Raw genomic sequence first — 57671 nt, forward strand, 5'->3', positions numbered from 1 at the left:
TCCTGGTAATGCCCGTCGCGCCCGGGTGCGCTCCTACGATAGGTCGATATCAGATCGTTTGTTGCCTAGAACCACTTCTTCAAATCCATCCCCGCGTACAACGAAGCGACCTGATCCGCATAGCCGTTGAACGGCTTGGTCGCGATGCGCTCGGCGAACAGCTTGCTGGCGGTGCCGGCGATACGGCGCTCGGTCTTCTGGCTCCAGCGCGGATGGTCCACCGCCGGATTGACGTTGGAAAAGAATCCATATTCGGACGGCTGCAGATCGTGCCAGGCGGTCTCGGGCATCTTCTCGACAAAGCGGATCTCCACGATCGACTTGATGCTCTTGAAGCCGTATTTCCACGGCACCACCAGCCGCAACGGCGCGCCGTTCTGCTGCGGCAGCGGCTTGCCGTACAGGCCGGTGGCCAGCAGGGTCAGCGGATGCATCGCTTCATCGATGCGCAGGCCTTCGCGATACGGCCAGTTGATCGAGCGGTAGCGCACGCCGGGCATCTGCTGCGGGTCGGCCAACGTGGTGAACGCCACGTACTTGGCCTTGGAGGTCGGCGCAAAGCGCTTGAGCACCTCGCCCAGCGGTACGCCGGTCCACGGAATCACCATCGACCAGCCTTCCACGCAGCGCAGCCGGTAGATGCGTTCTTCGGCAGGGATGCCCTTGAGCAATTCGTCCAGTGACAGGCTGCCGGGCTTTTCGCACTCGCCGCTGACCTTCACCGACCACGGCGACAGCTTCAAGGTCTTGGCGGCCTTCGAAGGGTCGGTCTTGTCGGTGCCGAATTCGTAGAAATTGTTGTAGCTGGTGACGTCTTCCAGCCGGGTCAGTTCCTCGGCGGTACGGAAGCCGCTGCGCGCCTGCGCCGGGGTCACCACGGTCTTGGGCGGAGGCGGCGGGTCGGCCTCGGCGCACCCGGCCACCCCCAGCGCCGGGGTCAGCGCGAACAGCTGCAGCAGCCGGCGCCGGTCGCGGTAAACGGCCTCATCGGTGATCTCGCTGGACGGCGTCTTCAAGACATCGCGAAGGGACATGGCTCGCTCCTGACAGTGGCTGCAGATGAGAATAACGGACCACGGTGACGGTGCTGCCCATGGACGCTGCAACACCATACGTCGGCGTCGGTGAGAAGGATGCAGCTGCAACTTTTCTGCAACGCTGCCAAGGCCGATGCGCTGCGGCATACTAGAAGGCTAGCTCGACAAGGTGTGCCATGACACGCGCGTTCAATTTCAGTGCCGGCCCTGCGACATTGCCGGAATCGGTCCTGCGCCAGGCGCAGGCGGAGATGGTCGAGTGGAATGGCGTCGGCGCCTCGATCGTGGAAATCAGCCACCGCAGCGCCGATTTCATGGCCGTGGCGGCCGCGGCCGAAGCCGATCTGCGCACCCTGTTGTCGATTCCCGACGACTATGCGGTGCTGTTCACCGCCGGTGGCGCCACCACCATCCAGGCGCTGCTGCCGCTGAATTTCGCCGCGCCCGGTCAGGCCACCGACTACGTGATCAGTGGGCACTGGGGCAAGACCGCGATCAAGCAGGCCGCGCCTTATGTGGATGCACGGATCGCTGCCGACGGCCAGGCAGAAGGCTTCACCGATATCCCGCCGGTGGCCAGCTGGACCTTGTCGCCGCACTCGGCCTATGTGCACATCACCGCCAACGAGACCATCCATGGCGTGGAGTTTCGCGACACGCCGGATGTGGGCACGTTGCCGTTGTTCGCCGACTTCAGTTCGTCGATCGCCTCCGAGCCGCTGGACATCTCGCGCTACGGGTTGATCTACGCCGGTGCGCAGAAAAATCTTGGGCCGGTCGGCATCTCGGTGCTGATCGTGCGGCGCGACCTGCTCGAACGTGCCGGCCAGCCGCGCGCGGATATCTTCAACTACGCCTCGCACGCGGCCCGCGATTCGATGCTCAACACGCCGCCGACCTGGAACTGGTATCTGCTCGGCCTCAACGTGAAGTGGATGCTGGAGCAGGGCGGGGTGGCCGAGTTCGCGCGTCGCAATGCCGAGAAAGCCGCGCTGGTGTATGGCGCCATCGATGGCTCTGGCGGCTTCTATCGCAACCTGATCAAGCCCGCCGTGCGGTCGCGCATGAACATCCCGTTCTTTCTGCCCGATGAGCAGCTGGATGCATTGTTCGTCAGCGAATCCAAGGCGGCCGGCCTGTTGGCGTTGAAGGGGCACAAGGCCGTCGGTGGCTTGCGTGCCTCGCTCTACAACGCGATGCCGGTGGCAGGCGCGCAGGCGCTGGTGAGCTTCATGCATGACTTCCAGCAGCGGCACGGCTGAGTCTTCTCTTCGACCGCGGCAGCTGCCGCACAGGCGCATGCGCCGTTATTCAAGGAATGCCCAGCGATGGCTCCCAAGTCCAACAAGCCCACCACCGCGACTGGCGGCAAGACCAAGCCGGCGAGTAAATCGGTAGAGAAATCTGCGGAAAAAGTTGCTGGCAAGCTTGCAAAGCCGGCGGTCGCCGCGCCGGTGCTGGCCGATGTGCGCGCCAAGATCGACGAGATCGACCGCACCATCCAGGCGTTGATCGCCGAACGCGCCAACTTCGCCCATCAGGTCGGCAAGGCCAAGGGCAAGCTCGCCGCGGCGGTGGATTACTACCGGCCCGAGCGCGAGGCGCAGGTGCTGCGCATGGTGGTGGACCGCAACGAAGGCCCGCTCAGCGACGAAGTGCTGGTGCACGTGTATCGCGAAATCATGTCTGCGTGCCTGGCCCAGCAGGAACCGTTGAAGATCGGTTATCTCGGCCCGGAAGGCACCTTCAGCCAGCAGGCGGTGCTCAAGCATTTCGGTCGTTCGGCAGTGGGCCTGCCGATGGCGACCATCGAAGAAGTCTTCCAGGAAGTGGAAGCCGGCAACGCCGATTTCGGTGTGGTGCCGGTGGAAAATTCCGGGCAGGGCACCATCCAGGTCACGCTGGACATGTTCCTGACCTCCAACCTGAAAATCTGCGGCGAAGTCGAGCTGCGCGTGCATCAGTACCTGCTCTCGCGCAATGGCCGGCTGGAAGATATCGAGCGTATCTACGCGCACTCGCAATCGTTCGCGCAGACCGCCGGCTGGTTGCGTTCGCACCTGCCCAAGGTCGAGAAAATCGCCGTCTCCAGCAATGCCGAGGGCGCACGCCGCGCCCGCAATGCCGAAGATGCCGCGGCGATCGGTGGTGAAAGCGCAGCGCACGTGTATGGCTTGAAGAAAGTCATCATGAAGTCGATCGAAGACGACGACGACAACACCACGCGCTTTCTGGTGATTGGCCGGCAGATATTCCCCTCGTCCGGGCACGACCGCACCTCGGTGTTGGTGTTCATCCACGACAAGCCGGGCGCATTGTTCGACGTGCTCAGCCCGTTTGCGCGGCATGGCATCAGCATGAACCGCATCGAGTCGCGGCCCTCGCATCAGGCCAAATGGGAGTACGGCTTCTTCATCGATCTGGCCGGCCACGTGGAAGACGAGGCGATGAAGCAGGCGCTGGCCGAACTGGAAGCGCACTCGGCGCAGATCAAGGTGCTGGGCTCGTATCCGGTGGCGATTCCGTAAGCGCTTTTCCTCTAAGCCGGTAACAGCTGACGCGCCGCCATCTGCAAGGTGACGGCGCTACCACACCATTCTTCAAAGCGCATTGCCGTGCATGGCGATGCCGCAGCAATCGGATCACACGCATGAGCAGCAATACGCAACATTGGATCGCGCAGCAGGGCAGCGCACTGCAGGGCAGCCTGGCCATTCCCGGCGACAAATCGGTCTCGCATCGCGCGGTGATGTTCGCCGCCTTGGCCGACGGCATCTCGCAGATCGATGGCTTTCTCGAAGGCGAAGACACGCGCTCCACTGCGGCCATTTTCGCCAAGCTCGGCGTGCGCATCGAAACACCCTCGGCATCCCAACGCATCGTGCACGGCGTGGGTGTGGATGGCCTGCAGCCGCCGAATGAGGCGCTGGACTGCGGTAACGCCGGCACCGGCATGCGCCTGCTCGCCGGCCTGCTGGCCGCGCAGCGCTTCGACAGCGTGCTGGTGGGCGACGACTCCTTGTCCAAGCGCCCGATGCGGCGCGTGACCGGCCCGCTGGCGCAGATGGGCGCACGCATCGACACCGAAGAAGACGGCACGCCGCCGCTGCGCGTACATGGCGGGCAAGCCTTGCATGGCATCGACTTCGTCTCGCCGGTCGCCAGCGCTCAGGTCAAATCCGCCGTGTTGTTGGCAGGGTTGTATGCAAAGGGCGACACCTCTGTGACCGAGCCGCACCCAACGCGCGATTACACCGAACGCATGTTGTCCGCATTCGGCGTGGAAATCGATTTCTCGCCAGGCAAGGCGCGTCTGCGCGGTGGTCAGCGTTTGCGTGCGACCGATATCGCGGTGCCGGCGGATTTCTCCTCGGCAGCGTTTTTCATCGTGGCCGCCAGCATCATTCCAGGCTCGGACGTGGTGCTGCGTGCGGTGGGCTTGAATCCGCGTCGTACCGGGCTGCTCGCTGCATTGCGGCTGATGGGCGCGAATATCGTCGAAGAAAACCACGCCGAACATGGCGGCGAGCCAGTGGCCGATCTGCGCGTACGCTACGCACCGCTGCAGGGCGCGCAAATTCCCGAAGCGCTGGTGCCGGACATGATCGACGAATTCCCGGCCTTGTTCGTGGCCGCTGCGGCGGCGAACGGGCAGACGGTTGTGACTGGGGCTGCCGAATTGCGGGTCAAGGAATCCGATCGTCTGGCGGCCATGGCCACCGGGCTACGCACGCTTGGCGTGCAAGTCGACGAGACGCCTGATGGTGCGACCATTCACGGCGGCAGCATCGGTAGCGGCGTGATCGAAAGCCACGGCGATCACCGCATTGCGATGGCGTTCGCCATTGCCGGTCAGCTTTCGACCGGCACCGTGCAGGTGAACGATGTCGCCAATGTCGCGACCTCGTTTCCAGGTTTCGATAGCTTGGCGCAGGGCGCCGGGTTCGGGCTCAACGTTCGGAGGTAAATTCGACCGGCACCTGCACGCTGCTGACGACCGCGTGGCCGTCGCGCGTTGCAGGTTCAAAGCGCCACTGCCCCAGGCTCTCCATCACCGCAGCATCCAGACGCGGGTCGTCGCTGCCGCTGCGATCGACGATGGTGACATCGCTCACTTGGCCCTGCACATCCAGTTGCAGACGCGCGGTGCGGCTGCCCTCGATGCCGGCTTGCGCAATGTCGGCTGGATAGCGCGGCATCGCGTTGCCCGGCAGCGGCTTGGCTTCTTCGCTGCTGACCGGTGTACGTGCCGGCTGGTGCGCAATCATGGTCATCGCACGCGGGCCTTCGGAGGTCGGCAGGATCTGGCGGCTTGCCGCCGGCAACGGGCGCATGTCCTGCGCAAACGATTCGTCGCCATGCCGCGTCCACCACCAGGTCGGCAATACCACCAGCACCGCCAGCAGGGTTGCCCACAACCACGGCGATGCGCCATCTGCATCGTCTTCGCGCACACGCTCACGCACCTGCGCGGCCTGTTGCGGCAGCGATTGCGTCTGGTGTGAAGAAGGATTCGAGGTGAAGGACATGGCCGGCCTCCTGGCGCATCTGTGGGATGACACGGCCAGTCTGGTCGGCGCTGCCTGAGGGGGAGCTAAGGCAGGGCGCCAATGAAGGGCTAAAACTCGGCAGGCGTTCAGCTTTGTCGAACTGGCAAATCACCCGTGCGGCTGCCGGAGTGTTGCGCCCGGCAGACCAGATTCCGATGCATGCGCTGATGCGTCAACGCTTTGCGCGTGGACGTCTGACAACCATCTGCGACGGTTCTGTCTGCAGGTCTTACTGCGCAGGCTTGAACTCGAACGGGATATCCACACTGCCGGCAATCGGCTGGCCATTGCGCTGCGCCGGGTGGAAGCGCCACTGACGCACCGCTTCCATCGCGGCGCGATCCAGATCGCGCGACCCGCTACGCTGCACCAGTGTCACGCCGCCGGGCTTGCCCGCTGCGTCCACGTCCACCCGCACCACCACATCGCCGGCATCGCCACGACGCAACGCGGCCGAGGGATAGCGCGGCGGCGGCATCTGGCCCTGCATCGGTACCGGGCGATCGCCGCCTGTAGCTGCCGCAGTATTTGTGGATGCTGTGGTGCCAGGGGCTCCGGCACCTGCGTCTTCAGGCAATGGCGTCGGCGCGGGTGGGGCAGGCGGCGCAGTGTCTACCAGGGTCGGGGTTTCTTCGGGCGGCTTGGCCTGCGGCATGTCGCTGGCGCCGTCCTGGGCCGGCAGCGGCGCGGGTAGCGGCTGGATATCGTCGGTGGCTGGCGCACCTGCGCTCGGCTGGGCCGGCGAGGCCTTGTAGAAGTCGTCCTTGCGGCCGGTGGCCCACACCAACAGGAACAACAACAGCCCGGCAACGAAGGCGATACCGGCAATTTTCAGGGTGTGGCGGGGCAGACGTAGAACGATCTGGCGATCGGACGCAGGGCGGGGCGCGGGCATAGGGCTCACCTGAAGGATCGGGTCAATTCTGGCATAGCGGCGGTGAATCGATCGCAGCAGGTGGCGGAACAGGCGATAATCTCGCGCTTCCTACTGACTCACACAGACTTCCGATGCTAGATCCGGCCCTGCTTCGCCAACATCCCGCCGACCTTGCCGAGCGCCTGCGCAGCACGCGCAGTTTCGCCCTGGACACTGCGGAACTGGAGTCCCTGGAAGGCGAGCGCAAGCGCATCCAGGTGCGCACGCAGGAGCTGCAGAGTCAGCGGAATTCCAAATCCAAGGCGATCGGGCAGGCCAAGGCCAAGGGCGAGGATGTCACGGCATTGATGGCGGAAGTGGCTGGGTTCGGCGATGAGCTCAAGGCTTCGGAAGACGCGCTGGATGCGATCCGCGCCAAGCTGGAAACCATTGCACTTGGCCTGCCCAATCTACCGGCCGACGATGTGCCGCACGGCAAGGACGAGAGCGAGAATGTCGAGCAATCGCGCTGGGGCACGCCGCGCCAGTTCGATTTCGCGGTCAAGGATCATGTGGAACTCGGCGCGCCGCATGGCTGGCTGGATGGCGAAACCGCCGCCAAATTGTCGGGCGCACGTTTCACCGTGCTGCGCGGGCCGATTGCGCGTCTGCATCGCGCGCTGGCGCAATTCATGCTCGATCTGCATGTCGGCGAACATGGCTACGAAGAGACCAACGTACCTTTGTTGGTCAACGCCGAGTCGATGCGTGGCACCGGGCAGTTGCCGAAGTTCGAGGAGGATTTGTTTCAGACCGAAGTGGGCGAGTCGCGCCGCTATCTGATCCCCACCTCCGAAGTGCCGCTGACCAATATCGTGCGCGACGAAATCGTTGATGCCGAGCGTCTTCCGTTGCGCATGACCGCGCACTCGATGTGTTTTCGCGCCGAAGCCGGCAGCGGCGGCCGCGATACGCGCGGCATGATCCGCCAGCACCAGTTCGAAAAAGTGGAGCTGGTCACCGCCTGCGCGCCGGAAGACAGCGATGCCGAGCATCAGCGCATGACGCGCTGCGCCGAGGTGGTGCTGGAAAAACTCGGCCTGCCGTATCGCAAGGTGCTGCTGTGCACCGGCGACATGGGGTTTGCTGCGATCAAGACCTACGATCTGGAAGTGTGGCTGCCTTCGCAGGCCACCTATCGCGAGATTTCGTCGTGTTCCAATTGCGGCGATTTCCAGGCGCGGCGCATGCAGGCGCGTTGGCGCAATCCGACCAGCGGCAAGCCGGAGCTGATGCACACGCTCAACGGCTCAGGTACCGCCGTGGGCCGCGCGATGATCGCGGTGATGGAGAACTACCAGAACGCCGATGGCTCGATCGATGTGCCCGAGGTGCTGCGTCCGTATATGGGCGGGATCGAGCGGATCGGGTAAGCGCGGCTGACAGAAGCTGCTGAAAGCGGGCTGCGCTCATCGCCAGGCGGGCGCGGCCGTTGCTCGGAAGCAGCGAGCGCACGCGTGCACGCCACTTTTGAGCGGGATGTCCGTACTCACCGACGAGTGCTCGCTACGTTTTGCTAGCTACTCCAAGTGCCGCTGCCGGTACGACCGTGTAGCCGACAGATGTACGCGACCTGGCCGCTTCCAAAGACATTGAAAAAAATGGGGCCGTCACTGGCCCCGTTTGCGTTTCCATGTGACGACCTCATGTGATTGGTCTGGGCGAGCCACTTTGCGGACCCCTATGCGACTAGCTGGGGCAGACTTCAGGACGTATCTGCACTGGAGCGGCGAATCCGCCATGCCTTCGGCGCCGAGCATTCCATATCCCGGAAGCCCGCCAGACCGGGAATCCGATGCGACCGAGGTCGTTGCCCTGTTGGGATAAAGGTGCTTAAATATCACTTATCGTTCTATCCATGGATACCTGCGCCATGCACGACCTGAATGACCTGTACTACTTCGCGATGGTGGTGGACCACGGCGGCTTCGCTGCGGCCGAGCGTGCGCTCGGGATCCCCAAGTCGCGCCTGAGCCGGCGTATCAGCCAGCTCGAAACCGACCTGGGCGTGCGCTTGTTGCAGCGCTCCACGCGCCGCTTTGCGGTGACCGACGTCGGCACCAGCGTGCATCGCCATGCGCAGACCATGCTGGCCGAAGCCCAGGCCGCGCGCGAGGTGGTGGATCGTCTCAGCGCCGAGCCGCGTGGCCTTGTGCGTGTGAGCGTTCCGGTCTCGCTGGCGCAGATTCAATTGCCCAAGCTGTTGCCGGAATTTCTGACCAAGTACCCCAAGGTGCGGCTGCAGCTCAACATCAGCAATCGTCGCGTCGACGTCATCAACGAGGGCTATGACATCGCACTGCGCGTGCGCTCGCGGCTGGACGACGACGGCAGCCTGGTGATGCGCAGCTTCGGCCAGGTGCAGGAGTTGCTGGTGGCCAGCCCCAAATATCTGGACCGCGCCGGCCGCCCCAAAGACCCGAGCGAGCTGGCCAACCACACCACCATGAGCACCAGCGAAGACGAAGCGCATCAGCGCTGGGAACTGCACGGCCCCAACGGCGAGATGCGCCGCGTAGACCTGCAGCCGCGTCTGGCTGGTTTCGATTTCCCGCTGCTGCAGTCGATGGCGCGCGATGGCTTCGGCATCACCATGTTGCCGGAGACCGTGTGCGCCCAAGCGGTGCGCAGCGGCGAGCTGGAAGTGGTGCTGCCGCACTGGTCGCTGCCGCAGGGCATCTGCCACGCCGTGTTCGCCTCGCGCCGCGGCCTGCTGCCAGCGGTGCGCGTGTTCATCGATTTCCTGGCCGAGCACCTGCCGCGAGAGATCGAACGCTCGCGTCTGGATTGCGGCGGCAACTGCGCCGAACTTGCCGAAAAGCTCAAGCGTGCCGCCGGCACTGCACCGCGTCTGGCCGTGGCCGAAGCCGGCTGAGCTGCGCCTGGCCGCCGAGGCCGGTTGAAACGCCATTCGGCAGTCAGCTCGCTTCAGATGCCCGGCAGATTGCATGTGCTGTTGGCTGCGGCCGGCAGACACGCAACGGTAGCGGCCTGCCACGATTGACGGCGTAGCGCGCTGCGCGATTCAAAAGCGCGGCGCAACTAAGCAAAGCGCGCCCGGGCATGCGAGAATGCGCGCCCGGGAGCGATCCTGGAGGTGGGTGACACCGCACAAGCGGTGGTCACCATCAGCGTCACCCGCAAAACGCGTGGCGCCTGCGTGATACACCGATGCCATCGGCGACCACGCAGAGCAGAATCAAAGCAGCATCGGAGAGATGGCCGAGCGGTTGAAGGCACCGGTCTTGAAAACCGGCGAAGGGTCAAACCTTCCGTGGGTTCGAATCCCACTCTCTCCGCCAGTCACTCCTAAATCATTGATTTAAATAATCATTTTTTTAGGCGAGTTGATTGAAGGCAGGAAGCATGCAGAGGAAACACTCGCATGCGCATCCCTCATCATTTGAGCCGGTCGTCCACCGGCCGCTGGTCGTTCGTCCAACGTGTGCCCGTCGATTTGCAAACCGTGATGGGCTGCCGGCTTCTCAAACGCACCCTGCAAACCAAGGACTTGGCGCAGGCTCACGTGCGTGCGGTCGTGCTTGGGGCGGGCTATGCTCGGCTCTTCGCACAGTTGAAGGATCAACGCGTGGCCAAGCTCAGTAAATCGGACGCCGACCTCCTAATCGCTCGTCTGACGAGCGCCGAGAACCTCCAAGAACTGACGCTCAACCGCACCCGCCAGCCGGATGGGACGTTGACGGAGCAGTGGCAGATCGACAGTCCGAAGGACTTGAAGCTCTATAGGCAGCTCATGGAACTGGAAGCGATGGCCGGCGCTGCCTTGCAGGCTCGGGCAGTTCCGGTGGCCGCGCCAACCATGTTTGGCTCACCGCATGCGGGCCCGAGTAGGCTGGTCTCTGCGCCGGCCATCGAAACAATGACGCTGGGCAAAGCCCGTGACGCATTCCTGGCGACGCTCAAGGGCTCGACGTTGCCCAAGACCTACACGATCAAGAAGACGGCCATCGAGGCGTTGGTGGCGTTCCTGGGGCCGACAATGAAGGTCCATGCCATCACGCGCTCGGACCTGGCGCGCTGGTATCAGGACATGCGCGAGAAGGGTGCTTCGACGCCAACGCTCACCAACAAGCAGAGCTACATCGGCGGCAAAGGCGGGTTTTTCGAATGGGCGATGGCGTCAGGCCATTACCCGCGAGGCGACAACCCTGCGTCCGGCCATGTGAGCTACTCACAGCGAGAAAAGCGAGCCCGCAAGAAGCTGGGCTTCAAGGCATACGACCGTGCACAGATCCAGGCGCTGTTCGCGCCTGATGCGCTGTCCAAGTTGTCCGAGGCCGCTCGCTGGGCGTCGCTCATTGGACTCTATACCGGCGCCAGAGCGTCGGAGGTCGGTCAACTGCTTATCAAAGACGTGTTTGAGGAGGACGGTATCCCTTGCATTCGCATCTCAGACGAAGGCGAGCACCAAAAAGTCAAAACCGAGGTCAGCCTTCGCACGGTCCCGCTCCATCCAGAGCTACTCAAGATGGGTTTCCTGGAATGGGTCGATGGCAAGCGCGGAGCTGGTGAAGCCAGGTTATTCCCTGCAGCTAAAGCAACGGCGGTAAACGGGCAGGGCAACTGGATCACTAAGGCCTTCAGTCGACACCTGGCCGAGGTTGGGAAAGGCTGGGCGCCGGCCAAGCGCGGTTTCCACTCGCTTCGTAAGACTTTCATTCAAGAGTTACAGGGGGCGGGGGTGGTGTCAGAACTCCGCGCGCAGATCGTTGGTCATGAGCTCGATGACGAGCATCATTCGACCTATAGTCGTTGTTTCACAGCGGTGGAGAAGCTAGGCGGACTCGGTGCGCATTCACCAGGCATAACGTCCCTTGTTTGGGGCCTCCGATGACATCGCCTGCGTGGAAGATGGCCAAGCACCGGCAACGGTTGAGAGTCTTCCTTGTGTCGCTTGTCGAGGGTAAACATCTGGCGGTGAATCCGTTGGCGGGCATCCGGGCGATTTCCACGCCTGATTCGGAAGACACCGGCTCGCCTTTCACGGATGCCGAGCTGAAGGCCATTTTTGACCCAGTGGAGTTCCCAAGATGGGCGGCGAAATACCCGCATCGGTGGTTCGGGCCGATCCTCGGTCTCTACTCAGGCGCTCGCGTCAACGAGATCGCGCAGCTACGGCTGGAGGACATCGACACCATCGACGGCGTGCCCGGCTTCTTCGTCCGAAAGATCGGGAAGAAGCAGAGCATCAAGAACAAGCACAGCCGGCGGTTCATCCCGCTAGCGCAGCCGGTGATCGATTGCGGCTTCCTGGATTACGTGAAAGAGGCCCGACAAGCAGGACTGGAATTTCTATTCCCGGACCTGTCCAATTCGACGGGGCTGGGTTATGGGCGGCAGTTGAGCCGGCAGTTTTCCGTCTACATCAAGCGGCAAGGGGTGTCGGAGAAGGGGCAGGGCTTCCATGGGTTGAGGCACACCATCGCTTCAAAGCTGGATGAGGCGGGTGTGTCGGCTTCAGAGACTGGAGCACTCACTGGGCATGGGACCGGGCAGACCGTGTTGGAAAAGTTCTATATTGATCGGCGGAGCCTGCCGGACCGAGTGGCGACGCTTGCCAAGTTCATTCCGCCTGTATTGCTTCCCACATATAAGCCGGATGAATTTGAAATCAATTTGCTCAGATTGAAATGCCCTATGAATGATGAGCTTCTTGACGCCCCTGAAAGGCGCACTCCAATCGTATAGAAGCATTTTTCCGGGACCTAGAACATTAGATCGATATTGAAAGTGGGTTCCGTAGTGTCGTAAGGGGATGCCCTCGAAAATCACAAGCCATTAAGAGGGATGACGGTGGGTATTGGGGAAAAGATTTTTTCAAGATTCGGGCCCTCAGAAATTTCCGGGTCGCAATTAAGTTATTACCAAGACCGTCTGAGTGGCTTGTATGCTTCCATTTCATCTCATGAGATTGCAGGCCAGTATCTGAGTGCGCACAACGTTTCATTTCTGGGGGATGGGCTTGTTGAGCAAAGAAAGGTCGGGGTATTCAATTTAAATCCTGTCGACTTCTGTAGGCTCTTTATGGTCTTCAATAATGCTGGTGCTTATGAACACACAAAGACGTGGTCTAAACGCTACGGGCAAAGAAAATCCTTAGAGGCTCCGTTAGGAGTCTATGTAATTAGTTTCGTTCGCGGTTTAACTACTAAAGATGTCCGAGTTGGTATATTTAAAGCTAGTCCTTTTGACTTTTTTGGTGAGTCTCTATACATGGATCACTTGAAGTTTGATGAGAATTTTTCAAGGCAACTTATTGGCACCATCGCGATATCGCTTTCGCTACTCACAGCTTTCCGAGTTGGCATTAAATCAGTCAGGCTATTCGCTGCGGGGGGGTATGATCGCTTTCGTCATACCCAACCAAAATCTGGGTATTGTGGCTATAGAGTGTGCCCGAAATTCGGGTTCGACGCGCCGCTTTTTCGTGAAGAAATGAGGGATCCAAGATTCAAGGGATGTAAGAAAGTTTCAGATGTTGTTAGGCAAGATCCTGGTTTGTGGGATGAGTTTGGCTTCGAGCGGATGATGGAGTTTGATATGAGGCCTGATAGCCATTCGTGGAATACTCTGATAGCCTATCTCCATAGCAAAAATCTTTAAATTTATCTTGTTAGGCAATCGGGATCTAAACATGGCTGGGGCGGATGATAGGAGAGAGTGGATGATAGAGGCGGGGAGACGTGTTCCACCTTGTGGGCTTCGTGACTGGTTCTACTCAAAGTTTTTGACTAGGAGAGGTTATGACGACTATCCTGAGCCCATGCCGGATGTGTTTTTGGATGGTTCTTCGATAGCGCAACATGAGGAATTAGAGCAGGTAGAAAGGTCGGTTGGTTCTGATTTCGTGATAATTTCTAGTGAAGAGGAATGGGCGCGTCGAAAGTAGGCGCGATAAAGGCGATGTTCCACAGTTGTCAGATTATTGACCCGATGCCATCGGGAATCGAATTCTGAGGCGCTCCATCAAATCTTTCCATTCGCCGTCAAACATTGCGGCCGCCGGCCCCTTGCTGAATAGGTTAGCCTCGTCCAAAAACTGCGGAAAAAAGTAGCCGTTGAATCGCTGAGAGGCTTTGTCCGTGAAGATATGTAGCCCATGCTCGCTGATTGAGTCGACCACCCGTGGCAATGCCGCGCATCCGACAATGGCAAATGGGTAACGTTGCGCGATACTGGCACCCATCCCGCGCTCGCATAGCTCCTGCGCCACCAGTCTGGTAAGGGCGTCTACTGCCTTCTGACCAAATAGGATCCAGTCTTCAAGGGTGACAATTAGGGAATAGATTGGCCCATCTGGCAGTTTGATTCCTACGTGGTTTGACGTCACGTCGATGATATTTCGGTAATTCTGGACTACGGCTTGGGCTAGGCGCTTCAGGCCGTGCTCCAAATCGCCAGGGCTAGCCGCAAGCTGTGCCGAGATGGGCATCCTCATGGTCTTGCATTCCACGAAGACAGTGGTGGCTGCGTCTTTGAGAATCCAGTCGCTACCGTGTCGCTGTGAACCTGCCACGGTGTAGGGGGTGGGGCGCTCAGCGATCGTCGTGCCCGTGAGGTGGCCAAAGCAGTCGCCCACCAAATCCTCGAATGCATCCCCGTAGGCTTGGGCAAAGCCTTCCGCGTTCGCAAGGTCATAAAAGAGTCCTGCGAGTAGTCGCTTGCCCAGAAGTGACGGGCGTGGACAGGACAGCCTAGCCGGGGCGTCGGATCGAAGTAGGATTAGGGGTTTCACCGCTACAGGGTTAGGGGTGTAGTCCCAGGACGAGTCATGGCGCGCATCCAGGAGGCAGCGGTTACGCAACAGCGTGGGCGTGGCAGTTATCGCAGCTACCCTTGCTGTCACTGCCGCGACGTCCAAGTCGAGTGCGGTCAGCTGTGGCAGTAACGGGACTTCATAGTTGCTCATGAAGAGCGCTTGGGTGGCTCCGGCGAAGAGAAAGTAATCTTCGGATGTTAGGCCCAATGCGTTGTAAACGACGTCGGAGAGGTGACCACGCTTGTAGAGAGACCAGTAGCGTCCAAGATATGAGGATCCGAAGCGATCGAAATGAGGCAACTGTTGATGCCCGATACGGTGCATTGTGGTCCAGATGTCTAAGTCACACTTTGCTTTGAAATCGCTGTAGCTGCGAATAGCGTTATGGAGTGTGCCAAGGTCATTCCAGTCCCGTAGCGAGCGGCGCGCGCCTTTCGAAGCACCTGCGTGAAGAAGCACCTCTTTGAGGTAGAGGTCCAGGTAGAACTCCTGGACGCTCGGCTTCATTTGATTTTGAAAACCTTGCCGCGAGTGCGCATACTCAAATGGGAGGTTGTGTCCATAACCGACATGTAAGCTGTATGCCCAGATATGAATGATGGAATCTCGCAGCCCATAGGAAGAGGCAATCTTGGCAAGCTGGTTGTAGGTCACATCTGGCCTCCTTCGGTAGGCTCATATTGTCTCTCTACTTGTTCGAAATGAGGCTGGCGCAATAAATTAATGGCTGCGGATTGGCAGTCCTCGAACGTCTAATAACTGACAAAGATTGGCTTTCTGTGATTCCTATGCAGCGAGTGATTTTCCGAGTCTCGGCCTCTTTTTTGCAGGCTTATGGCGCAGTCAGTATATGGGCTGATGCGAAAATTCTGCTCATGGGAGGCTAGTAGAACCTGCTGCCAAGGCAGCAGGTAACGATTAACTACTATTCTTTGCTGAACAGCGGGGCGTCGCCAATCAGCTTGCCGGTCCGACGTTCTTGCAGCCACACGTGGTAGACGGGATACCTTACTTTCGCGGACCAAGGGATTAGGTCATTGGCGACTGCAGTGCCATCCGGAGCAATGCAATACAGTGCGTCCGTGTCACCGTAAATGTGCCCCCAGATTCCGATCAGGCTACCTTCGCCAACACTGATTGATCCGATGACTTTGGATTCGGAGTCTAAATCCAGTGGGTGAGGAATGCGAATTTCCCAGCCGTATTTCGAGTTCACAGCCAGCACTTCCGAATTCGCGAGCATGGTCATAACACCAGTTCTATCCCCCGTCAGGGCCAGCACCTTCGGCACCACATTTTCCGCCGTTCCTACCAGGCTGCATCGCAGCCACCACGCATCGCGAGCGTAGAGCAACGTCCCTTCGGGCAAAAGCTCAGCTTGAGCGGGATAAAAGACATCTGCGGGAAAGCTCATTACCATCTCCTTGGCAACCCCGGCCAGTCCAGGGCCTATGTAAATCCTAGCACTTTGTGGGAAGCTCCGGCATAGAGGGGGCTAGTTCCTGCCAGTAGTGGACTAGCGGGGCACAGCAACAAGCAATACATCTCGCTGGAACTGTGAAAGGTCATCCATACTGCAGAGATGTTGGCTGTCCGTTTGCTGTGCGCTTACCGTATGCTCAGACAGTGCTGCCACCGGTGACTCGGCCAGCTGCGGAGTAGCTGACTTGGAAAGTTCCGGAGCTCTAGGCCTTCTCGAAGCGGCTGGTGACGGTGTATTGGTGCTTCGCTTCACTCAGCAGGGTGAACGCGCCGAGCAGGATGAGTAGAGTTATTTGGCGACTCTTGAGTCATATCGAGGGCGTGTCCTCAGAAGCCCTTTAGCTTGCTCTTGGGCAAACGCTTGAGAGCAATCTGCTGGTCACTGACCCTGACCTCAGCAAGTGGTCCTTTCAAGGCTCCGAGCTGTAAGGCACCAGATTCCCCGATGGTTAACGAACTCAACCTGGACGACTGCTTGGCATTTCGGTCGTAAGCAATGGCAATGAGGCCGTGGACATTGAATATCAAAGTGCTGGCTCCAATAGCCATGCAGCCAGCGGAAGCCTTCTTCGCACCGGCGTCCACCATGACGAAGCGAAATCCTTTGAACGTCATGTCCGCACTGACGTGCCAGCCCGCGTTGATAGCCGCCTTGGCCTCAGGGGATGGGTTAGGCAGCGACGACAGAGGGCATCGCTCGTCGGCCTGCAGGGGTTGCTTTACCGGCGGCAGCTGAGTGGTGGGCACCAGCCTTAGGGAACCGACGCGCTCGGTCGAAAAAGCAGGTATTCCAGCATTGAGCGGGGGCGTCACTGATGAGTTCGCTGCTGTTTCTACTGTCGTCTTATCTGGTGCGCTCTCTACGTCAGCAGTGCGAAGCGCTAGCGCTAGCGTCATGGTCAAGATAATCACCGCAGACACAGCTAGGGGAGCCCAATCCGCAGCTTTTTGCGGTGCCCAAGCTGGTAATGAGGTAGGGGTAGGGCGAGTCACCATGGCCCATCATAGATTGGGTTGATTGGCGGAGCTATGATGGCGCTTCAAACCAATGGACAGGGAGATCCATCGTAATGAACGATTTTGAACAGGTGCCTTTTGGCGCCAGCGATTTTGCGGAGAACCCAGAGAACCGGTGCGCATGCCTGCTGTTGCTGGACACCTCATGTTCCATGAGCGGCAAGCCCATCGAGCAGCTCAACGCTGGTCTGCTGCAGTTTCAGGAAGAACTGAACTCGGACTCACTCGCCGCCAAACGGGTGGAGGTCGCCATCGTCACCTTCGGTCCGGTCCAGACCGTAACCGACTTTGTCACGGCAGATAGCTTCTATCCTCCCGTGCTTTCGTGCACCGGGGACACCCCAATGGGCGCAGCGATTGAGCAAGGCTTGGAGATGGTTCGGCAACGCAAGGAGATCTACAAAGCCAACGGCGTTTCCTACTACCGACCTTGGGTGTTTCTCATCACCGATGGTTCGCCGACCGACGCATGGCAACGTGCTGCAGCTTTGGTCCGGGAAGGGGAAGCGACAAAGAACTTTCAGTTCTTCGCGGTTGGCGTGCAGGGGGCAGACATGGACACTCTTGGCAAAATCTCCTCGCGTGCACCGCTGCATCTCAAGGGCCTCCAGTTCAAAGAACTGTTCAAATGGCTGTCCAACTCAATGAGCGCGGTGTCCCGTTCGACCCCTGGAGATAATGTGCCTCTGGTCAACCCCACTGCCCCGGACGGCTGGGCCAGCGTGTAATGGATCTCCAGGATTGGCGCGTCGTTGCGGCCTCATCCATTGGTACATCCCACATCAAGTTTGGAACGGACTGCCAGGACGCCTATGGACAGGAATTCTTTCCAGAGCACGGCACCGTGCTGTTGGTGGCGTCGGATGGTGCGGGAAGTGCATCTCAATCAGAGACCGGTGCGAAGCTAGCGACGTCGGAGATTCGGGATTGTGTGCGCAACCACTTTGAAGACGGCCATGGCGTTGAAGAGATAACGCGGGACGTGGTCTTGAACTGGCTCGCCGGCGTTACGACCCGTATTGCGCACAGGGCTGCGGCCGACGGATTGGAGGTCAGAGAGTATGCTTGCACGTTGGTGGCGGCTATCGTCTCCCCGACGCATACATGCTTCTTCCAGGTGGGCGACGGGGCCATTGTTATTCGCCCTCGCGGCGATGATTGGGCCTATGTGTTTTGGCCCCAGCACGGGGAATACATCAACACGACCGTCTTCGTCACCGATCCGGCGGCCGTGTTAAACGCGGAGTTTTCCTGCAATGTGGGCGCGGTGGATGAGGTCGCGGTGTTCACCGATGGCATCGAAGCCTTGGTGCTCCACCAAGCCACGCAGAGCGTTCATTCGCCCTTCTTCGACAAGATATTCGCGCCGGTCCGTGCCTTAGAGGGGGCAGGCTACAGCGAAGAGTTGTCCTCTAAGTTGGAAGCCTATCTTGCCTCGCCAGTGATCTGCGAGCGGACGGACGACGACAAGACGCTCCTGCTTGCCAGTCGGCTGGCGAAGCTGCCAGACGCACCGGCGCCAGTAGAGGACGCCTAAGTGGTTTCACCTGCTCTGGTTGGTAAATCCGGACCGGTTCGGCTGGGAAAGCAACTGGGCAAAGGGGGAGAGGGAACGGTCTTCGAAGTCGAGGGGAGGCCGGACTCGGCTGCCAAAATCTATTTGGCTGCGGTAAGCAGTGAGAGAGCCGACAAGCTGGTGGCCATGGCTGCCCTTCGGACCGCTGCGCTGGATCAGCTCACTGCTTGGCCTACTGAAGTGCTGCGGCAATCCGATGGCAAGGTCTGTGGCTTCGTCATGGCCAACCTTCGTGCGTCGAAGGACATACATAAGCTCTACAGTCCGAAAAGCCGTCTGGCGGAATTTCCCCAGGCCGATTGGAGACTGGTTGTTCGTGCCGCCTTGAACACGGCCCGAGCATTCTCAGTTATTCACCATGCGGGTCACTTGGTTGGGGATGTCAATCACGGAGGCGTGCGGGTGGTGTCACCCGATGCAACCGTGAAGCTGATCGACACGGACAGCTTCCAGGTTTCGCATCAAGGGCGCACCTTCCTCTGTGAGGTCGGCGTTCAAGACTTTACGCCGCCCGAGCTCCACGGAAAGGCCTTCAAACAAGTCACACGAACCGCCAACCACGACAACTTCGGCTTGGCCGTCCTGATTTTTCAGATGCTCATGAACGGTCGGCATCCCTTTGCTGGCCGATACAGCGGGCCGGGCGACATGCCAATCGAGAAGGCGATCCCTGAGTTCCGCTACGCCTACGGCAAAGACACTGCGCGCACCCGCATGAAGCCCCCGCCATTGAGTGCCTCGCCGGCCGCGGCATCACCTTGGGTTGCAGACCTCTGGGAAAAGGCCTTTGGCATCGAGGGGGCCAAGCCGGGCGGGCGGCCCAAGGCAGAAGACTGGGTCCAGGCCCTGACGAAGCTGGAGCAGCACTTCAAACGGTGTTCTTCCAGGCCGTCCCATTCCTATTTCAATGGGCTGGCTGAGTGCCCATGGTGTCCAATTGAACGCGCCGGGATTTCGCTCTTTGGCGGTGCAGCGGTCGTCATTCCCAAGCTGGCCTCCGGTCCCTTCAACCTGGATGCGATTTGGCGAGATATCACGACAGCAGTGTTGCCACCCATGCATGCGCTGCCACAGGTGAAGGTAGTGCCTGCCAATCCCCAGATTCAAGTATTGGGCCGCAGGCACACCTTCTGGAAAACGACCGGGTGGCTGGTGGGGCTGCTTATTGTGGTGCTTGGCATCGCGCTTTCTGCGGTGGTAGCCCCCGTGTGGGCGTGTCTGGGGTGGGCGATGGGCGCGTGGGTCAACAGCCGTGGCCGTTCGGACTTTGCACCACTGGCGTCCGGCTATAAGCAAGCGAAAGCCCAATACGACGGGCTCGTCGCTCGATGGAAGCAGGAGCAAGCGGACACTCAGCTTCAAGCGAAGCAGAATCAGCTTCGTCCGCTGCGGGATGAGCATGCCGGTCTGCATGCGGAACGAGAAAGGCGTTATCGAGCGCTGTCCAACAATCGCGAACAGATCGCACGCAAACAGTTCTTGGATCAGTTCGAGATTGAGCGAGCCACTATTCCGGGCATCGGGGCGGCGAAGAAAGTCATGCTGGAATCGTTTGGCATCGAGACGGCAGCAGATGTGAATCGCAATGCGGTTCTAAACGTTCCGGGGTTTGGGCCCGCGCTGACCGACCGCCTTATGAAGTGGCGGCAGGAAAAAGAAGCACGATTCCACTTCAACCCGAACTCAGCAATCGATCCCAGGCAGGTCGCGGATCTAGATCGAACCATTCAAGCAAGAAGGGCCCAAATCGAGGCAGACCTGGTTGCCGGCCGCAGTGCCATTCTCCAGATGCGACAGGCCGCGATGGCTCGTCGCAGGTCTTTAGAGGAAGCCATGAGTGCCGCGGTGGAAGATTTCTCACAGCGGACAGCAGACGCTAGGGCTGCCGGGGTTCTTTAAAAGTCATTGCTGACAGAGGCGATCGCTAGGGCAGCTCTCTAGGCATGACTCGGGATAGGCCCGCAATGGCTGAGGCGAACCCCGCTGCTGATCCCAGACGAGAAATCTGTAGTAGCTCGTTGAGGCCGGTGTCGCTGCGCAGGGCGACCTCTTCGTATTGGCATACCGGCAGCTCCCGATTGTCCTTGAAGCGGCGGTCAGGGCCTCCTTTCTTATTGACGTAACGCCATGTCCGATCCACCACCGTTGCATCACGCGGAACGCTGCCATCCTCAATAAAGCGAGTGGATGACACCAGCACCTGTAGCTCTTTGTAGCCCACCGCGCCAACGCCATTCGCGTCGTAGATCAGAACGCGGTCCGGGAAAAAATGGAGTGCCTGGGTTCCGACATTGACGGCGATGGTCTTGATGTTCGTTTTGACAAATGGAGGCGGCGCTGAGGCAAAGCGCGTCGGCTTGCGCTTGACAAGGGTTCCAGCCCCAGCGTGGTATTTCCGGTCGAAGACCTTGGCGTGGGAGGACACGTGCCACGTGGCATAAGCGGAGGCTATGGTGTGGGCTCCTGCGTGGAGTGCTTCCAACGCCTTCTCCATCGGCTCGTCCAGCTCATACATCAGAACTACCGTCTTCCGGAGTTGGTCCTTCAAATGCGTTGCGCTAATGGCTCCCACGCTCAAGAGAGCCAGCATAACCAGCGCCCAGTCCGGGGCTTCGTTGCCAGCCGCAATCAAAAGGACTAGCGCCGAAACCATAGCGACGCCTGGCCACATGCGCCACCTCTTCTTCTTTGTATTGAGCTCTTCCAGCAGTGCTTGGGAGGACGAGTCCACAATCGTGGTCGCGTCGGCCGAATCTATGTCGACCATCGGGCCATGCGTGCGCGAAATTTCAGGCGATTGTGGGGGTGAAGGCAGGGAGTGCTGGGCACCAGGCACGGGACGGACGGAACCGCGTGGTGACACCGGACGAGGACGCGTGGCTCCCGAAGGGATGGTCGCACGGTAGTAAATGCCGCGTGCACCCATATGCACGTAGTTACCTCGCGGACCCGTTCCGACCCGGAGCCCCTTGATCCCGGCCGAGACGCCAATCCCGCCCTTCGACAAGTTGAACCGCAGAGGTCCAACCCTCACGCTCTTGCGCAGATAAAGTCCCATGCTTAGGCCCCCCCTAGGCCTCCGTGCCAGATGCTTGTATAGCACGTGGCTCCGCTGCAGTAGCGGGTTCGGGGTGCCTCGGATGGTTCCGCTATTCGTCAGCGTTTGGCATCAACAGCTTTTGGACGCGCGCAGCACGCACCTTGGGCTCCAGCTTAGATAGCGCCACCAAGACCTTTGCCAGTTGGTCTTGCTGAGTATGGCTCTGCTCCCCCAATGCCAAAATTGCGTCGGCCATCCCAGGGGTGCCAGCCAGTAAAAAAGCAGGCGGCACTTCCAGCGCTTCGGCCATCTCGAACAAAGCCTCGAGGCTGATGGACATGGCTCCGGATTCATACCGGGATATCCGCGCTGACGCTGTGTCTTTGTCCAGGCCCATTCGCATCCCTACCTCGCGCTGACTCAGGCCTCGTCGTTCGCGGGCTTGGCGCAGGCGCGCGGCCACGATCTCCCGAGGGGCGGGAGTGGCGGGCTTCACAGGCTGAATCGATGCAATGCAGGCATGGAAAGAGCATGACGGAAGCCTTACGCCACGGGTAGACTCTACGTGACACGTAAGTTCGTCGCAACCCGACGCAAGGAGCAGGGCATGAAGAAGCAGTGGGCAGCGGCCATAGGCGCGTTCGCGATGGCCGCAAGCATGGTGGTGCAAGCGCAGGACAGGGGAAATCTTCTTCAGCAAATTGGGCGGGCCATCACCGGGGCTCCGCAGGCATCGACGGACAGGGCCAAGAGCCCGTATCTCGATCCGCAAGGAACCTACTGGGACCTCGACCAGGAAGAACTGGCAGGCGCGCAACACATCCGCGCTGGGTTGGCATCTACGGCCTCGGCGGGCTACCACACCTGCGATGCGAGGCTGATTGCGTTGACGCGGTCCAGCTACCGGTTGAGCAAGACCGAGCGCGAGCAGTGCTTGTATGGCGAGTGGTTGATCGACACGAAGCGGAACGGCCCGAATGGCATCACCCCTCAGGAGCCGGAAGCCATTGAGCGCAAGTATGGCGCGGCCTTTGATGCGCGGGCCGAGCGCTTCCGTGGCATCCAGCGTTTTGCCGTTCGCCCCAACATCGTGGATCAGCCGTCTTATGACCGGCAGCGCGGCATCTTGGATATCTACGTGCCGATTCCTTGGATCACCGGATTCCAGGTAGAGGGCATCACCGGCGAGGGGTTTGTCCCGACCAGTGCCCGCAGTGAGCGGTCTGTTTGGACACCCCAGCATGCCGGGCACCTTCATCTTCCGATCCGCATGAGTGAAAGCGAGGCCACCGGATTGTTCAAGCAGGGCAGGGATGCCAGGGACGATCTGGTGGTCTTCACCGTCAAGCGGGTCTGGTTGGAGAACGGAGGCCCGCGCGCCGAGGTGGACGTCGAACGCGTCCAGGTGGGTTACCGAAACGAAGTCATCGGCGTGGACCTGACCAAACAGAAGAACGGAGAGTCGTGATGCGGACCATTCAACGTGTTTGGATTTCGGCGTCCTTCTTGGCGTTGGGCTTGTCGGCCTGTGGTGCAAAGCATGCGCCGAGCAAGGAGGATGCTGTCAAAGCAGTAGAGCGATTCTTTACTGAGCAGGGGAGGCAGGCAACGCTTCAGCAGACTTGGCGGTTCGAAGTCAAGGAAGCGAGCGGGCTGGAGATCGCCTGCACAAAACTGCCCAACGGTGATCAGGAGTGTCGGATCTCCGGGAGCGTCGATGGACTGGGCTTCATTGGCGATCAGCCTACGACGCCGAAGGCCAAGGAAATGCGCTTAAAGATGACGATGAAGTTCCGGCAGGCGGGCGAAGGTTGGGAACTGGTGGACGTGACCGATGACGGAACATCTGCGGGCTGACCCTCGACCAACCACTTGCCATGCGGTTGCCGTGACGCCGTTTGGTCTTACTCCTAACAGAGAAAAAGAAATGAACCACCAAGCGAACTACCAGCGGCTTTATGCGCCGACCGGGCCGGCTGCCATGATCCTGCCCTTCGTTATTCTCGGGCCTTTGGGCATGCTGTTGTTTGGAGCAGGCCTCGACGCTGTTTTCAAAACCCAACAGCTGATGGGCTTGGTCTACTGCGCAGGTGGGCTGCTGATCGCCGGCTTCCTGGTGTTCTGCCTGATGCTGCACATCCGCGCCCAGCAGGTCTGGGCTTGGCATGTCAGGACCGGCCGCATTCCCTATTTTCGCAAAGGCGGATTCCTAAAGGGGGCGCTCGTGGGCGGCGGGGTGGGGCTTGCAGCCGTCTTCGGTTGCGCCGTGCTTGGCTGGAAATTCGCGGAACACCCTGTCTATGGTGAGCTCGCTACCGGGGCCTTCTACCTCGCGTTTCTCTGGGGACTCCCTGTCATCGTGGTGCCCACATTCATCGTGGGCTGGGCGAAGCGCGCATGGGATCGCTCCGCGGTTCCACCAGGTTGACGTTTAATCTCACTTCTCACGCAATACGTGCTGCTAGCGTAGGTCCGCCGCCCGGATAGATAGCATCCCTGATCCACAGCTGAGGGGGAACATTGTTGGTTGCTCCTCCCGCAACTTCCACCCACGCAATTCGCCCGCCTAGCACCAGTTGGCTGGTCTCCTCGTCATACAGGGAGAAGGGCAAGATTTGATGAGTGACATCGACAAGCGTCCAGACGATGATCCCTGTGTCACCCTGCTCAAGCAACGCGGCATCAACGAGTTGGACAGCGACTTCATAGCCTTCGCCCACGAGCTGCCAGTAGATCTGGAGACTGTTGGCGTCCACTGGGGCCCACACGTTAGTTGGCAAGTCCCGGGTGGGGTTCTCGCTGGTTTTTGAAGCGCCAGAGAAATCTGGATATGCCATGTCTTCTTCCTCAAATAAAGCGGGACGGAGGAGATTCCGTTACGCAGCGTTGGCTTAGGCCGCCGTGAGCGAATAGCCGGTCCACATCGAGCCAGTCACGATGAGCGAGCCGCCTTCCAGGACTTCGGTCTCGGTCAAGCTCAGTTCTTCCTGCACCAGGCGCTGGCCCTTGTAGGTGAACTGAGAGATGACAGCCACATACATGCTGGTGCGAACATCTTCCAGGAACAGGCCGCCCGGCCAGATCACCTGTGCTTCGTAGATCGCGTCGCCACCGCGGTAGATCGTGGTTTCAGCGCCGATACTGAAGTTATTGATGACACGAACTTCGTTGAGGACCAGATCAGTGAAGGTCTGGTTGATCACCGCGCCGTTCGCGCGACCGTCCTGCAACACAAAGTGGTCGATCGAAAATGCAGCGGCGGTTTCCGAAAAGCTCACCGGCTTGGTCGACGTATGCAGATTGCTCGGGTTGGTCGGATCGTTAGAGTAGCGTGCCTGCACACTGAAGTCAGACGGGATGTCTACCGTTGAGCTGCCGCCCGGCGGCGGTGCAGCGACTTGCCAAGCAATGGTTGCGAGCGTGGGGTTCCTGATTGGCTTCTGGTATAACGCCAGGCGAACGGTCTCGTCGGTCTGGTTGATCAGGGTGATTTTCGACATGCATCAAACTCCTTTTGGTCGCAGGGAGAAATCCTATGTTGACCATTAGTGCAAAACGAATTGGGTAGCACAAGCTGGGATTCCGTTCTTCTGCGACCTACTTCGCTTTTTCTACATTACGGATAGAACTTGCTCGGGTCCGCCAAGCTCTCCTTGAACTGGCCACGCTCATACTTGGGCAACTCGACCGGCGGCTTGTATTTCGCCAGGATTTTGATCTGCGTGGCCCGGGCGAGCTTGGGCTTTTTGTGGAAATACGCGTCGTGCAAGACAGGCACGTTCTTCCGCAGCGAGTGGCCGGTGATGAGAGCGATGTCCTGGTCGGACACGTTCTTGTGGTGAAGCTCTGTGGCAAGCGTGTGGCGGAAGGCATGAGCGCCGATGCCCTTTCCGAAGCCCAAGGTCTTCATGTAGCTGCTGAATTGGTTCACCGCGCCTTGGCTGTAGCGCGCATTGGTCTCACCCGTTTCCCGGTTCACGCCCGCAGACAGATGTGGAAAGAGTCTGGGATGGCCAGTAGCCTTGATGTCCTCCAGGAAGTCCAAGAAGCCGGCATCAAGGAGCGGCTTGGGGATAGGCAGGGTGCGAACTGCTGCTTTGCCTTTTAGGCTTTGACGGCTCCTGTCTCGGTCCTTATGCCTGAGATCGGCGTCGACCGTTTTTTGGATGCGGATGCACCAGACCTTGGCCTCCTCAACGATGTCCGCGACCTTCAATTGAGCGAGCTCGTTGATGCGTGCGCCCGTGTAGAGCGAGATCATGGGCAGCCACCACCGATGCGGATACTTCTTGGCCCAGGCCGGGAACGTCTTGGGTGAAAAGATGCGCTGAAGCTCTTCCTCGTCGAACAAGCGCTCTGGTTTGCTGGTGTCTACGACCAAGTCCTTCTTGATCTCAGCGAAAGCATCCATGGGCGTCACGGGAATCGCCTTGGCTTTCACCAGCTTGCCGAAGAAGGACACCAGGAACCGTCGGTGCTTCTCAAGCGTGGCCGGAGCCGGGGGCGCCACGCCGAGTTCCTTGCCAAGGGCGACGGCTTGTTCGAACGTGTAAGCCTGATATTTGGGATCGGACAGCAGAAGCGGTGGCGCCCAACGCATCAGGTCCCACAGCCTGTAGATGTGAGCATGGTCGATGCGCGAGACAGGAATGTCACCACAGGCAATCCGCAGCAACTTCAACGTGCGGGCCGTGGCGTCGATGGTCTCCTTGGCTAGGCAGCAACGGTCGCGGTGCCCGAGGTAATCCGAGATCTCGACCGAGAGCAAGCGCGCTGGCGAGCCGAGGGGCAGGGGCTCGGGGTAGAGCGTTCGGTTCTTGCTGAGGCGCACCCGCCGAGAGCGCTCATCCGCGCGGTCAAAGAGTTCTAGTGCGTGGATCGCAGCTTCGCGACCCGTGATGTTGATCTCGGAAGCGCGGACGTTGCCAACATGGACATCCTTGATTTGTAGGAGCCCAAACGGGGAGGTGATGTAATCGCGGAGCTGTTGCTGGACGATAGAGGACATTGCTTGCTTCCATTGTTTCAATGGAAGTAGTGATAAAACAGCCTGGCAATTCGTCAATCAAAAATGGCGAATTTTTACTTTTCCTGAGGCAAACTCTACCGCAACGGTGTCGCATAGAATTGCGCCCAAATTATTCTGTCCGGGTTCAACTCGATAGATCCATGTAATTCAATGATTTAGAGTTGGCTGGCGAAATAATTTTAAGTGGTTTGCCCTGTCATTACTGTACTGTTTAATGCAAATAGACTAACTAAATACGCCTACATGTTAGTTTTTAAGGTGTACCTTTCCTAAATGACTTGATCAGATGTTAGTATCATCTAGTTAGATAAGGTAGCCAAAAACGGGAGTTAACTAACATGGACCATTTCGAGGGTGTGGTGCTTGATTACCTTCGAGCGGACCGCGCGCTGTTCGTCAACAGCCAGTGCTGCATCCAGCTCAACGAGGGGGCCAACCCCGACACCAGCGGCCCGCATTGGTATTGCGATGCGGTGGCCGTGAGCTTCAAGGAACAGGCGGCCTACCTGTGCGAAATCAGCTACGCAGCCCGGGCCCCTTCCTTGATTGCTCGCCTGAAGGGATGGAACGAGCACTGGGCCGGCATCAGGGGCGCCCTTGAGCGAGACAGCGGTGTGCCGCTGGACTGGACGGTGAGGCCTTGGCTTTTTGTCCCCGAGGCTCAGGCCGAGCGGCTGCGCGCCAGCATCGCAGGATTGGGCAACCTTCCCAGCCCCCGCGTCACGTTCTTGGAGGACGTGGTGCCGTGGCGCTACCGCTCTTGGGATCGCGGTGTCTACAAGGACGGATCCCCATGACTGATCTCAACATCGCGGCCACCAGCTACGCCCTACTGCAGGGCGAAACCACCTGCTGGAAGTGTTTGGCAACCATCCCCGTAACCGCGCTTTGGGTGCCAGGGTTCATCGACAACGAAGACGAGGAATACCCGCAAGAGGGCGGGCCTTCGCTGCTGAAATACATCAGCGAGCTGGACGTGGGAACGATGGCCCGGGTCCAGGCCGAGGCTCCCTGGCTCAAGCCCAATCACTCGCAAACAGCTGACCGGACCTACTTGGCCAACCACTGCCAAGCCTGCGACGCGCTGCAGGGCGATCACTTAGTCTACGGCCCAGATGGCTCGTTCTTCCCGCAAGACCTGGCCGGCGTGGACCAGCTGAAAGTCATCCCTGGTCACGGGGCCGTGATGGCGAGCGCCTCCACGGCACAGTCGGGCTGGATTGCGTGGATCGCAATCCGATTACACGGAGGGCAATGAACATGTGGGAGTGGCGTCAACGATGCGCGTGGGGCACCGAAAGAATGCGGCAAGAGCTACGAACGCGGTTCTTACACTACGCGCGAACCTTTGGAAGCCAGCGTGGGCTGGAACACTTCGAAAATGCTACCGAGCAATCGCCCAATCTCTACGTCTATTTCGCAGGGCGACATGCCGGCTACTTCCACGAATGGGTGCTGAGAGGCGCGGCGGCTACGGTCGGGCATTTTGCGGTGGCGCGGGAGCTGGAGGGAAAGGGATTTGGCGAGCCGCTGCTTCGGGGCTTTGCTGAATCAATCCAGCGTGAACTGGGGGTCGCGCGGATCGTTTTTCTTGTCCGCAAGTTTTCGCCAGCGTATCAACAGCTGTTTCAGCGAGTGGGTGCAATCGCTACCGGACGCATGGTCGATGGCATCCCCGAGTGGGAATGGTGCTTCCCCAAGCCCTAGGCGTCGCAGCTGCTGAGACATCGCTGGGGCATGGTGGCCGGGCTACTACCCTTGGAGTTGTTGTCATGGCCTTCGATGTTGAAAAGTTGAACCTGTTAGAGAAAGTTCGGGATTTTCGCTTTGCTCTCGCATTGTTGGCGTTTGCAGCGCTGGCGGATGTGCTCCTGGTGTTGATGACGGGATCCAACCTGTGGGCCTTTAAGTGGAACGACATCGCCTCGCGCCCAGGTCCCTGGTTGTTGTTGGTCCTTGCTTACAGCGTGATGATGACCCTAGGCGCTGGGTTGATTTCTTCCTTCGCAATGGCCGTGCTGGAACTGTTTGTGCCCAAGATTCAGCACTGGCTGGCAACCCCTATCCCACCGCAGAACCCGGACCCGACGCGTTACGTCCATCGGTGGGAGGCCGAGAAGGCGTTGGCCCAAGTGGCCGAGTCGGCTCGCCCGAAGGCGGTGGAGAAACAACTCGCGGAGCGCGCGATTGACGAGGGGAGGTGGCAGGCCCTGGTGGGAGCGGGCTGGGTCGGGGTGGCGTTGGTGGCATTGGACTGGAACATGGCTGGCTCCGGCATCGCGGCTCTTTCGCAATGGCATGCATGGATGCCTTGGCTGGTTTTAGCCATCCCCGCACTGCCGTGCGTCTACCATGCATGGGTTGGCGTTCCGGTGCACGACTTAATTGAGTGGCCCCAGGTGGCGGAAGACCTCTATCAAAAGAGGTCCGCTGCCCTTGTTGCTATGCGGACCTCATGAGCGCCAGCGTTCTGGCCTGGCACGGGCTACAAGGCTCGAACGGCCAAGGCTAAGCTGGCGTTGGTTACTACCAGCTCTCCCGACCAGTAGAACCGCCGATAGTCCGACTCACTTCGCCCTCCTGCGGTAGATGAGAGCCTGAGCTGCCCCTTTGGTTCGGAAGCTCTTAAAGGTGTGGTCGACTATCTCCGTGCTTTCAGCTACGCAGACGCCGCTCGGTGCGGATGGTTCTGATCCCCCGGGCGGATGCGGACATGCGAGGCATGCTTGCCTTAAAAGCGAATATCCACCGGTTCAGGGCGGCCTTCAGTCGTTCATTTCACATGTCGCGGTGCCAGTCCGGAGATGCCTCGAGTGTCCCACAGCGTGGCGACATTTCGTTGAGATGCACGCCTCAGCTACTGCTTCAGAAATGCGCTCAGTAGGAGTGCTTTTGTGGACAGACGCTCAAGGCTGCTGGTGCTGACAACGGATCGCAAACGGCGGGGTGCTGGCAGGCAGAGACAAGGCTAGTGCAGCAGATGGCAACGGCACGCGAGCAGCATCCGGCCCACCCTTGGCTGTTCGACCACTGGCATGGGAGTCGCACATCACCACTCTCTACCAGCGCTGGGCCTCTGAAAGGGACCTTATCTTCGCTGTCCCAACCGCAAGGACAGGCCTCCTTCTCGGCGCTGGCGCTTTGTTGCGGCCCTTTGCTGCGCGCCGCTGTCGCGGTGCTCGCTCTCGGGTGCGGTAGGGCCGGACGCTTCGCCTATCGGATCCCACGAGGCGCACAACGCGCTGGTGGAGAAGAACCGATGAAGCGCAGCACCAAGGACAGCACGGCCCAATACCAACTCCAGATGGACGAGGAGGGCATCTTGCTCGCAGCAGCCACCATCTTGGAGCAGCGCCTCCAGCGGCTGGGCCACATCCACAGCCCCGACCAGGCTGGCGATTATCTGATTGCCCGCTGCGCTCACCTGCCGCACGAAGTCTTCGGCGTCGTCTTCCTCGACACCAAGCATCACATCCTGGCCACCGAGCACCTCTTCACCGGCACCGCCGACGCCTGCGAAGTCCACAGCCGAGTCGTCGCCAAGCGCGCCCTGGAGCTCAACGCCGTCGCCGTCATCCTCTTCCACAACCACCCGAGCGGGAACCCGGAGCCGAGCGAAGCAGACCGCAAGGTCACCGAACGCCTGAAGCAGGCGCTGTCGCTTCTCGACATCCGAGTCCTCGACCACTTGGTCATCGGTGGCCGGCAGCACACCAGCCTGGCCGCAAGGGGGTGGGCATAGCCCGCCCCCTTCACCTCCCCGGTCTGCCGACGCTAGACTGCCGAGGCAGATGCACCTCCAAGGAGCGGGAATGAAAGCGTTTCATGTGCGAGGGATTGTCTGGGGGACTGATGGCAAGCGTCCCGCGTTGCCGATGGAAGCTACGGTCGAATGCGAGAGCGAAGAAGACATCGCCGAAGCCCTGAGCGATGCATACGGCTGGCTGGTGAGTGACTTCTCTGTCGTAGACAGTGCTGATGGTGCCAGTGATCCGAGAGCGTGATTCCATCCTGGGACGCACGCTACGCCTGACGGTTAGACTCTGGCGGCAACGAAGGACATCGAGCACTCACGGAGGCTCAGCTTGCGCTTACTGATTCGCAGCATTGCGGTGCTTACCCTTTCGTTAGGAACGCTGGCCTGTGCTCAAGGACCGGCGAGTGGTTACGCCTCTCAGGAGAAAACGATGGAAGGACATCCCCCCAGCGCCGCAGACGTGCGCTCCGAGCAAGACAAAGCCGCTGCTAGTGCGGACAGGGCCGCAGACGAGGCCAGTCGGCAAGCCGCTCCCAATGCTGTGGTGTCAGGCGATTACCCACCACTGCCGCAAGGCCCAGCACTAACGTCAGGTGCGTTGGTCGAGGCCATCGTTCGAATGGCCAAATCTTTCGAAACCAGAGCAGACATGGCCCCGGTGCATGTTGCGCACGTGTCAGGGCTTGAGGTGACGCCAGACAGTCAAGGGCGGCGAACAGGGCTCCAGGGCACACTGGGTGCGGGGCACTACGAGTTCGCTGTGTGGAAGCCTTACGCGCGTCATCCCGGCCACACAATCGAGCTCACAGTGAGGCCTTCCGAGGCTTGCGACCTGTCGTTCAAATCGCTGCATGACCCATTGGTCGCAGGAGGGTTCGGCGTGACCAAGAACGCGGTGGGCTTCAAGCCAACGGTCTACTTTGAGCGAGCGCTCGCAGACGGGCTTGGCTTGTATGTAGTCGTCAGCACGGACAAGCACGACGACCCACGTTGCGTTTCGCGGGTCAGGCTCGAAATGGAGCCGCGTGATGGCTGATCAGCGCGACATTGAACGGTTGCTCCAGAACCTGGAGCAGCAGCCGGGCCTCCCCAAAGGCGCAGTGCGTGACCTTCGAGAGGCCATCGATACATCGCCTTATTTGACTTCGGTGATGACGCAAGCCATCGACCTGGGCACCTTGCGCCGGCTGGAAGTGTCCAACCAGCCGAACGAGGGCGGGCACTACGATGACAAGACTGGCACCGTCAGCATCAATACCTCGATTTTCGAGCCGTCCATTCGTTCCGACCGTTTGGACATGTTGGCGGGAACGGTGGGGCATGAGACCGGGCATGCGCTGATGGCGCCGTCGGCGCAAGTTTCTCTGAACACTTTTGTGTTCAAGCTCGATGCCGCGCTCAAAGAGGGTATCCAATACGGCGAATCAGTGGTTGATGCCACGGGGCTGTCCAAGGAATTCGTTGCATCCGCTCGGCAAAACGAAGCCTTGGCCGAGTTGGTGAGTATGAATGCCGTGGCCAGCCGAGTGGCGACAACCACGGGGCAGTTCAACCAAGCCGAATTTCTGCGTCGCGTCGAGCCGACAACCGCTTGCGTGAAAGACGGAAAGCTTGAGCCGGGCATCCACTTGGACGAGCGCGGATTTCAACGCACAGGGAACAGCATTTCCAGCCCGGCTGTGGAAGCAGTTGCCGTTTGTCACTTCGACCGAAGCGACAGCAGCATGGGGCGCCAGGGCACGTCTAACTACCCCGGCTACTATGTGGCCTACCCTGTGAGCGCGGGGGCTGCGTTGTTGAGAGAGCGTGCGGGATCCACGACCCAGGCCTTGCCGCGCCTCGGTTACGACCTCGCAGAGTTAGGCACCGATACGGCCAAGCTGGAGGGAGCCGGGCTGAGCTTGGGAGGACAGGGCAAGGCGTTCGGATTTGTCGATACCTCCCACGGTCAGCAGCGGGAAGTGGAGGTGCGCCAACTAGGCCCAGCGCAGCATCGCCCGGAAATTGAGCCATCCTCGCTTCGGTCACCTTCGCAGGTGCTGGCCGACAATCCCGCCCACCCGGACCACTCGACCTACCAGCAGATCCATTCCTGGGTCCGCGGCACGGGAAACTGGAACGAAGAAGAGACCAGGAATGTCTCAGCTGCGCTTTACAAGCAGCAGGTGGACGACCCGTTGCTCAAGCGGGTGGACAGGGTCACGGGAGGCTTGGGGAACGATGGCGCTCAGAACGTCGTTGCGATCTATGCCCCACACGGGTTGGACAAAGCGCCGCAGTTCCATGCCCACGTGGATGGGCGCGAAGCCTCGCAGGAGCCGGCCCAGCAGAACCTGCAGCAAGCTGAGGTCATCAAGCAAGATCAGGTGCGCCAACAGGCGCTGGAACAAACCCAGCAGCAGACAGCCCAGCAGCAACAGGGGCCGCGGATGGCGATGTAGCCTGCTCGCTCATCTCCGCTACTCCGTATATTTCGAGAAGGAAAAGCGCATGCTCGGGGAGTTGTGGGCAAGAAAGAGCAATCGGCAAGGCATCTACCTCATGGCGCAGCTGAAGGACGCAAAAGGCAACAGCTTCACCGAACAGCTGCGAGCCGCAACTTCCTAGACCTATCCGCCGTAATCTTAAACTAAGCTGAGGTGAGTCACGGTTCCCATTGTGGGTAAGATCTTCGCGACCGCATCAACAGCGGTTCGCTAGGTATGTTGTCTAATTTTGAAAGGAAGACAGGGGGATTTATGGAAAGCAACTATGCGTCGTCCATCGCGGACGCGGTAACGGACGCAGCAAAGACCATGGGGCATGTGAACATCCTGATCGCTGGCCGGTCAGGTGTGGGCAAGAGCACATTGATCAACGTCGTGTTTCACGAGCATTTGGCCGAAACCGGACAAGGCAAGCCGGTGACGAAAGAGACACGAGAGATCACCAAGGAAGGTATCCCGTTCTCTATCTTCGACTCTCGCGGGTTGGAGATGGCCGAATACAAAAAAACAATTGATGAGCTTACAGCGTTCATCCAAGCACGCAAAAACGAAACCGATCCTGCTAAGCACATCCATGTTGCATGGATTTGCATTCACGAAGACGGACGTCGAGTGGAAGATGCAGAGGTTGCTCTTCATGAGAGCTTGGCCAAGGTGGTTCCGGTCATAGGTGTCATCACTAAAAATCGTTCTGACCAAGGGTTTAAGAAGGAAGTCGAACGTCTTCTCCCTCATTGCCGTAACGTTGTCCAAGTGAGGGCAATCGCGGAGCTCATTGATGATGAGATTCCACTCCCCGCGAAAGGACTTGAGACCCTAGTTGAAGTGACGCTGGGCGCGCTGCCTGAGGGCGCGCGGAGGGCTTTCGCCGCTTCGCAAAAGGCGGATATCAACGCAAAAAAGTCGGAAGCGAGGAAGATCATCGCTGCCGCCGCGGCTACGTCTGGAACGGCGGGCCTTAGCCCCATTCCCTTTTCGGACGCAGCCATCATCGCGCCGGTGCAGATCGGAATGATTGCGAAGATCACGTCTATCTTTGGGATCAGTTTAACGAACTCGATGCTCACTTCACTGATTACATCGGCCATCGGCGTGGCAGGAGCAAGCTTCGCGGGCCGAGCAATTGTGAGCAATCTGATCAAGATGATTCCTGGCGTGGGCACGGTGGCAGGCGCCGCGATTTCTGGAACGACCGCGATGGCGCTCACTTCTGCGCTCGGTGAAGCCTACTTGGCGACCCTTGTAACCATTTTTACGGATGATCCCGATGCGTCGCCTTCAGGAGATGAGATCGGACGCAAGTTTAAAAGTGCGGCTCGTGACCTGCTGAAGAAGTAAAGGGATGGAGTGCTCCGGTCGCGCTGCTGCGGCCGGGCACTGCCTGCCCAATCTCAATCGTTGCTTTGGGGGACAGGGATGCTTGTGCAGGTCACACGAAGGCGCAGAGGCGTCTTCTGCTTCATGGCAGAGGAAATTGTGCTGCGGGTCAAAGAACAGCGCTTCTACCTTGCTCAAGTGAAAACGCGCTTTCTGCCCCTCTTCGCCTCAATCGAAGCGGAGGCGGAAGCGATGGAGAAAGACTGTCTGTAGAACCCTCCCGAATGCCTTGACCCGGGGGAATGGGATATGTCCATGGTCTACGAGGCTGCGTTTCATCGGCGAAGGCCATCGCGCCGCGACCGAACCGAGCACGCGCTCGTGCTCGGCTTCCGGGATGCTATCGAACGAGACGAACGACTCATCGATGCTGTAGACCTCGACTTGGGGAAAGAGGTCCCTCAGGATTGAGACCGACCGCCAAGACAGGTCTCCATAAAGGCCCAAGTTGGCCGATAACACGTTCAGCTGCCTCAGCAAGTCCAGCAGGATCTCGTGGATGGGTTGCCCATGCCAACCCCCAAGTCCTTGACTTCCTGGAGCGAGCAATCGTGCAGCCGTCGTTGTTCGAAAGCACAACGCCCGGGCGCCCGCGCAGCGAGGGGTTGAAGACCCTTTCGCAGCTGGCGTAAAAGTTGTTTCCGTCAACGAGTCCATGCATGGAGGTGGGGTTATGTGGCAGCGAATCAAACAGTGGTGGCAGAAACGCAAGGCGTGGCAGCAAAACAAGCGAATCCACGATCAGATCAAAGGCACTCAGGGCGCGAAGCGGGATAAACCGCAGGGGCCGATCATGTAGGCCGGCGTCTATCGGCGCAACTGCTTCTGAAAGCTCCAAGTCACCACGCCCCACGCGTCCAGCCCCACGTCTTCGGACACCAGGATCGGGGAGTGGTGCGGTTGACGGAATGGAGTTCCAGCCGCCCACCGCGGCGGCGAAGCTGCTTAACCATGAAGCCGCCATCCCAGGGCACATCACCACGCCCTTGAGGTGATCGACGGCCGCGACTCGTTGTCGGCCAACGCGTCGGCCGCGCGCCTCGGCTGGATGGACTGGATCGCCGAACGCCTGGCGGTCTGACGACAGGCTTCTGACTGATGGCAGGGTTCTGAGGCAGCACATGTCATTGAGACAGGTAAAGACTATCCTTTCCTCCGTTCCATGATCCTTCGCTAAGTTCTCCCAGGCCCTTTTTGCCAGCTGTCAGGCTTCGCCCCGCTGAGCCTGGCGCTCTGAAGATTCCCGTGCCTCCTAGTGGAGAACCTCGTGCACCCGGAGCCTAGAGGCTATGCGGGCACAACACCGGGGGATGCCCCCACTGGCAGACACGTTGTAACCGACCATCGGTGCGGCTGCAGCCCTACGACGCGCGATGGGCAGGGCGGGCGACCAGGCTCAATGCGTGCTGTGACTTTCTTCAGTGATCGAGATTGCCATTCGCAACGCGCCGAGTGACCTCGCTTGGTTACGGATTGCCGCGTCGGTCCGATTTCCCACGTGAGCCAAAAGCGCACCCACCAACTCGGTATCTTCCAGTGATTCTGCTCCTGCAAGGAAAACGAGCTCTGCCACCCGTGTGCGTCGCTTGGCTTCTTCGCGACGCTGCGTTTCCTTGGCCTTCACCGCTTGGCGCTGTTGCGCTAAAAGCTCTCGCGCTTGACGCTGAGCCAGTCGTTCCGTCGCACGTTGAATTTGGCCGTGATAGTGATTGGTGGTGGTCATGGGTTTCTCCTGAGTTGCTGAAATGAGTCAAACAGGAAAAAGGCTCGCGTCAAGCGTCGAGGTGGTCTCGAAATTCGTCCCCATCGAAGATCGAAAAGCTTGAAAAACAGGGCTTAAAAGAAAGAAGCAAGAGCGCACTGATGCAATGTCTGCGACATAGCGCGCGCCAGGTGCTACGCCCCCGGACCCCCAAGCGCTCCGCGCTTGCGCAAATCAAAAGCCACGGCATAAAGAGAGCAACCTCATCCGGAGCTCTCCATGGCCATCTACCACTCTCGCGTCAAAGTTTTTAGTCGTTCCCGAGGCGATTCCGCTGTCGCAGCCGCTGCCTACCGCGCTGGTCTACTTCTCATCGATCACATCACCGGTCAGCGTCACGATTACCGCCGCCGCGGTGGAGTCGTGGCATCCGAATGCCTCGCTCCCCAGGATGCTCCAGCATGGGCACTCGTCCCGGCCGAGCTCTGGCCGAAAGCCGAGGCGGCGGAGAACCGCAAGAATTCGGTGGTGGCCCGCGAGTTCGAGGTCGCCTTGCCCCACGAGCTCAACGACGAGCAGCGGTCCGTGCTCGCCACGGCCATCGGCCAAGCGCTGGTCGCCCGCTACGGATTTGCTGTGCAAGCCAGCATCCACTCGCCGGACTCCCGTGACGGCCTGAACCATCACGTCCACCTCCTCGCCACCACGCGGCGGTTGACCAGCGACGGCTTTGCCGAGAAGACGAGGGAGCTGGACGGCGGAGCGTCGGGGAAGATCGAGATCGAGTGGATACGCCAAACCATTGCATCCACCATCAACAAGCACTTGGCCGCTGCCGGCATTGATGCCCGGGTCGACCACCGTCGCCTCGAAGTCCAGGCCGAAGACGCCCTGGCTCGCGGCGACTGGGCCGAAGCCATGGTGCTGTCCCGCCAGCCCACAAAGCACGTGGGCAAGACGGCCACAGCACTGGCCCGCAAGGGCGTGTTGACCGAACGTGCCGCCGAGAACGCGCGCATCGTTCGAGAGAACGAGGAAGCCTTTGAACAGTTGCTTGCTCAAGCCGAGCAGGAGGGAAGGGCAATTCCAAACCCTATTGGCCATAGCCACGACCAAGCGCAGCGCGACCGTCGACGCCGAGCTGGCTCCAGGAACGAACTTCAAACCTCTGTGCCGGGATTAGAAATCCACGGGCTCCGCGGCATTCGCCTCTCCGATGCATTGGGTCGGCCTGCGGAAGATGCGGAGGTGCGACCGCTGCGCCCCGTTAGTGAACTTGTCGCCGAGGCGGCTCGGGTTCTGACAGAGATCCTCTCCACCCGGCCCGACCTGGCGTTGACCGCCACTCAGCGGCTAGTGGGGCAGTGGACGACTTATGCGGCTGCTCTTCTCGATGGTGTCGATGTGCGTAGGTGGCTCAATGGGCTGGTCGATGGACTGGGCCGTCTGAAACGGAGCGTGCTCAAGTTCGCCCAGCGGACCAACGCCTTAGGGCGTGCCGAGAATCTCTTCCACCTGGCCGAACAAGCATGGGAGCAGTTCAGCGGCGACCATCCCCGTCCCGATGGCGAGTGGTCCTCTCAAGAATGGGAAAAGCGACGAGGACGGCGGTTGGCTTTGCTGGAAAAACGAACAGCCGAACTGGCGACAGCCCGGGCAGCGGTCTCCGAGCAGCGGTGGAACGACTACGAGAACGAGATTGAGATCCGCGCCGCTCAAGTGGAGCAGTGGAGCGAGGAGGTTCTTGCGAGTCCTGAGCTCGACATCGCGAGCCGGCCTGTTGAGTCGGTCAAGGCCTCTCCTGCTGCGCCCAAGCCCAAGCCCTCCCCGATGACTATGCCTATGCCTATGCCTGCGCCGCAACCAACACGCCGGCGGCCGCGGCCCTGATGGATATTGAAAGCCCCGCATCTGCGGGGCTTTCTTCCTTGCGCCCTAGCGGCAGGCGCGAGAGCGAGGGCGGAGATCTATCCGCTCGATCCCGATGGGCTCCTTGGGGCGGGGGACGTTGTCCTTATCCTTCTTCTTGCGCGCCTCTCGCCACTCCTCAATGGAGGTAGGCATGGTCGGCACGACACTGCGATCAACGACCGCTCGTTTGACGAGGATGGGCTGAGACGGTTGAGAGATTGTCGATGCCTGCGTTTGACCGGCAGGTCCTGGCCCGCCGAGCCTCAGCAGCTCGGCAGCCAGATCGAGCGCGTATTGGATGTCCTCCACTTCTTGAGGGGGAAGGCGCGTAGTGCGCTGCTGAAGGAGGTGGCCGAGCAGGCGACTGGCGACCTGGATCTGCGTTTGGTGATGCATGGGTGCTCCTGTGTTGGGTAAGCACTCATCCAACCAAGAAACGGTGCTTACGCAAGAGCTCGCTTGTGGCTGCATTTCACAAATTTGAATACCCGAAGAAATTCGATGGCAGTTATGCCATTTGACGAATAGAAAAGATTTCAACTGGGTCGGCGTCCCCGATTCGTCGTTTGTAGAAGCACATGGTCCGCTGAGGCAACGGGAGTAATCGACCAACACGGCGACACGTGCTTCAAGCGGGATGTTTGAGTTGCTCATGTCTGTGAGGTCCGAGTTTATGCAGACAGACAATGGCGTCAGCAACTTGCCGCTGGCAGGCGGGCGCTAGCAATCGAGCCAAGCCCGGCGTTATGATCGAGGAAACATCGAAAGGAAACCTACCAAACAGGCTTTCTGCAACGGATTGAATGGGTTAAGTCGGAAGTGATCCGATCCCACTCTCTCCGCCAAATCATGGCGCGTTTTAGCTTGATTACAGCGTTTAATATTTTCTCGAGATCCTAAGATCCGAGAAGGACGCAAGCCGGGACATCTTCGACGTCTTGGCAAGACAGACGCAGGCCACTGTTGCCTAATTTGCTGCCACCTTCGCGCCGAATCTAGGCGGGTGGTTCGGCTATAAACGCGTCCGGCAGCAAGGTGGCTGAGTTCAGCCTCTATCCAAAGCGCTCAAAGCGCTGTTGACGACTTTATAGAGCCACATCCGTCTTACGATTCCAAAAATTTATCTGGTCAAGAGCGCAGTTCATCCATTAACCGGTTGGCGTTCTTGAAGCAGGCGTGCGCATGGCGGCCAATCTCGATCTGTTCGATTCAGGCATCGAAGAACCCATCTCCGACGCTTACCTCAAGCCGCTTGTGTGGTGTCGGGCAGAATTATCCCTCGGCTGGAAAGCAGGCTGACCGAATTGCGGAACACGTAGAGAATCAGGTCATCGTCGATCGAGCTGCTGTCGGGAATCACGACGACGCAATCGATTTGTTTGTGCTCGGGCGGAATCGTGTCCGCGAATTGCACGGAGAAGTCGTTGGATCCCATGGCGAAGGTGCCGGATGGGTCCGGGTAGCGCGAGCGTGCGACGATGACGAAGTAGGGCGTGCATGTGGCGGAATTCATCGGGCGCGCGGGCGTGCTGACAGGCGTGTTGTTGATGGAGTACGTCGCGGCCGAGGCGCTGATGTTTGCGATATAGACTTTGCCCGTCATTGCATCCTCCGATAGCGCATGGGTGTCACTCCGGCGGTCTGGCATCGCGACTGCCCGCAAGCCGGTGGCGGCCCGGCGTGTCGGCAGGGTCGCCGCCGGTCCACATTACGTCTGCTGCTGGAACGTGGCGGTCTGCATCCCGCCACCTGGCGCGTGCACCAGCTCTACTACGATTCCGGGCGGATAATTCGGGTCCGAGATGCTGTAGGTGTTGCCGACCACCAGATCCCGGTTGGGATACGGCGCGATATGCGAGACGAAGTACTGGGTCGGGTTGCCGGCCTGGACCACGATGTTGTTGCCGCTTGCGATGGCGCGGAGGCCGGGGTTTGCTTCACGGTGGTAGGCATGATGCGGTTCCTTCAATGATGCGATGCGGAACGGGCGGCCTCGCTACGCCCTCGGCGTTGGAGCTGTCGTTGGCGTTCATCGGGAGGGCTTCCACCCGCCCGGCGGAACCTGGATCTCCAGCTCGGGCGCAAGCACGATCGGTACTTGCGTGCCTTCCACATTGGCGAACAACGTGACGTCCAGACGCAGCAGTGCGACGTCGGTGGATGGCTGCATGATCGCGAACCAGCGTGCGCAGTCGTTGGCCAATTGTCCGGCCAGCAAAGGCAGCGTCACGGCATCATCCGAGACGGCTTGCGCGTCATCGCTGGTGAGTCGCACGTCGGTGGCGAGCAAAATCGGCACGTCGCTCCACAGGCCGGTGCCACCTTGTGCCGGCGCGGCGATCTGGTAGCTATACGTGGCAGCGATCTTGAGCAGGCGTTCCTTGGCCGCTGCGCTGGTGGCCTCGGCGAGCGGCGCCAGCGCGTTTTCGATTGCGTCGGCCAGTGCGTCGCCGGAGCCGAAGGTGCGGCGCGGTACGGTGATGATCGGCACCGCTGGCGAGGCGAACGAGACCTCCGGCGTCCGGTAGATCAGGGCGGGATTGGTCCTCACGCCGTTGGCGCTGGCGAGATTGGCGTTGCGGACGATCCACCAGGTCGAATAGCCGGTCTGGCGCGTGGCGATGTCCAGGTTCTCCCAGACGACGTCGAGGGTACCGGTGGCTGCCTCGGGCAACGCCGCGTAGGCGTAGGTCGCCATGAACCAGCACGCCGTGTCGTCGGGTGCAGCCGCGCCAGCGGGTGACACCTCGCCGTGCATCTGGCCATTAATGGCTGGCCAGACGATGCTTGCGGCATCGCATTGGCCGTTCGCATACGCACCCTGGGCGAACAGCTGCACGGTTTTCTGTTCGTCGAACGCATGCGAAAGATTCAAGACGTAGCCCGTGCTCGACTGCGCTACCGGTGCGTTGGCGAGCAGCACCCGGGCGGCATCGCCGGGCGGGCCGCGCCATGCCGCCCACGCAGCGGTGACATGGCCGATCTGATCGAGCAGTGCGCCGATCACCTGCTGTGGTGTCGGCATGCCCACATGTGCGTCGAACGCACTCTGCTGCAGCGCCAGCACGGCGGGCCGCAACACCGGCCAAGCAGCCATGAACGCGGCCAACGCCTCGAACACGGCTTCGATGGTGCCGAGCTCGGAGGGCTGCCGGCCGCGCAGCGTGCCGCTCACTGGCCGGTTATAGGTCAGCGTCAGCCACAGTTCGTCCTGCGCTTCCTGCTCGGCCAGCACGAGCCGGGTCGAGTAATCCCATTGCAACGCGGTGGTGGCCGAGGCGGCGAAACGGACCGACGTTGTCTGTTCGGCGCGCTGCGTCTGCAGCACCGGCGAGGCGGGAAATGCGCGCACCGGCACCGGTGCGTCGATCGCACCAAGCGGCATGGACAGCGGATCGTTGGGAAGCTCGAGCACGAAGCGCAGCCATTGCGACGGCGTATAGCCGAATGCCGCTTGCGTGTCGTCGATCAGATGCTCGACGAAACGTGCGCCGTAGGTCAGGTCCAGATGCAGGTTGGCATCGTTGCCCGCGTGCGCGGCCGTCACCAGGAAATTGAGCAGGCCAGGCGTGGACGCGGTAGCTGTGGCAATCGGCAGCTTTGCGCTGCTGATGCTGCAGGAGGAGGGTAGGGTTTCGGTCGGGCCACTTGCCGTAGCGCTGGCAGTGAGGCCACCGAAGAAACGCGGTGGCAGCGTGCCCGCTTCTGCGGTGTTGGCCACGAAGACGTCGGCCGGCATTTGTACGATCGAGGAGACTGCGTAGGCGGTGGAGAGTGCGGCCAGCACGCTTTGTTCGAATTGATCCTGCGCGGCGGCAAGATCGCCGCCGGAAAGCGCTGGGAACACCGGGCCGACACCGCGCGCGAGCGCTTTTGCCAGGTTGGCTTTATGCCCCATCAGCGTCTGGTAGGCGGCACCGTTGAGCGCGGCGAGCGCCGCGCAGTTTGCCGGCGCGAGCAGTTCGTCGAATGCGGATAAAAAGCTCTGCGCCCAGGCATCGACATCCACGCCACTGAAGGTCTGCGTGGTGTAGGTCGGCACGAGCGTATCGGGATTGTAGACAGGCACCTGGGCGGGACCGGACATCAGCTTGGTGTTGAGCGGCAGCAGGGTGAAGTAGCTGGCCGCGCCCTGGCGGAACTGCACATGGATGCCGTGGGTCTTGCTCCAGCGCATGCCCCATAGCGAGGCCCCGCCGTCGCCGGTTGCCGGGCTGTCGGCTGTTGTGCGCACGGCGAGCCGGGTGGTGCCGTCGGCGCCATCGAAACCCGCGAAGCTGGCCTCGAACTGGCTGGCAAACCAGGCCAGGCCGACATCTTCCACCGGCGCCGCGCCGCTGGCAGCAGCGCGCTGACGTGCGCGGGCAGTGCCCTGCGACGGCGGGTCGAGATCGGCGGCCAGCGGCATCGCCACCGACACCGCGCGCGGCATGCCAGTGCGGGCTACCTCGTCGACCAACTCGGGCGGTCGGGTGAAGGTGAGCGTGACCGTTACCGCAAACAAATCATCGCCGCGATTTGCCAGATCGGTCTTGTCGAAGGGGAGCTGCAGCAGCAGGTCTTTGGGCGTTGCCGTGCCGCCGCCGAGCGCGTTGCTCAACTGCTGCACGATGTCGTTTGCGAACGTAGTCAGCGCCTGCTTGATGGCGTTACCGTCGCCGAGTTCGCCGCCGTTGGAGGGCAACACCGATTGGGTGAGCGTCACGCAGGTATGCGGATCTGCCAATTGCGCGGCCACGGTGGCATAGCGACCGAGCGCTGCGCGAATCTGCTGCTGAGCGCGGTCGTCGTCGGTTGCGGTCGCACCAGCTGCCAGGCCATGTACGCGCACGTGGGCCAGCGCCGGATCGGTGCGGATCACCAAGCTGGGGTCGAACTGCATCGATAAGCCCAGCTGGCTAGGCTTGTCCAACTGGCCGGGTTCGAAGCGATAGGCGCAGCGCACGCCAGGCCATTCCATTGGCGCGAGCAGCGCATCGTTGTAAAGCACCGGGAAGTCGGTGGTAAAAGTGTCGGTCGCGCCGTCGAGCGCGTTGCCGAACACGTCGTTCACGCGCAGCGTCAGATTCGGCTTGCCGCCGATCGCCGCATAGGGCAACGGCGTGCTGCTGACCAGTCCATTCTGGGTGACGAAGCGATAGGCAGGCACCACTTGCCGATAGCTCTGCTGGGCCGCGTCGAAGCTGTCCGGGCGCGCAGCGTTGGCCGCGTCCTCCCCGGCGCTGTCGGACGAAGGGCTCAGCGCCAGACTCCACAGCGAGGTGCCGAACGGGACCGCGCTGTCGGCCGCTGCGCCGTCGATGCGGAACTGCAGCAGGTGATAGAGGGCGGCGATCCAGTCGGCGTCGTACAGCGTGCCGGCTTCGCGCGCGAGCATCGTGTTGGCAATCGACCAGTCGGCCACAAAGCCAAGACAGCCGGGTGGATAAGACGGCTGGTAGTGCAGCAGCGGCGTGCCTGCGGCGTCGGCGACGCCGAGATACAGCGTGCCGTCCACGCTGCCCTGTGGCGCGAGCGCGAACGCGTTGTGCCAGGGATGGAATGTGGTCGAGGCGGGGAAGCTCACCAGTAGCGTAAGGGTGGCGGTGTCGCCGTTGGCAATGCCGTCGGTGGGCGCCGGTTGCCCCTTGGGGGTGAAGATACGCACCGGCAGCGGTTGGCCGCTGACGTCTGCGTAGCGCAGGAAATAGCCATCTGACTGGGTAACGCTGACTTCCCAGATCAGTTGCAGAAGCGCTTCGAGGCGCTGCTGGTTTTCCGGGGCGTCGGGGTGCTGCGGATCGGGGAAAAGTGTCGACACCGGGCCGAGTGGGTCGTCGCTCGCGCGCAGCAAGGTCTGGCGCATCGGCACATTCGCGAGCGCCGGCTCGCTGCTCGTCGACAGGTTGGTCTTTGCCAGCACTATCGGTTGCGCGGACAACGCGATCGCGTCGGATTGGTAGCCGGTGGTGGTGGCGTCGTAGAGCACCGAAAGGGTTGCGCCGGCCAGTGCTTGCGCGCTCAGTAAGGCATGGATGCGCTCGCGCGTGGCGTCGTCTGCACCGCCGATGCGGTAGATATCGGTGTAATACGGATTCGCAGGGCCGCCGTCGCCATCCACACTGCCGGCTGCGGCGCGATTCACCAGCCAGATCGGCACCTGGATCATCAGGGCCGGGTTGACCTGCTGCAGGCAGGCCGGGTCCGAGGTCTGCGGCCTGCCGGTCTGGACCGTCAAGGTGAGCGGCGCGCTGGCCGACTGCTGCAGCACCGCCGGCGGCAGCGGCACTACGAAGCGTGCTGGCGCGTCTGGTGCTGTCCAGGGCAGGCGATCGCGCGCGGCATACCAGACCGCCTCGCCATGCACCGGCGGGATCGGCGCCACGCTGACGGCAGCAGCTGCGGCAAGCGCCAGGCCGCGTCGGCTCCACAGCGGGCAGGGCACCGGTGGCACGGCCTCGACGGGCATCGTTGAGGTGACGCTGCTGCCGCCACCGGCGAACTTCACCGGAATTGCCGCCACCGCGCCGAGCGGGGCGGGTGCAAGCGAGAGGGTCGCCGAGACACTGGTGGGCGGCTCGCTTGCGTTGGTCGCAATTGCGAACTGCTGCCCGTTGAGCGCGTAGCCGGCGGCAATGTCGAGCGTGGATAGATCGACCTTCTCGATATCTGCTGGCGTCGTGGCCGGGTCGGGAAGGCGCATGCCGTTCATCAGGTAGCGCGAGGTCATGCCCCCCAGTGTGCGCGTCAGCGCGGTGTCCGGCAGTGCGCCGGGTTGCCCCGTCTCGCGCTCTGCGTCGGCGAGGCTGCTCGCCATCTGGCGGCACAGCGTGAGGAAGTAATCGTCGAACATGTAAGCGGTCAGCGACGGACCCTGCGGCGCGTCGCCGTCGGCTGCGCCGAAGCGTGCCGCGCCGCGCAGGTCGGGGTTGTCGGTCAGCACGCTGAGCGAGAGCTGGGCGAAATAGGCCTCGACGGCCTGACGGTAATCCGGATAGGTGCGCGCGTGGTCGGCGAACACCAGCGGCGTATCCTGTCCGGTCCAGCTCATCTGCAGCGCGTCGAACATCGGGAACATCGCCCAGTCGCCGTCCTCGCCGTCCTCGCGATGCACGCTCAGATCGATCGGATTGAGCGTGAAGCGGACGTCGGTGGACAGGCAACCGGTCAGCGTCTTATCCCACTCGGCAGGTGGCAAAGCGCGGCCTTGTCCCAGGTTCGCGATCACCTGGGCCCAACTGCCGGTACCGTTGGACCAGGTGCGCAAGAGCCATGATGCGAGCGCGCCGACCAGCATCTCGAGCGCGCTCAAGTGCGCGGCGTCGCTGGCGCCGGGCGCACCGATGATCAGCGTCGCCACGCCGACTGCGCTGCCGACGTCAGCCGTATACACCACCGACGGCTGCAGCAGGAACGACAGCGCCACCTCGACCGGCTCGACCGGCGGACTTGCGTGCCATGCGGTCCGGGCCAGCGGTGCGGTGGCAGCACGCAGCCGCTGACGATGGGCGAGCAGACTGCGCTCATGCTGTTCGATGCCGCGATGCGCCCAGTCGTTCATGCCATGGAAGGCGGGATCGAGCGGTCCATCCAGGCTGGCCGGGGTGCCGCCGGTGATCTCGAAAGAGGTGGAAATTGTGGTGTGGAAGCCCACCGAGATCGTGATGAACAGGATCTTCAGGCGTGCCTCGGCGTCCACGCGCGCGGTGACGTTGATGACCGTGCCGTAGCCGGTTTCGAATGCGATGCCGGCAACCACCGAGAGCCGCACAAGCACCGAGAGTTTGACCACGCTCAGATCGACCTCGCCCTGCAACTGCCCGACGATGCCGACGGTGGCGGCGAACCAGAAATAATCGGGCGTCTTGGAAACCGAGCCGCCATCCGCCGCGTCGCGCCATGCCAGGATGCCCTGGAAGGTGCCCTGCGCGGTCAGCGACAGCGACGCCGAGAATGGGCCCGCACTGATCGAACGCCCGACCCCGAACCACATCGCCAGACCGAAGGTCACAATCGGGTTGTAGCTGACCACGTCGGTGGCCGCCGCCGAGCCGATTGCCTTCAGCGCGGCGGTGGCGCTGGCTGGATTGTCGCCGCTGCGCAGCTTGCCGAAGTAGAAGCCGCAGCCGCCGGTGAAGATGTAGACCTGCACGCCGATCGAATCGTCGCCGAGCGGCCAGCCGACGCTGACCTTGAAGTCGCCATTGGTGTAGATCCAGATCTTGAACGAGGGCAGCGTGAGCGCCACCGCGCCGAGGTTGATCTGACGGAACTGCGTGGGCATCGTCAGCGCGCCGTAATACACGCCAAGATGTGGGCCGAGTTTTTGGTACAGGATTTCGAACAGCAGCCCTTTGAACTGGTCGGCCGAGCAGGTGATTTCCAGTCCATAGAGCACTGGATCGTTGAAGACGGCACGGATGTCCCAGCCCCGCACCAGGATGTGTGCGGCCACGAACCAGTCGCGCGATGCGTCGTAATACGTGCCCAGGCTATCCAGCAGTTGCCGCGGGTCGTTGGTGGTGAACGTCGATTCGAGTTCGGTAAACATCGCCGCAATCGGATCGTCCTTGGTCATATCCGCGCGCGGGCCGAAGCGCTGGCCCAGGCCCAGATACTTCACCTGGAAATTGCTGCCGCCCTGCGCGGGGACCGGGAACGGATAGTTGACGACCGAGGTCTTGGCGTCATCGCCCAGCGGTGCGGCGATCGTCGTTCCCGGTTGGATCCCTGCCGCGAGCAAACGCGTCTGCATAAACGCGTCCTGCTCCGAAAACGCCACGCGTGCACTGACCGCCAGCCCATCCTTGGATGTTTCGTAACCGACGATCAGATCGTAGACGGTGAATTTCGGCTCGATGGTGACCGGGCCATAGTTGCCGCCGAGCCGGATGCCGTAGCCATCGTCGTCGTACAGTTTCACCACCAGTTGTACTGCCGTCACCTCGCCGACCGATACGGTCAAATAGGGTGCGATCTTCACGTCGAAGATCTTGCTCCATGGCAGCGAGGCGCTCAGATGCGCAATCTGCCCGACCGCATCGATCCCCAGCATCTTGGCGATCTGTCCGATCACCGCGCCCAGGCTCAGCGGCGGCTGCCGCAGCGATGGCCCCACCACGAGTTGGGCAGGGCCATCGCCGAACGCAAAGCCGAATTGCAGGCCATAGCCGGCCGCATCGGCATCGACGAGTGCGTGCGATGCCGACGGCAGCAGCAAGGTGGCTTGTACGCCTAGCGTGAACCTGCTCATGGGCGGCGCGTCAGCTGTTGGACTTGGGCGTTTCGTTACTGGCGCCGAACACCGCGCCTTCGATCGACAGCACGCCCGGAATCAGCGGGATGCCCTGGCCGTCAGGCCACACCGCCGACATCGCAAGTGTGTACAGGGTGGACTGATCGGGGGAGGCCGTGCCCGGTACCTTTATGTGGAATTGGTCGACGGCCACGTCGAGCGTGGTGAGCTTGCTCATGATGCTGTCCAGCGGTGCCGGCAATTGGTCGGCGCTGGGCAGGTCGATGTTGAACTGCGTCTTGAACCATGCCGCAAAGTCGTCCAGCGTGCCGAGATCGACCGGCGCGGGCAGCGTGAACTCGATTCCGTTGGTCTTGGCGTTGGCGATGTCGTCGGTCGATACCGGCACCATGGTGCCGTGCAGATTGAAGTTCAGGCCGAAGACCAGATGCGTGCTCGGCGGGGTCGGCGGATCAGCGGCGACCACGGCGGCGGCCTTGCGCGACAGTTGCTTGCTCATGGGTGGTTCTCCTGGGTGCGGCACTGCGGTGGGTGATGGGCGCGGGAGGCAACGGGTGGGTGCCGCCGCTGAGGACCTGGGCATCGACGATCCCTTCGAGGATCGCCGCGACCGGGTAGGTGGTGCTGCCAGTGGCGAGGTAGAGCACGCCGGTGGCCGGATCCTTGCGCACGCTGATGGCGATTGCCCACAGTGCCGCCAGCGGCGTGCCGGCGGCCATCGCGACGGGCAGGTTCCACCCTTAGACGTCGTTGAGCGCTTGCATCAGCACAGGAACACTGCGTGCGGCGAGAATCGGATCGGTGTCGGTCATGGCGTCTGCGTCGCAGCCAGGCTCCAGCCCAGATTGCCGCCGCCCGGATCATTGGCGTCGGCGAACAGGATGAAATCGGCAAGTACCTTCGGCGGCAGCGTGATACCGAACACGCTGAGTGCCACGTTGTTGAACATCAGCACGTAGGCCGGCCCATTCTTTGTCTTCACCAGCCCGAGGTTGGCCGCCGAGAAAGTCGTCTTGAGCAGGCCTTGCAGGTTGAAGCCGAAGGCGCCGGCAGTGACCTGCGGCAACTGCACGAACAGCGCGACGCCGTCGTCGTCGGGCGTGTAGGTGCTCGCACCCCAGGCGACGATCAGCGAGGCATCGAGCGATGCGTGGGCATCGGCCAGCGCGCCGAGCGCGCCGAGCGGCAGCGCGAATTGCAGGGCATACAGCGGCTTGGAGGTCACATACGCGACCTGCGTAGGCATCGGCGCAACGCCACCGCCGCCTGGCACGCTGGCAGCGACGCCGGTCAGCGCCGGCACCTGCACGGGCAACGCGCCCAGCGCCTTGATATCCAGGCCCGCCTCGTCGTGCAGGATCGCCTGCAGCGTGAGCGGCAGCATGCGCACCAGTGCGCCGGGCCGCCGTCCGCTGCGATCGTCCGTTGCCCGAAGCCCCGAGAAATCCGCAATGATCTGCGGCAGCCCGATGCGCTTGCCGTCGGCGTCGAGCTGACAGCTGATGCCAAACGCCAGGCTTGTCAGCGCAACACCGGTGGTGGTCATGCCGGGTGCGGCACCGGGCAGGCCGTAGGAGAACAGGTCGAGCCCGGTCACGCCAGGAAACGGATCGGCCGCGAACGCGAGCGTGCCGCTCAGTGCAAAGCGCGAGGTGATGGTGGTGCCGGCATCGGCATCGGCGGGGACGGACGGGACGGAGGCAATCGGCACTAGGCTGGCGCCACTGACCTGGAAGGTATCGATCACCCGGATGCGTGAGCGGTCCGGGTTGAACGCGAAGCTGCCGTGCTGGCCGCCGTCGAACGTCACCGTGCCGACCTCGCCGTGCCTCTGATAACGGCCCGCCACTACCACCGTGTTGGGCGGCACGTCGGCGTTGGCATCCGCGCCGGTCAGCGTGACCGCACGGCCGAACAGCGTGTTGATGGTCATTCCCACCCGGCAATGGAACTGGGTGACGAGCGACTGATTGATCGCCACCGACAGCTCCTCCACGACGAATGCGTAGTCCGGCGGCGTCTGTTCCGAGCGCGGCATGGCACGCTCGCGCTTGAGGATGGCGGTGGCCGCGTGGTGGTAGATCACTCCGAACAGTGCGCTTTCGCTGATCTGCGGCTCCTGGTCGGCGCCGTCGCTGATGCGGTTGACCTGCACGCCGAAGTGATGGGCGCTCAACTGTCCGTCGATGCCGGCCAGCAGCATCTGCAGATCGTCCGGCATGCCGTTGCCATTGATCGGTGCATTGAAGGCAAGCATGCCGGTCCAGCCGGGATCGGCCGCCTTGGTGCGGAAATCGGCGAACGGGTCGTCGTCATCGCTGCTCGCCTTTTCTGCAATGGCCAGCGCATCGATCAGCACAGACTGGGTGTCGGTTACGCGCGTAGCGTCGCCGATGAAATAGTCCGTGTTGGCCCAACTCTCCGGCGCACGGATCAGCTCGGCCAGGCTCTGTGTCGTTGCGTACTTGAAGACAAGGACGGTGCGCCAGCGATCGGTTGCGTCGACGTCGGGCGCAATCTCGAAGTTGAAGCCTGCCACCGCGATCATGCGGGTGATGTTCGGGAACCGGCTCCAGTCGTTGAGCACCAGAAACAGTTGCTCGCGCATCAAGGTGCTGGCCAACTGCGCGTCCACTACGCCGGTTGCAGGATCGGCGTCGAACGACAGCGTCTGCTCCGCACTGCGTGCGAGCAATAGCGACTGCCAGGTGCCGGCCTGCACCTCGGGCGCCTGCGCGGCGGCAATGCCGGCCCGCGTTGACTGCGTTGCCGAGTTGAGCTGGACCAGCAGCCCTTGCGGTGTGGAAGTGCGGGTGCCGGGCAAGGGCGCGCCCTGTTCGCCAACGAACACCGGGCGATCAGGCGTGCTACCGCGGATCAGCGCGCCGCGCAGGCCGGCGATCACCTGTTTCTCGTAGCCAGCCAGCAGCTGAGCGTCCTGTACGGTCGCGTCGGCGAGCGCGAACACACCGCCGTACTGCACCATCGGAAACGCCACCGGGACCTCGTCACTCTTCGTCGTCGATGCGAGCGTGGAGACGAGCGCAGACACCGCAGCCGGATAGCGCATGTCCGGGGAGACCGCGCCGCGCCCGAAATTGACCGACGCGCCAGGTTGCGCGTAGTAGCCGCGCATGGCGGTGGCCGCGCCCGGACGAAACCGCACCCACGAGGTGGCAAATGGCCCGTCCAGCAATGGCTTGGTGTCGGCGCCGTTGGCCAGCGTCATGCGCCGGGCCATGGCGGTGCCAAACGCTGTCGAGCAGGCCGGCATCGATGGCACGAAATCGAGAATGTCGCCGTCTGCGACGCGCAGGTATTCGGTGCCGAGCGTGCCGCAGGAAAGCTTCGCCGCACCGCCCGGTACCGTCAGGACGAACGGGCCAAGTGGGGCGAGATAGGCTGCCGGCGCTTGCGCAGCGCCGGGCCGTGCAGCCGGATAGAGCCCGACCCGCGAACCATTCGACGTCACGCTCGGTGCCAGTGTCACCAGATCGCCAGACACGGTACGGCCGAACGACGAGGCCAGGTTGTCCAGCCGCTGCGGCCGGAACAGGAAACGGGTGCGTGTCCCGTCTAGCGGTGCAAGCGGATCCATCTCGCAGTCCAGCAGAAACGCCGGCCAGTCGTTGGCGGGCAGCGGCGGTAGCACCGGATAGCGCAGTTGCGCAAACCCCTGCGGCGCCTGTGGGTCCGGATGGAAGTAGCGCAGCTCGCCGCCTTGCAGGCTGGCCGCCTGCGGATCGTCGGCGAACAGCCCGAACAGGTTGTACGGGTCCCACGCTGCGGTGAAGCGCAGCAGGCCGGCCGCGGCCGGATCGAACGACAGCGCCACCGTGTAGGCGTCTGGCGAGAGCGGCGTGCCCTGGCCGGAGTCGCGTAGCAGGGCGATGCCATCGCCCACGAAGGTGGCCTGCCCGGTCTCTGCTGACAGCGTCCATTGCGCACCGCTCGGTAGCACCAGATCGACATGACCGAACGGCAGCGAGCCGTTGCTGCCCGCCACCTGCCCGCTGGTGGGCGAGAAGTAGAACAGCGGCACGCTCGTGCAGGCCCAGGATTGCGGCGGCGGCGCCTGCCATAGCCAGGCCACCCCACGCAGCGTGGCGTAAGGCGGCGTGAGCCCGAGGGTTTGTGCGATGTCGGCCGGCTCCGCCGGCAGTGCCTGCGATTGCGGATGGAACAGGAAATAGCCGGGCTGTTGCCAGGCTTGCGACAAGCTCAACTCCTGCGGCGCCTGCTCGTCTCGCCGGACGCCGATCTGCGATGCGCCGGCACCGCCCGGCAGCAGCAAAAAGCCTGCCTGGACGGGCGCGACACCGATGGCCTGATCCACGGCGGCCGAATAGAGCGCAAAGCCGGCGGCGTCGAGCGCGATCCGAGTGAAGATCATGTCTGCCATGGAGTGCATCGGTGAGCTGATCTCCGGTGAGCCGCGACGTACCTCGATCCGAGTGCGCAGACGGACGCAATGACGGCGATCCGGATGCGGCGTGGTCGTCGGCATCGATGGACGGCGGTTGTCTGCCGGCCATCGCGCCTGCATCAACCGCGGACGTTGGGTACGCCAGATGCCGCCTGTGCGTGGTCGATCAGACCGCGTCCTGCGATTCTTCCTTGGCCGCCATGCTCAGCGATGTGGTGACATCGAAGGTATTGAGTACCACGCCGCGCGCCGTCAACAGGATTGCCTTGTTCTGCGTGATATACAGAATCAGGTCGTCGTCGAGGCTGCTGTCCTGTGAAATAGTGACCGTGGCGTGGCCAGTGCGGCTATCCCATGGGAAGACCAACGTGTTGTCGCCGTATGCGAACACCGCGCTCGTCGAGGGATACTTCGAACGCGGCACGGCCAGCGAACTCGGCGTATATAACGGCGGCGTCGGGCCGGCGGCCCAACCGGCGATGTTGCCGGCATTGTTGTTGGTTACCAGCAGAGACGTGATGGGTTCGTTGTAGCTGTTGAATACCGTGACTTTGCCTGCCATGAGATGCTCCTGACGTTGTGGGTGAAGAGACGGAGACAGTGATTCGCTTCGTTTGCCGATTGGCTTGCTGCGCTAACGACAGTTTGGAAAAGGAATCCGAATTGGTATCGATGCGACACGTGAGACATGGCGCCCAGCGATCATCCTGACGAGGGTGGCGACGCGTTTGCGGTGGATCGTTCAAAGGTTCCCTCTATCTGCACCTTGCCGGTTTAAAAAAACGCTACCCGACATAACGTCTCACCAGGTGGTCCATCTTCGATTGCTCCGAACCAACGGCTCAAATGCAGGTGGTTGGGTTTCTGCTTCCCTGCGGCGCATTGGAAGGAAGCTTGAAGACGTGGCAGGTCCTGATCGGCGCGGTATCGATGCGAACCGTGACATGGGTGTCGCCCCCTGCTCCGGGAGGTATTTGCCCACCGCCATGCTCTCCTTTCGTGAAGGTGCAGCTATTGGCGGCGTATGCGGTTCTGAGCCGATCATTTGAAGAGTTCGCAACGCGGGTGGGCCAGCCGCTGATGGAGCCCTCGATGTGGGCGACAACGTTGCAACTGGCGGTTGCGTGACCACTTGACGCAAGCAGCGTCAGCAAGACGGCTGCTTTGATGCCTTGATTGTGGATAGGCATATCGATGTCCTGACGAGAGTTGGGAGCTGCATAAAATGCGTTGGCCAACCTTGTCGGATGCGCCAATGGGAACCCGACATAACGTCTCAGAGTCGACGAAATCTTCAGCAGACCATGTGGTCCGGCGCATTCGTGGCGCGACGTCCAGCGAGGGCAATCGATGGTGTGAGAGCGGCTCACAAAGCGACTGCGCTCACCGCCAGGCGAGCGCAGCGGGTACCCGGTGCGGCATGTGCCACTCGTCCACTGTTGTTCTGAGTGCGCCGTCCATACCCGGCCGACGGCTGCTCGCGACGTTGGGGACGCCGCGCTTAAATGATCGCAGCCTTGACCTTGAACACGTCCACAGCGCGGATCAGCTGCACGGAGTGGTCTTCGAGCGCACGCGCGGCGGTGCTCGCCGCTTCCACCAGGCGGACGTTGTGTTGGGTGGTTTCGTCCATCTGGGCGATGGTCTGATTGACCTGTTCGATGCCGCCGGCCTGCTCTTGGGAGGCGGCGGAGATGTGGCCCATGATGTCGGTGACGTGCTGGACGCTGGTGACGACCTCGCTCATGGTGGTGCCGGCCTTTTGCACCAGTGTGGCGCCGTCGGCGACGCGTTGTACGGAGTCGTCGATGAGCCGTTTGATTTCCTTGGCGGCGTCCGATGAGCGGTGCGATAGGGTGCGCACTTCGGAGGCGACCACGGCGAATCCGCGGCCTTGTTCGCCTGCGCGTGCGGCTTCGACGGCGGCGTTGAGGGCGAGGATGTTGGTCTGGAAGGCGATGCCGTCGATGACCGAGATGATGTCGGCGATGCGCTTGGACGCCGCTTCGATACCGGACATCTGTTCGATGACCTGGCCGACCACGTCGCGTCCGTCCGAGGCGATCGCTGCGGCGCCCAGCGCGAGCTGGTTGGCGCGGCCTGCGTGCTCGGCGTTCTGCTTGACGGTGGAGGTCAGCTCTTCCATCGAGGCGGCGGTTTCTTCGAGACTGGCGGCCTGCTGTTCGCTGCGGCGCGCCAGTTCCTGATTGCCGCTGGCGATGTCTTCGGCGGCAAACCCAATGCTGTTGGAGGTGGTCTGGATATGCGTGACGATGTCGGTCAGGCGATGCACGGTGCTGTTGGCATCGTCGCGCATCGAGGCGAACACGCCGTGGAAGTTGCCGGTCATGCGTACGGTGAGGTCGCCGTCGGCGATGGCGCGCAGCAGGTCGGAGAACCTGGCCAGGTTGGTGTCGGAGGAGGCCATCATGGTGTTGAGGTTTTCGACCATCAGGCGGAAGTCGTGCTCGAACTTTTCCGGCTGGCCGCGGAGTGCGAAGTTGCCTGCGCACGCAGCCTGGGTGAGTTCCTGGATCTGTGCGTTGATGGCACGCAGGTTCTGCTTCACCTGCTGCATGGTGGCGGTGATGGCCGCCTTTTCGCCGGGATACTGTTCGATCTCCTGCGCGAGATTGCCCACCGCGTAGCTGCCCATGACCTCGGTCATGCGCAACTGAGTCTGCACGTGCGCATGCACCAGTGCGTTGGTGTCCTGCACCATATCGCCGTATTCGCCCGGGAAACGCTTGGCGTCGGTGCGGTAGCTGATCTCGCCGGCTTCGTGGCGGGCGGCCATGGCGCGCTGGGCGGAGATCACCTCTTGAAGGCGGCGCTGCATCTGTTGCATGGCACGCAGCAGCTGGCCGGATTCGTCCTGGCTGGTGGGCATGTCCTGGCTGCGCAGATCGCCGTCGTTGATGCGCTCTGCCAGGCGCAGCGATTGGCGCAGGGGCAGCACCACGCTGCGGGTGAGCAGGAAGGCAATCGTGGCGCCCAGCAGCAGCGCGATGACGGTGGAGATCACCATCAGCATGGCGAAGCCGCGTGCAGTGGCGACGGCGTCTTTGGCGGCCTCGCGGTTCTTGGCTTCCTGCAGATCGATGAAGGCATTGATGCTGGCCAGCCAGGCAATGAAGTCGGGCCGCGCTTCATGTAACAGCAGCTGCTCTGCCTGCGGTTTGTCGCCTGCCTCGCGCAGTGCACGCACGTTGGCGATAAACGGCATGGTGCGCTGCTCGATCGCCTTGATCTGCTGGAGAATCTCTTTGTCTTTGGCATCCGAAGAGGCGGCGATCATGTTGTCGAGCGGCTGCGCGGAGCGTGCGTAGTCTGCGGCGAGCTTGTCGATCGATTGTTCTGCCGCGTGCCGGTCTGCCGCCTCGTCCATCAGCACCACATCGCGCAGCGCAATCGCACGGTCGTGGACGCTGCCGCGAAAGTTGATCGCATAGCGTTGTTTGACGCTGTTGACCTCGTTGATGGCGGTCAGCTGCTGGTCGATGCTGCGCACGCGGTGGATGCCGACGACGGTCAGGATCACCATCAGCACGATGATCGACAGAAAGCCAAGGGCCAGGCGTTGACCAATACGCAGATTCAAAAAGACATGCATGGGGGGTCGATCGATGATCCGACAAAGCGGAGAGCAGGGGAGTCCCGGCAGCAGCCGGGAGGCGAAGGCAGGTGCACGCTGCTCGAAGCGACATGGCTGCCGCTGCTCCGATTGCGTCTCTACGTGTTCGTTAGCGACCCCAGCCATTGAAACTGAAACCGGCGCGTCGGCCGATTCAGGTGTGGTTGGTTTCGTGGCGATGCGACGTCATCCCGATCGGGACGACACGTCGCAACGTCACCGCGCTGCGCAGCGCTTGAGAGCCCGGCAGGCTCAGTCGTAGCGCGCCAGATCCGGCGCCTTGATCGAGGGCGTCATCAGCTTCGCAGCGATGGTCTGGATGCTCGGTTGGCTGGCGAACTTCAGTGCGCCGTGCAACAGCTGGATGCCGAGCCGGCTATGCGGGTTCATCAGTCGCGGACCGATCTTGGGCACGCCCTGGCCCTGTTCGACCATCGGCCGCATGGCGGCCTCGTAGGCGGCGAATGCGCTCTGCACATCATCGGTGCGTGCGATCTCGCTTGCCAACACATAGCCGCCGGTGACCGCCAGTGTGGCGCCAATACCGGCCAGCGGGGTTGCGCACCACGCCGCGTCACCGGTCAGGACGACGCGGCCTGTGTGCCAGCGCGGCATGCGCACCTGCCGCAAGGCGTCGAAGTAGAAGTCGTCGGTGCTGTCCATGCCGTCCAGTACGCGCGCTGCCTGCCAGCCGGCGTCGGCGAACTGTTCACGCAAGTATGCTTTCTGCGTTGCCTGATCCCAGTCCTGTTCGCCGTCGGTGACTTTTTGCAACGTGAGCATGGCGCGGGTGGTGCCGTGCCGGTCCGGTCGCAACGAGACGCTGCGGCCGCCGGTGGTGTGATACCAGCGCCACAGGCGATCGTCGTCTGCGCTGCGTGCGATGGTGAAGTAGGCGATGGTCAGATCCATCCAGCGTGGGTCGTTTTCGCCCGGGAAAAGCTGTTCGCGCGTGGAGGAGCCGACGCCTTCGGCGATGATGACTGCATCGAAGCGGTCGCTGCTTCCGCTGTGGAAATTGACTAGCGCGCCGTTGCCGTCGTCCTGGATGCTGGCGATGCGGTCGCCGAAGCGATAGGTCACCTTGTCGCGTGCGGCTTCGTAGAGCAGGCGGGCGAGGTCGCCGCGCAGGATCTCCAGCTCGGCGGTCGGGCTATCGCCGTCGATGTCGTCGGTCTTGAAAGTGGCGACCGCATGGCCGTGTTCGTCGACCCAGGCAGTGCCTTGCTCGCCGGTGCCATGGTCGAGTGCGGCCTGCTCCAAGCCCATGCGCTGCAGGACCTGGCGGCCGACGCCGCGCACGTCGATGTTCTGGCCGCCGTCGCGGAAGTGCGCCGCCTGTTCCACCACCACGACGTCGATGCCTTGGTTGGCCAGCGTCCAGGCGGCGGTGTTGCCGGCGACGCTGGCGCCGGTGATGAGGATGCGACGCGCCATTACGATCACCCGTAGAGATAAATATCAGAGGTGATATTACAGGTCTGCGCCGCGTTGCTCCAGGTTGACGATCAGGCGCTGCATGAACGCGACGGTTTTCTGGGCCTCCTCAGCTGAGAAGCCTTCCAAGGCATCGGCATTCAGATCGATCAGCACCCGAGCGCCCAGCTCGGCCATCTTGCGACCGCGCGCGGTGAGCGATACCAGCGCGGCGCGGCGGTCCTGCACGGTGGGCGCGCGTTTGATGAGCTTTTGCGCTTCCAGCTTGTCGAGCAGGGCGACCATGGCGGGCTGCTTGACCGCCGAGGCGATCACCAGGTCGCGTTGTAGCATCGGCCCCTTCCAGGACAGCAGTAGAATCGGTCCGATCAGGGCCAGCGAGACGCCGTGCGGCCGCAATTCGGCGTCGACCAGCCGATTGAAGACCCGCGCTGCGTGATTGGCCAGGTAACCCGGCGCCACCGCCGCCTGGGGGTGAATGCGTTCGTCTTGATCCTGCATGCGCGCAACCGTGTGATGCCTTTCAGCCATCGGGCGATTTTATCGGGCATCAAGGCGCGGGGCATGGGTGCTGCTCCCGGCGACGCGTTCACGGCTGCATCGGTGCGACCTTTGCTGCTGGCATGGCACGCCGTCGTCGGTTGGGCACGCTACCGGTCAGGCAGTCGTTGCGCAGTCGAGGCAGTGCATCGCCTGGGTGCTGCGCAGCGAGCGTTGCCTGCGCTAGCTATTCAGCAATGCCGGGTGGGTTCGGCTGGACGCAGCCGGGCGCAGGCCAGATGATAGCCGGATGCGCGTGCGCCTGGTCTTGCGATAGGCGATACGCAAGGTTGGCAACTGGCCTCTCTATCAATGGTTTGAAAAAGATGCAGGTAGGTGTAATCGGTAATCCGGGCCAGGGCCGCGTTGCGTTGCGCCTGTGGTCCAGACAGTGCGGCTGCCGCATGGCGCTAGTGCGGTCGCATTGCGTATGAGTTCGTCATTCCCGCACGGCGACAGCGTCATGGCGCAGGCGGTGCGCAGCCACGATTGGGCGTCCACGCCACTGGGGCCGAGTGCGCAGTGGCCATCGCCGTTGCGCAACGCGGTCAGCTTGATGCTGTGCTCGCCGGAAAGCATGTATGTGGTGTGGGGCGAGGCGCTGACCTTTTTCTACAACGATGCGTATGCGCCGATTTTGGGGCCGCGTCAGCCGCAGGCCTTGGGTGCACCGCTGCGTGCGTTGTGGGCCGATGCGTGGGAGGCCGTGCGTGGGCCGATCGAGGCTGCGTTCGAAGGC

The 57671-nt window shown here is 61.6% G+C and carries 49 protein-coding genes, 1 tRNA gene and 3 pseudogenes (1 of these 53 running past the window's edge); 26 read left to right on the plus strand and 27 right to left on the minus strand.

From position 1 onward, the window contains the following. Positions 1-65 precede the first annotated feature (65 nt). Positions 66-1034: a protein-methionine-sulfoxide reductase catalytic subunit MsrP gene (gene msrP, locus ABS769_RS11410; RefSeq protein ID WP_176341055.1), complete on the minus strand. Its 969-nt coding sequence runs from the start codon at positions 1032-1034 to the stop codon at positions 66-68. Between the two features lie 179 nt (positions 1035-1213). Between msrP and serC the strand changes: the two genes are divergently transcribed. From serC to aroA, 3 genes are all read left to right on the plus strand, one after another. Then, complete coding sequence (serC, locus tag ABS769_RS11415) at positions 1214-2299, plus strand: 3-phosphoserine/phosphohydroxythreonine transaminase (RefSeq protein ID WP_023903670.1); 1086 nt, start codon at positions 1214-1216, stop codon at positions 2297-2299. A 66-nt stretch (positions 2300-2365) separates the two neighbouring features. Next, complete coding sequence (gene pheA, locus ABS769_RS11420) at positions 2366-3565, plus strand: prephenate dehydratase (RefSeq protein ID WP_317061832.1); 1200 nt, start codon at positions 2366-2368, stop codon at positions 3563-3565. Positions 3566-3687: 122 nt separating this feature from the next. Continuing rightward, the gene (aroA, locus tag ABS769_RS11425; protein WP_317061833.1) at positions 3688-5004 is read left to right on the plus strand and encodes a 3-phosphoshikimate 1-carboxyvinyltransferase; all 1317 of its coding nucleotides are present in this window, start codon (positions 3688-3690) and stop codon (positions 5002-5004) included. Here the strand turns inward: aroA and ABS769_RS11430 are convergent. Both ABS769_RS11430 and ABS769_RS11435 read right to left on the minus strand, forming a co-directional pair. Further along, a complete protein-coding gene (locus ABS769_RS11430) occupies positions 4988-5455 on the minus strand; it encodes an energy transducer TonB (protein WP_176341078.1) in 468 nt (155 codons plus the stop codon). The two genes, aroA and ABS769_RS11430, sit on opposite strands and share 17 nt — an antisense overlap. Positions 5456-5816: 361 nt before the next feature. Then, the gene (locus ABS769_RS11435; RefSeq protein WP_317061834.1) at positions 5817-6482 is read right to left on the minus strand and encodes an energy transducer TonB; all 666 of its coding nucleotides are present in this window, start codon (positions 6480-6482) and stop codon (positions 5817-5819) included. Between the two features lie 113 nt (positions 6483-6595). Here ABS769_RS11435 and serS point away from each other — a divergent pair, with 113 nt between their 5' ends. The 6 genes and pseudogenes from serS (at position 6596) to ABS769_RS11465 (ending at position 13127) form a co-directional block, all read left to right on the plus strand. Continuing rightward, positions 6596-7876 carry a serine--tRNA ligase gene (gene serS / locus ABS769_RS11440; RefSeq protein ID WP_317061835.1) on the plus strand — a complete coding sequence of 427 codons (1281 nt, stop codon included), beginning with the start codon at positions 6596-6598 and terminating at the stop codon, positions 7874-7876. A gap of 485 nt (positions 7877-8361) precedes the next feature. Beyond that, positions 8362-9378, plus strand: a complete 1017-nt coding sequence (locus ABS769_RS11445; protein WP_006451085.1) for a LysR family transcriptional regulator — start codon at positions 8362-8364, stop codon at positions 9376-9378. 337 nt (positions 9379-9715) lie between these two features. Further along, positions 9716-9805, plus strand: a tRNA-Ser gene (locus ABS769_RS11450). 83 nt (positions 9806-9888) lie between these two features. Continuing rightward, positions 9889-11358 (plus strand): site-specific integrase, encoded by a 1470-nt coding sequence (locus tag ABS769_RS11455; protein ID WP_317061836.1) that lies wholly within the window; start codon positions 9889-9891, stop codon positions 11356-11358. Positions 11359-11366: 8 nt separating this feature from the next. Further along, positions 11367-12212: pseudogene (locus ABS769_RS11460) on the plus strand (site-specific integrase); the annotation flags it as partial. A gap of 99 nt (positions 12213-12311) precedes the next feature. Beyond that, complete coding sequence (locus ABS769_RS11465) at positions 12312-13127, plus strand: hypothetical protein (protein WP_317061837.1); 816 nt, start codon at positions 12312-12314, stop codon at positions 13125-13127. A gap of 319 nt (positions 13128-13446) precedes the next feature. On the opposite strand, the gene ABS769_RS11470 is transcribed toward ABS769_RS11465, so the two are convergent. The 3 genes from ABS769_RS11470 to ABS769_RS11480 form a co-directional block, all read right to left on the minus strand. Beyond that, on the minus strand, positions 13447-14937 hold the full coding sequence (locus ABS769_RS11470; RefSeq protein ID WP_350498161.1) for a hypothetical protein: 1491 nt from the start codon (positions 14935-14937) through the stop codon (positions 13447-13449). A gap of 271 nt (positions 14938-15208) precedes the next feature. Further along, a complete protein-coding gene (locus ABS769_RS11475) occupies positions 15209-15697 on the minus strand; it encodes a hypothetical protein (RefSeq protein WP_162866384.1) in 489 nt (162 codons plus the stop codon). 395 nt (positions 15698-16092) lie between these two features. Next, positions 16093-16668: a hypothetical protein gene (locus ABS769_RS11480; RefSeq protein ID WP_317061839.1), complete on the minus strand. Its 576-nt coding sequence runs from the start codon at positions 16666-16668 to the stop codon at positions 16093-16095. A 167-nt stretch (positions 16669-16835) separates the two neighbouring features. On the opposite strand from ABS769_RS11480, the gene ABS769_RS11485 reads away from it, so the two are divergent. The 3 genes from ABS769_RS11485 to ABS769_RS11495 are packed head-to-tail and all read left to right on the plus strand — an operon-like array spanning position 16836 to position 20257. After that, complete coding sequence (locus ABS769_RS11485) at positions 16836-17510, plus strand: vWA domain-containing protein (protein ID WP_317061840.1); 675 nt, start codon at positions 16836-16838, stop codon at positions 17508-17510. Beyond that, positions 17510-18319: a PP2C family serine/threonine-protein phosphatase gene (locus ABS769_RS11490; protein ID WP_317061841.1), complete on the plus strand. Its 810-nt coding sequence runs from the start codon at positions 17510-17512 to the stop codon at positions 18317-18319. Before ABS769_RS11485 ends, ABS769_RS11490 begins: the two co-directional genes overlap by 1 nt. After that, positions 18320-20257 (plus strand): helix-hairpin-helix domain-containing protein, encoded by a 1938-nt coding sequence (locus ABS769_RS11495; protein WP_317061842.1) that lies wholly within the window; start codon positions 18320-18322, stop codon positions 20255-20257. A gap of 25 nt (positions 20258-20282) precedes the next feature. Here the strand turns inward: ABS769_RS11495 and ABS769_RS11500 are convergent, their stop codons facing one another. The 3 genes and pseudogenes from ABS769_RS11500 to ABS769_RS11510 form a co-directional block, all read right to left on the minus strand. Continuing rightward, complete coding sequence (locus ABS769_RS11500; protein WP_228428469.1) at positions 20283-21125, minus strand: hypothetical protein; 843 nt, start codon at positions 21123-21125, stop codon at positions 20283-20285. A 144-nt stretch (positions 21126-21269) separates the two neighbouring features. After that, positions 21270-21416, minus strand: a pseudogene (locus ABS769_RS11505) (DUF4236 domain-containing protein); the annotation flags it as partial. Positions 21417-21507: 91 nt separating this feature from the next. After that, a complete protein-coding gene (locus ABS769_RS11510; protein ID WP_046342073.1) occupies positions 21508-21894 on the minus strand; it encodes a helix-turn-helix domain-containing protein in 387 nt (128 codons plus the stop codon). Between the two features lie 111 nt (positions 21895-22005). Between ABS769_RS11510 and ABS769_RS11515 the strand changes: the two genes are divergently transcribed. From ABS769_RS11515 to ABS769_RS11525, 3 genes are all read left to right on the plus strand, one after another. Further along, positions 22006-22866 (plus strand): hypothetical protein, encoded by an 861-nt coding sequence (locus tag ABS769_RS11515; RefSeq protein WP_317061843.1) that lies wholly within the window; start codon positions 22006-22008, stop codon positions 22864-22866. Further along, positions 22866-23255 carry a hypothetical protein gene (locus ABS769_RS11520; RefSeq protein ID WP_040940231.1) on the plus strand — a complete coding sequence of 130 codons (390 nt, stop codon included), beginning with the start codon at positions 22866-22868 and terminating at the stop codon, positions 23253-23255. Before ABS769_RS11515 ends, ABS769_RS11520 begins: the two co-directional genes overlap by 1 nt. A gap of 70 nt (positions 23256-23325) precedes the next feature. Next, positions 23326-23826 carry a hypothetical protein gene (locus tag ABS769_RS11525; protein ID WP_317061844.1) on the plus strand — a complete coding sequence of 167 codons (501 nt, stop codon included), beginning with the start codon at positions 23326-23328 and terminating at the stop codon, positions 23824-23826. A 16-nt stretch (positions 23827-23842) separates the two neighbouring features. On the opposite strand, the gene ABS769_RS11530 is transcribed toward ABS769_RS11525, so the two are convergent. From ABS769_RS11530 to ABS769_RS11540, 3 genes are all read right to left on the minus strand, one after another. Then, positions 23843-24235 (minus strand): hypothetical protein, encoded by a 393-nt coding sequence (locus tag ABS769_RS11530; protein ID WP_317061845.1) that lies wholly within the window; start codon positions 24233-24235, stop codon positions 23843-23845. 54 nt (positions 24236-24289) lie between these two features. Further along, complete coding sequence (locus ABS769_RS11535; RefSeq protein ID WP_317061846.1) at positions 24290-24898, minus strand: hypothetical protein; 609 nt, start codon at positions 24896-24898, stop codon at positions 24290-24292. 116 nt (positions 24899-25014) lie between these two features. Then, complete coding sequence (locus ABS769_RS11540; protein WP_317061847.1) at positions 25015-26406, minus strand: site-specific integrase; 1392 nt, start codon at positions 26404-26406, stop codon at positions 25015-25017. Positions 26407-26765: 359 nt separating this feature from the next. Between ABS769_RS11540 and ABS769_RS11545 the strand changes: the two genes are divergently transcribed. From ABS769_RS11545 to ABS769_RS11585, 9 genes and pseudogenes are all read left to right on the plus strand, one after another. Continuing rightward, positions 26766-27224 carry a hypothetical protein gene (locus tag ABS769_RS11545; RefSeq protein WP_317061848.1) on the plus strand — a complete coding sequence of 153 codons (459 nt, stop codon included), beginning with the start codon at positions 26766-26768 and terminating at the stop codon, positions 27222-27224. Continuing rightward, on the plus strand, positions 27221-27685 hold the full coding sequence (locus ABS769_RS11550) for a hypothetical protein (RefSeq protein WP_317061849.1): 465 nt from the start codon (positions 27221-27223) through the stop codon (positions 27683-27685). The genes ABS769_RS11545 and ABS769_RS11550 overlap by 4 nt, the downstream gene beginning before the upstream one ends. Beyond that, positions 27682-28134: a hypothetical protein gene (locus tag ABS769_RS11555; protein WP_317061850.1), complete on the plus strand. Its 453-nt coding sequence runs from the start codon at positions 27682-27684 to the stop codon at positions 28132-28134. Before ABS769_RS11550 ends, ABS769_RS11555 begins: the two co-directional genes overlap by 4 nt. A 65-nt stretch (positions 28135-28199) precedes the next feature. Next, positions 28200-28886 carry a hypothetical protein gene (locus ABS769_RS11560; RefSeq protein WP_254806834.1) on the plus strand — a complete coding sequence of 229 codons (687 nt, stop codon included), beginning with the start codon at positions 28200-28202 and terminating at the stop codon, positions 28884-28886. Between the two features lie 800 nt (positions 28887-29686). Continuing rightward, complete coding sequence (locus ABS769_RS11565) at positions 29687-30169, plus strand: JAB domain-containing protein (protein WP_269122686.1); 483 nt, start codon at positions 29687-29689, stop codon at positions 30167-30169. A gap of 70 nt (positions 30170-30239) precedes the next feature. After that, a complete protein-coding gene (locus ABS769_RS11570; RefSeq protein ID WP_317061851.1) occupies positions 30240-30431 on the plus strand; it encodes a hypothetical protein in 192 nt (63 codons plus the stop codon). A gap of 1780 nt (positions 30432-32211) precedes the next feature. Further along, positions 32212-32625 (plus strand): annotated as a pseudogene (locus ABS769_RS11575) (XVIPCD domain-containing protein); the annotation flags it as partial. Positions 32626-32922: 297 nt separating this feature from the next. Then, positions 32923-34008, plus strand: a complete 1086-nt coding sequence (locus tag ABS769_RS11580) for a YcjF family protein (protein ID WP_350498162.1) — start codon at positions 32923-32925, stop codon at positions 34006-34008. Positions 34009-34131: 123 nt separating this feature from the next. Then, positions 34132-34260, plus strand: coding sequence for a hypothetical protein (locus ABS769_RS11585; RefSeq protein ID WP_317061853.1), 129 nt, complete (start codon positions 34132-34134; stop codon positions 34258-34260). Here the strand turns inward: ABS769_RS11585 and ABS769_RS22725 are convergent. The 3 genes from ABS769_RS22725 to ABS769_RS11595 all read right to left on the minus strand — a co-directional run bounded on the left by ABS769_RS22725 (position 34216) and on the right by ABS769_RS11595 (position 35770). Then, on the minus strand, positions 34216-34509 hold the full coding sequence (locus ABS769_RS22725) for a hypothetical protein (protein ID WP_430544158.1): 294 nt from the start codon (positions 34507-34509) through the stop codon (positions 34216-34218). The genes ABS769_RS11585 and ABS769_RS22725 overlap by 45 nt on opposite strands. Continuing rightward, positions 34409-35170 carry a hypothetical protein gene (locus ABS769_RS11590; RefSeq protein WP_345785023.1) on the minus strand — a complete coding sequence of 254 codons (762 nt, stop codon included), beginning with the start codon at positions 35168-35170 and terminating at the stop codon, positions 34409-34411. The genes ABS769_RS22725 and ABS769_RS11590 overlap by 101 nt, the downstream gene beginning before the upstream one ends. Before the next feature lie 273 nt (positions 35171-35443). Beyond that, positions 35444-35770: a hypothetical protein gene (locus ABS769_RS11595; RefSeq protein ID WP_317061854.1), complete on the minus strand. Its 327-nt coding sequence runs from the start codon at positions 35768-35770 to the stop codon at positions 35444-35446. 258 nt (positions 35771-36028) lie between these two features. Here ABS769_RS11595 and mobQ point away from each other — a divergent pair, with 258 nt between their 5' ends. After that, the gene (gene mobQ, locus ABS769_RS11600) at positions 36029-37639 is read left to right on the plus strand and encodes a MobQ family relaxase (protein ID WP_317061855.1); all 1611 of its coding nucleotides are present in this window, start codon (positions 36029-36031) and stop codon (positions 37637-37639) included. A 45-nt stretch (positions 37640-37684) separates the two neighbouring features. On the opposite strand, the gene ABS769_RS11605 is transcribed toward mobQ, so the two are convergent. The 12 genes from ABS769_RS11605 to ABS769_RS11660 all read right to left on the minus strand — a co-directional run bounded on the left by ABS769_RS11605 (position 37685) and on the right by ABS769_RS11660 (position 56893). After that, positions 37685-38056, minus strand: a complete 372-nt coding sequence (locus tag ABS769_RS11605; protein ID WP_317061868.1) for a hypothetical protein — start codon at positions 38054-38056, stop codon at positions 37685-37687. Between the two features lie 847 nt (positions 38057-38903). Continuing rightward, a complete protein-coding gene (locus tag ABS769_RS11610) occupies positions 38904-39263 on the minus strand; it encodes a hypothetical protein (RefSeq protein ID WP_317061856.1) in 360 nt (119 codons plus the stop codon). Between the two features lie 105 nt (positions 39264-39368). Next, positions 39369-39629 (minus strand): hypothetical protein, encoded by a 261-nt coding sequence (locus ABS769_RS11615; protein WP_317061857.1) that lies wholly within the window; start codon positions 39627-39629, stop codon positions 39369-39371. Positions 39630-39689: 60 nt separating this feature from the next. Beyond that, positions 39690-46892, minus strand: coding sequence for a hypothetical protein (locus tag ABS769_RS11620; RefSeq protein WP_317061858.1), 7203 nt, complete (start codon positions 46890-46892; stop codon positions 39690-39692). A 10-nt stretch (positions 46893-46902) separates the two neighbouring features. Then, complete coding sequence (locus ABS769_RS11625) at positions 46903-47394, minus strand: hypothetical protein (protein WP_115038584.1); 492 nt, start codon at positions 47392-47394, stop codon at positions 46903-46905. Beyond that, entirely contained in the window at positions 47348-47614 is a 267-nt protein-coding gene (locus tag ABS769_RS11630; protein ID WP_317061859.1) for a hypothetical protein, read from the minus strand. The genes ABS769_RS11625 and ABS769_RS11630 overlap by 47 nt, the downstream gene beginning before the upstream one ends. An 89-nt stretch (positions 47615-47703) precedes the next feature. Then, positions 47704-51297 (minus strand): hypothetical protein, encoded by a 3594-nt coding sequence (locus ABS769_RS11635; RefSeq protein ID WP_317061860.1) that lies wholly within the window; start codon positions 51295-51297, stop codon positions 47704-47706. Positions 51298-51487: 190 nt separating this feature from the next. Continuing rightward, positions 51488-51883, minus strand: a complete 396-nt coding sequence (locus ABS769_RS11640; RefSeq protein ID WP_115038591.1) for a hypothetical protein — start codon at positions 51881-51883, stop codon at positions 51488-51490. 280 nt (positions 51884-52163) lie between these two features. Continuing rightward, positions 52164-52511 (minus strand): hypothetical protein, encoded by a 348-nt coding sequence (locus tag ABS769_RS11645; protein ID WP_317061861.1) that lies wholly within the window; start codon positions 52509-52511, stop codon positions 52164-52166. Between the two features lie 311 nt (positions 52512-52822). Next, positions 52823-54934, minus strand: coding sequence for a methyl-accepting chemotaxis protein (locus ABS769_RS11650; protein WP_317061862.1), 2112 nt, complete (start codon positions 54932-54934; stop codon positions 52823-52825). A 273-nt stretch (positions 54935-55207) separates the two neighbouring features. Beyond that, entirely contained in the window at positions 55208-56392 is a 1185-nt protein-coding gene (locus ABS769_RS11655; protein WP_317061863.1) for an FAD-dependent monooxygenase, read from the minus strand. 36 nt (positions 56393-56428) lie between these two features. Then, positions 56429-56893 (minus strand): MarR family winged helix-turn-helix transcriptional regulator, encoded by a 465-nt coding sequence (locus ABS769_RS11660; protein ID WP_317061864.1) that lies wholly within the window; start codon positions 56891-56893, stop codon positions 56429-56431. A 469-nt stretch (positions 56894-57362) separates the two neighbouring features. Between ABS769_RS11660 and ABS769_RS11665 the strand changes: the two genes are divergently transcribed. After that, positions 57363-57671: the beginning of a PAS domain-containing hybrid sensor histidine kinase/response regulator gene (locus ABS769_RS11665; protein ID WP_317061865.1), read on the plus strand. 2550 nt of this gene lie beyond the right edge of the window; the window shows 309 of its 2859 coding nt (coding positions 1-309); the start codon lies at positions 57363-57365; its stop codon lies off the right edge, out of view.

Source organism: Xanthomonas hortorum (assembly GCF_040279205.1).
Taxonomy (GTDB): domain Bacteria; phylum Pseudomonadota; class Gammaproteobacteria; order Xanthomonadales; family Xanthomonadaceae; genus Xanthomonas; species Xanthomonas hortorum_F.

Bases quoted from the DNA above. Each gene is read 5' to 3' on its own strand.
- msrP (WP_176341055.1), bottom strand. From the start codon at position 1,034: ATGTCCCTTCGCGATGTCTTGAAGACGCCGTCCAGCGAGATCACCGAT.
- serC (WP_023903670.1), top strand. From the start codon at position 1,214: ATGACACGCGCGTTCAATTTCAGTGCCGGCCCTGCGACATTGCCGGAA.
- pheA (WP_317061832.1), top strand. From the start codon at position 2,366: ATGGCTCCCAAGTCCAACAAGCCCACCACCGCGACTGGCGGCAAGACC.
- aroA (WP_317061833.1), top strand. From the start codon at position 3,688: ATGAGCAGCAATACGCAACATTGGATCGCGCAGCAGGGCAGCGCACTG.
- ABS769_RS11435 (WP_317061834.1), bottom strand. From the start codon at position 6,482: ATGCCCGCGCCCCGCCCTGCGTCCGATCGCCAGATCGTTCTACGTCTG.
- serS (WP_317061835.1), top strand. From the start codon at position 6,596: ATGCTAGATCCGGCCCTGCTTCGCCAACATCCCGCCGACCTTGCCGAG.
- ABS769_RS11445 (WP_006451085.1), top strand. From the start codon at position 8,362: ATGGATACCTGCGCCATGCACGACCTGAATGACCTGTACTACTTCGCG.
- ABS769_RS11455 (WP_317061836.1), top strand. From the start codon at position 9,889: ATGCGCATCCCTCATCATTTGAGCCGGTCGTCCACCGGCCGCTGGTCG.
- ABS769_RS11465 (WP_317061837.1), top strand. From the start codon at position 12,312: ATGACGGTGGGTATTGGGGAAAAGATTTTTTCAAGATTCGGGCCCTCA.
- ABS769_RS11475 (WP_162866384.1), bottom strand. From the start codon at position 15,697: ATGAGCTTTCCCGCAGATGTCTTTTATCCCGCTCAAGCTGAGCTTTTG.
- ABS769_RS11485 (WP_317061840.1), top strand. From the start codon at position 16,836: ATGAACGATTTTGAACAGGTGCCTTTTGGCGCCAGCGATTTTGCGGAG.
- ABS769_RS11490 (WP_317061841.1), top strand. From the start codon at position 17,510: ATGGATCTCCAGGATTGGCGCGTCGTTGCGGCCTCATCCATTGGTACA.
- ABS769_RS11500 (WP_228428469.1), bottom strand. From the start codon at position 21,125: ATGGTCGACATAGATTCGGCCGACGCGACCACGATTGTGGACTCGTCC.
- ABS769_RS11515 (WP_317061843.1), top strand. From the start codon at position 22,006: ATGAAGAAGCAGTGGGCAGCGGCCATAGGCGCGTTCGCGATGGCCGCA.
- ABS769_RS11520 (WP_040940231.1), top strand. From the start codon at position 22,866: ATGCGGACCATTCAACGTGTTTGGATTTCGGCGTCCTTCTTGGCGTTG.
- ABS769_RS11525 (WP_317061844.1), top strand. From the start codon at position 23,326: ATGAACCACCAAGCGAACTACCAGCGGCTTTATGCGCCGACCGGGCCG.
- ABS769_RS11530 (WP_317061845.1), bottom strand. From the start codon at position 24,235: ATGGCATATCCAGATTTCTCTGGCGCTTCAAAAACCAGCGAGAACCCC.
- ABS769_RS11535 (WP_317061846.1), bottom strand. From the start codon at position 24,898: ATGTCGAAAATCACCCTGATCAACCAGACCGACGAGACCGTTCGCCTG.
- ABS769_RS11540 (WP_317061847.1), bottom strand. From the start codon at position 26,406: ATGTCCTCTATCGTCCAGCAACAGCTCCGCGATTACATCACCTCCCCG.
- ABS769_RS11545 (WP_317061848.1), top strand. From the start codon at position 26,766: ATGGACCATTTCGAGGGTGTGGTGCTTGATTACCTTCGAGCGGACCGC.
- ABS769_RS11550 (WP_317061849.1), top strand. From the start codon at position 27,221: ATGACTGATCTCAACATCGCGGCCACCAGCTACGCCCTACTGCAGGGC.
- ABS769_RS11555 (WP_317061850.1), top strand. From the start codon at position 27,682: ATGAACATGTGGGAGTGGCGTCAACGATGCGCGTGGGGCACCGAAAGA.
- ABS769_RS11560 (WP_254806834.1), top strand. From the start codon at position 28,200: ATGGCCTTCGATGTTGAAAAGTTGAACCTGTTAGAGAAAGTTCGGGAT.
- ABS769_RS11565 (WP_269122686.1), top strand. From the start codon at position 29,687: ATGAAGCGCAGCACCAAGGACAGCACGGCCCAATACCAACTCCAGATG.
- ABS769_RS11570 (WP_317061851.1), top strand. From the start codon at position 30,240: ATGAAAGCGTTTCATGTGCGAGGGATTGTCTGGGGGACTGATGGCAAG.
- ABS769_RS11580 (WP_350498162.1), top strand. From the start codon at position 32,923: ATGGAAAGCAACTATGCGTCGTCCATCGCGGACGCGGTAACGGACGCA.
- ABS769_RS11585 (WP_317061853.1), top strand. From the start codon at position 34,132: ATGGCAGAGGAAATTGTGCTGCGGGTCAAAGAACAGCGCTTCTACCTT.
- ABS769_RS11590 (WP_345785023.1), bottom strand. From the start codon at position 35,170: ATGTGCTGCCTCAGAACCCTGCCATCAGTCAGAAGCCTGTCGTCAGAC.
- ABS769_RS11595 (WP_317061854.1), bottom strand. From the start codon at position 35,770: ATGACCACCACCAATCACTATCACGGCCAAATTCAACGTGCGACGGAA.
- mobQ (WP_317061855.1), top strand. From the start codon at position 36,029: ATGGCCATCTACCACTCTCGCGTCAAAGTTTTTAGTCGTTCCCGAGGC.
- ABS769_RS11605 (WP_317061868.1), bottom strand. From the start codon at position 38,056: ATGCATCACCAAACGCAGATCCAGGTCGCCAGTCGCCTGCTCGGCCAC.
- ABS769_RS11610 (WP_317061856.1), bottom strand. From the start codon at position 39,263: ATGACGGGCAAAGTCTATATCGCAAACATCAGCGCCTCGGCCGCGACG.
- ABS769_RS11620 (WP_317061858.1), bottom strand. From the start codon at position 46,892: ATGAGCAGGTTCACGCTAGGCGTACAAGCCACCTTGCTGCTGCCGTCG.
- ABS769_RS11625 (WP_115038584.1), bottom strand. From the start codon at position 47,394: ATGAGCAAGCAACTGTCGCGCAAGGCCGCCGCCGTGGTCGCCGCTGAT.
- ABS769_RS11630 (WP_317061859.1), bottom strand. From the start codon at position 47,614: ATGGCCGCCGGCACGCCGCTGGCGGCACTGTGGGCAATCGCCATCAGC.
- ABS769_RS11635 (WP_317061860.1), bottom strand. From the start codon at position 51,297: ATGGCAGACATGATCTTCACTCGGATCGCGCTCGACGCCGCCGGCTTT.
- ABS769_RS11640 (WP_115038591.1), bottom strand. From the start codon at position 51,883: ATGGCAGGCAAAGTCACGGTATTCAACAGCTACAACGAACCCATCACG.
- ABS769_RS11645 (WP_317061861.1), bottom strand. From the start codon at position 52,511: ATGCCTATCCACAATCAAGGCATCAAAGCAGCCGTCTTGCTGACGCTG.
- ABS769_RS11650 (WP_317061862.1), bottom strand. From the start codon at position 54,934: ATGCATGTCTTTTTGAATCTGCGTATTGGTCAACGCCTGGCCCTTGGC.
- ABS769_RS11655 (WP_317061863.1), bottom strand. From the start codon at position 56,392: ATGGCGCGTCGCATCCTCATCACCGGCGCCAGCGTCGCCGGCAACACC.
- ABS769_RS11660 (WP_317061864.1), bottom strand. From the start codon at position 56,893: ATGCAGGATCAAGACGAACGCATTCACCCCCAGGCGGCGGTGGCGCCG.